Source organism: Massilia luteola (assembly GCF_034420155.1).
Classification (GTDB): Bacteria; Pseudomonadota; Gammaproteobacteria; order Burkholderiales; family Burkholderiaceae_D; genus Telluria; species Telluria luteola.
Map to the genome: position 1 here is coordinate 57,104 of NZ_JAXOFN010000017.1, position 55,864 is coordinate 112,967.

Consider the following 55,864-nt stretch of genomic DNA (forward strand, 5'->3'; position numbering starts at 1 on the left):
ACGGCGGCATTCTTTTCGAACAGCACTTCCGAGCTCGCCTGGTCCATCACGTAGGCGACGTTGGAGCGCAGGTCGAGCGGATCGTGCGTGCGGTTCAGGCCGGCGATTTCGCCGGCGCTGAGCACGGCGACGGCGGGCGCGGCGCGGCGGATGCGCTGGTACACGACGCGGCGCTTGCCGTGCACCATCTCGATCCGGCGCACCATGCGCTCGCGGTTGTCGGCCGCGATGACCTTGGCCAGGTCGGTGCGCTTGGCCTTGACCCGCTTGGCCGCGTGTCCCTTGTGCTTGGTCGCGGCCGCGGCGGGTTCGAGCACGAACATCATGGCAATGGCGGCGGCCAGCGCGAGCTTGAGCATCTGAAAATCCTTGAACGCGAACAGAAGAGCACTAAATGCAGTGTAGCGGAAGACGATTGGAGCGCAAGAGCGCATCATTCGAATGTACCACCTGCGCCCGCTTTTTTCTACAATGAAAAAAGTTATGCGTTGTAGAAATCTCTTGGTTTTTCAATAGCTTGCCGGCGTACCCCGAAACCTGCTAGTCGAGGAAACGGGCGAACGCCGACACCGGTTCGCGTTCCGTCACGAGCGTGTTCTCGACCTTGTCCGGGTCGGCGTAGCCGAGCGCCATGCCGCACACGATCATCTCGTTATCGGACAATCCGAGTTCCGCGGCAATGATGCGGTGGAACTGCGTGAACGCGGCCTGCGGACAGGTGTCGAGACCGCGCCCGCGCGCGGCGACCATGATGTTCTGCAGGAACATGCCGTAGTCGAGCCAGGAACCCTGCTCCATCACGCGGTCGATGGTGAAGATCATGCCGACGGGCGCATCGAAGAAGCGGTAGTTGCGGCCGTGCTGGGCCGCCATGCCGGCCTTGTTGTCGCGCCTGAGGCCCAGCAGCGCGTACAGGTCCCAGCCGACCTTGCGGCGCCGGTCGACGAACGGCGACACCCACTCCCGCGGGTAATACGCGTATTCCTCGACATGCGCCCTGGACTCGGCCGGGTCGGCGTAGGCGGCCAGGATGCGGTCGGAGAGGCGTGCCTTCGCGGCACCCGTCAGCACGTGGACCCGCCACGGCTGGGTGTTCGTGCCGGACGGCGCGCGCGCCGCCACTTCCAGGATGGCTTCCACGTCCGCGCGCGCGACCGGGGTCGGCAAAAAGGCGCGGATCGAGCGCCGCGACGTGATGGCGGCGTCCACGGCGCGTTGTTGTTCGGTCGTGATCATGCAGTCTCCTTATTTTTTGACGACAAATGCGACGCCCAGCACCGCGACGGCCATGCCGGCCACGCCGAGACCGCTCAACCGTTCGCCGAACAGCAGCCAGGCCATCACGGCCGTGGTCGGCGGGGTCAGGTACAGGAGGCTCGTCACGCGGGTCGCGTCGCTGCGGCTGATGAGGCGGAACAGCAGGAAGATGGCGCCGATCGACAACGCCAGGATAGCCCACAGCAGCGCGCCCACGAACTGCGGCGTCCAGTGGATCGCGTCCATGCGCGGCCCGAAGCCTTCCAGCAGCACGGCGAACGGCAGCAGGGCCAGCGCCGTCGTCGCGTACTGGATCACGGTGCCGGTGCGCAGGTCGAATTGTGGACAGAAGCGCTTCTGGTACATCGTGCCCGCCGTGATCGACAGCAGGGCCAGCACGCACAGCGCGATCGCCGCGGGCGCCAGGCCGGTCAAGTGGATTTTCGCCACCACGACGAGGCCCACGCCGCACAGGCCCAGCATCAGCCCCAGCCATTGACGCGGCCGGACCCGTTCGCCGATCAAGGGCGCGGCGATGGCCGTCAGGATCGGCTGCATGCCCACGATGAGCGCGGACAGTCCGGCCGGCATGCCGAGCTTGATGGCGCTCCACACGCCGCCCAGGTAGCCGGCCTGCAGCAGCAATCCCGCCAGCGCCACGTGTCCCACGCGCCCGCGCGGCCACGCGGCGCCCGTCAGCAGCACGACGGGCAGCAGGATCAGCACGGCGCCCAGGCAGCGCAGGATGAGGAAGGACAACGGCGGCGCATACGGCAGCCCGTATTTCGCGGCGATGAAACCGGTGCTCCAGAGAAAAACGAAGAACAGCGGCATCGGCGACAGCCAGCGTGCCTGCTGCATGGCCGGACTGGCTGGCGTTGCGGTCATATCGGACATCGTCGAAAAGCAAATTGGACAACAAGTCTAGCATGGGCGACCAGCGCCGTTAGCCCTTGCTGCGAAGCACTAAAGTGTTGTAACCGCGCAAACATAAATGGCGCAAACGATTGAAACCATTGATCTTACGCAAGAGATTGCGGTCCAATTGTGCGACGCATCAAAAGTGCTTGACGCATAATCGAAAAGCGTGAAAAATGGCTTCATGTTGCGGCGCACAATCACTGAGATAGATCAGTAACCGCCTGAGTTTTTCCCTGTATCACCGCTTCACTGGTCCCTAGGCAGGTGTCCCAAGGCACCTCAAAAGCAAAGTTCACATAACGATCCATTACTGGAGAACCATATGTTTGCATTCCCTGAGCAGTTTTCGAACGCGACCAAAGCCAACCTCGAAGCCCAGTTCGCCCTGTTTTCGGCCCTGACCTCCAAGACCTTCGAAGGTGTGGAAAAGCTGGTGGACCTGAACATCAACACCGTCAAGGCCGCGCTCGAGGACTCGTCGGCAACCACGCGCCAGCTGCTGGCTGTCAAGGATGCCCAGGAATTCTTCGCCGTGTCGGCTTCGCAAGCCCAGCCGGCCGCTGAAAAGGCCCTGGCCTACAGCCGCCAGGTGGCATCGATCGCCGCCGACACCGGCGCCGAGTTCTCGAAAGCCGCCGAAAGCCAGTTCGCCGAAGTCAACCGCAAGGTGATCTCGCTGGTCGACGAAGTGACCAAGAACGCCCCGGCCGGTTCGGAGACCTATGTCTCGGCCCTGAAAACCGCCATCAGCAACGCCAACGCCGGCTACGAACAGTTCACCAAGACGACCAAGCAGGCCGTCGAGGCGATCGAGTCGAACCTGAACGCCGCCGTGTCGCAGTTCACGCAAGCCACCCGCAAGGCTGGCGCCGCTGCCAACTCGGCCGCCGCAGCCTAAGCCGCAAGAATCACCTCGCTGCTTCCTCCTCCCAGGAAGCCAACGGCCCGGACCGCGCAAGCGGTGCCGGGCCGTTTGTTTTCGTTAGCGCCCCGGCGCTAGCCCTCCAAGGTTGTTCGCGTTTCGATAACTCAAGCAATTCGTCGTTCCCGCGCAGGCGGGAACCAAAGGTTGTTCGCGTTTCGATAACTCAAGCAATTCGTCGTTCCCGCGCAGGCGGGAACCAAAGGTTGTTCGCGTTTCGATAACTCAAGCAATTCGTCGTTCCCGCGCAGGCGGGAACCAAAGGTAGTTCGCGTTTCGATAGCACAAGCAAAATTGGGTCCCCGCATCCGCAGGAACGACGGTAATCGTCCGGCTATTCGCCCAGATACGCCGCCTGCACCCGCGGATCGTGCAGCATGTCCTGCGCATTGCCCGTCATCGTGATCGCGCCGGATTCCATCACATACGCGCGGTGCGCGGCCTGCAGCGCCAGCTTCGCGTTCTGCTCCACGAGCAGGACCGTGATGCCCTGCCGCGACACGTCGCGGATCACCTCGAAGATCTTTTCGACCATGATCGGCGCCAGGCCCATCGACGGCTCGTCCAGCAGCAGCAGGGTCGGATGGCACATCAGCGCGCGCGCCATCGCCAGCATCTGCTGCTCGCCGCCGGACAGCGTGCCGGCCAACTGGGCGGAGCGCTCTTTCAGGCGCGGGAACACGGCGTACCACTTCTCGATGTCGGCGTCGATGCCGGCTTTGTCGTTGCGCGTATAAGCGCCCATCAACAGGTTTTCACGGATGGTCATGCGCGTGAACACGCCGCGGCCTTCCGGCACCATCGCCAGCTTCCGTTCGACGAGCTTGAACGATTTATTGGCGTCCAGCGGCTGGCCGAGATAGCTGACCGCGCCTTCGACCTTGCAGGGCGGCAGCGTGCCCGTGATGGCTTTCAGGGTCGTCGTCTTGCCCGCGCCGTTGGCGCCGATCAGCGTGACGAGTTCGCCGCGGTTGACTTCCAGGTCGATCCCTTTGACGGCCTTGATGCCGCCATACGCCACCTTCAGGCCGGCAATTTTAAGAACGTTGTCGGGCTTCAAGCAGCACCTCCGAGATAGGCTTCGATGACGGCCTTGTTCTTCTGGATCTCGGCCGGCAGCCCTTCCGCGATCAGCTTGCCGTATTCCAGCACCGAGATGCGGTCGCACAGCCCCATCATGAGTTTCACGTCGTGTTCGATCAGCAGGATCGTGACGCCGGCGTCCTGGATCTTGACCAGCAGTTCGCGCAGCGCGACCTTTTCCGTCGCATTCATGCCGGCCGCGGGCTCGTCCAGCGCGAGCAGCTTCGGCTCCGTCGCCAGCGCGCGCGCGATCTCCAGGCGCCGCTGGTCGCCATACGACAGGAAGCGCGCCGTGCGCTGGGCAAACCGGCCGATGCCGACGAAGTCCAGCAGCTCCTGCGCGCGGGCGCGGATCGCGGCCTCTTCGCGGCGCGCGGCGCCGTGGCGGAAGATCGCGCCGAACACGCCCTGGTGCGTGCGCACGTGGCGCCCGACCATCACGTTTTCCAGCGCCGACATTTCGCCGAACAGCCGGATATTCTGGAACGTCCGCGCGATGCCGGCCTTGGCGACGGCGTGCGGCGCCGACGGCGAATACGGCTTGCCGTCCAGTTCGAACGTGCCCGTGTCCGGCTGGTACAAGCCCGTGATCACGTTGAAGAAGGTGGTCTTGCCGGCGCCGTTCGGCCCGATCAGGCCGTAGATCTGGCCCTTGGCGATCTTGACGCCGACGTCCGTCAGCGCCTGCAGGCCGCCGAAGCGTTTATTGACGCCGGAGATGTTCAGCAGGATGTCGCTCATGCCTCGCTCTCTTCCTTGTCGTCCTTGTCTTCCTTGGCGATGGCGGCAGCCGGACGGTCTTCCTTGATGGGCGACGGCCACAGCCCGGCCGGACGGTTCAGCATGATCAGCACCATGGCCAGGCCGTACAGCAACTGGCGCAGCACTTCGGCCTCGATGACGACCTTGCCGAACAATGCCTGCTGCGCCGGCTCGACGACGTGGCGCAGCACTTCCGGCAACGCGGCCAGCAGCACGCCGCCCATCACGACGCCGGGGATGTGGCCGATGCCGCCCAGCACGACCATCGCCAGCACGGCGATGGATTCCGTCAGCGAGAACGATTCCGGAGACACAAAACCCTGGAAGGCCGCGAACATGGCACCCGCGACGCCGCCGAACGACGCGCCCATCGAGAAAGCGAGCAGTTTCACGTTGCGGGTGTTGATGCCCATCGCTTTCGCCGCGATCTCGTCCTCGCGGATCGCGACCCAGGCGCGGCCCAGGCGCGAGTGCTGCATGCGGCTCGTCATGAAGATCGTCACGATGCACAGAAGCAGGAACAGGAAGTAGTACGCGTTGACGGACGGCATGCCAAAGCCGGCGATGTACACCGTCGCGCGCGAGCCCGGCTCACCGGCGAGCGAGACGCCGAAGATCCGGACTGGATCGATCAGGTTGACGCCCTGCGGGCCGTTGGTGAAATTGATCGGATCGTTCAGGTTGTTCATGAAGATCCGGATGATCTCGCCGAAGCCGAGCGTGACGATGGCGAGATAGTCGCCGCGCAATTTGAGCGTCGGCGCGCCCAGCAGTGCACCGAACAGCGCGGCCACGAGCCCCGCCAGCGGGACGACGAACCAGACCGACAGGTGGATGCCGTTCGTGCGCACGTCCTCGCCGAAGGTGCGGACGATGGCGTCCTGCAGCTCGGGGTGGTAGTTCACGACGGATTCCAGCAGCGCGGCGAACTGCGGCGACGCCAGCAGGCCGGTGAGGTAGGCACCGACGGCGAAGAACGCGATATAGCCCAGGTCGAGCAGGCCGGCGAAGCCGACGACGATGTTCAGACCCAGCGCCAGCATGATGTACAGCAGCGCCATGTCGATGATGCGCACCCACGAGTTGCCGAACTGCGCGGCGACGAACGGGAACACGAGCATCACGGCCAGCAGCACTGCCATGCTGGCATACGATTGCCGCGGTTTGTGCGCGGTGTCGAAGGTCAGGAGAGCCATGTCGACGCCTCCTTACGCGCGGTCGGCCACGCGCTCGCCCATGATGCCGGACGGGCGCACGGTCAGCACGAGGATCAGCACGATGAACGCGAAGATGTCCTGGTAATTACTGCCCAGGAAGCCGCCCGTCAAGTCGCCGATGTAGCCGGCGCCCAGGCTTTCGATGATCCCGAGGACGATCCCGCCGATCATGGCACCATAGATATTGCCGATACCGCCCAGCACGGCCGCCGAGAACGCCTTCATGCCCGGCACGGTGCCCATCGCGAACTGGATCGACGCGTAGTTCGCGCCCCACATCACGCCAGCGACGGCGGCCAGCGCGGCGCCGATGGCGAACGTGGCGACGATGACACGGTTCGAATCGACGCCCATCAGGCCGGCCACGCGCGGATTCTCGGCGACGGCGCGCATCGCGCGGCCCATGCGGGTCTTTTCGACGAGGAACACGAGGCCGACCATGGCGGCGGCGGCCAGCACGAGCAGCAGCACCTGCGTGTGCGAGATCACGGCGCCGGCGACCGTGATCGGATCGGACGACAGCAGTTGCGGGAACGGCAGCGGGCTGCGGCCCCAGATCATCATGGCAAAGGTCTGCAGCAGGATCGATACGCCGATGGCGGTGATCAACGGCGCCAGGCGCGGCGCGTTGCGCAGGCGGCGGTAGGCGACGCGTTCGATGAGGATATTGACCAGCATCGTGACCGGAATGGCGCCGATGATGGCGATGGCCAACTGCACGCCGCCGGGCAAGCCGGGGAACGCGCTGTCCAGCAGTTTCAGGATCGTCAGGCCGACCATGGCGCCGATCATCAGCACGTCGCCGTGGGCAAAGTTGATCAGGTTGAGCACGCCGTACACCATCGTGTAGCCGAGCGCGATGAGCGCATACATGCTGCCCAGCACCAGCCCGTTCAGGATCTGTTGGACAAAAGTTTCCATGCTTGTGTGGTTTCCTTTCGAACTAACAAAAACGGCACCCGTGGTACGAGTGCCGCCATTCAAGCAACATAATTCCGAGCGTCATCATAGCGATGTTTTGGAAAAACTAACATCGGAAAATGAAAACCCCGTCGCCCCTTGAAGGCGGGGACCCAGGTTATTTAGCGGAAACTGAAACCCCGTCGTCCCCGCGAAGGCGGGGACCCAAGTTATTTTTGCTGTCCCGCAGCAATTGGATTCCCGCCTGCGCGCGGTTCTCAAGCAAACGGTATTGCGCGAGCGCCCGAAACTCAAACGTCCCGCAGCGTCACCACCGGCATGCTCAGCGCCCGCTTGTCCTTGAAGAATGCCACATCGAACAGGGCCGCCGCGCCCACGACGTCCTTGCCGATCCGGCGCAGCAGCGTCGCCGCCGCCTCGATCGTGCCGCCCGTCGCCAGCACGTCGTCGACGATCAGCACGCGTTGTCCCTTGATGCGCGCCGGCTGGATCTCGATCGTCGCGCTGCCGTACTCGCGGCGGTAGTCGATGCCGATGGCGTCGCCCGGCAGCTTGCCCGGCTTGCGCGCCATCGCGAAGCCGAGGCCGCGCTGGTACGCGAGCGCGCCCGCGAGCATGAAGCCGCGCGCATCCATCGCGAGCAGGAAGTCGACGTCCAGGTGCGCCGTGCGCTCCGTCAGCGCGTCGATGGCGAGCTGCCAGTGATGCGGGTTGTCGAAGACGCAGCCCACGTCGATGAAGTTGACGCCCGGTTCCGGGTAATCCTGGAAGAATTCCAGCGGAATGGCATCGAAAGCCGAGGGCGAGCGCGGGCGCAGGTCGAATACGTTCATGGGTCGGACAGAGGGATTGTTCGGCCCGCGGCGCCGGCCGCGGGCGGGAATGGCGGATCAGGCCGCGGCTGGCGCCTTGCCGCCGTCCAGGCCCTTGGGCAGCGGGAACGTGACGTGTTCCTCGACGCCTTCGAGCGCGCGCACGCTGGCGGCGCCCAGGTCCTTCAGGCGTTCGATCACGGCCTGCACGAGCACTTCCGGCGCCGAAGCGCCGGCCGTGACGCCGATGCGCTTCTTGCCGGCGATCCAGGCCGGATCGATGCCGGCGGCGTTGTCGACCATATAGGCCGGCGTGCCCTTCTTTTCGGCCACTTCGCGCAGGCGGTTCGAATTCGAGCTGTTCGGGCTGCCGACGACGACCACGACTTCCACCTGCGGCGCCATGAACTTCACGGCTTCCTGGCGGTTCGTCGTCGCGTAGCAGATGTCGCCCTTCTTGGGCTCGATGATGTTCGGGAAGCGTGCCTTCAGCGCCGCGATGATGTCGAGCGTGTCGTCGACGGACAGCGTGGTCTGCGAGACATAGGCCAGCAGATCCGGGTTGGCGACGTTCAGCCTGGCGACGTCGTCGACCGTCTCGACGAGGTGCATGCCCTCTTCCGCCTGGCCCATCGTGCCTTCGACTTCCGGGTGGCCGGCGTGGCCGATCATGACGATTTCCGCGCCCTGCCTGCGCATCTTGGCCACCTCCACGTGCACCTTGGTCACCAGCGGGCAGGTGGCGTCATAGACTTTCAGGCCGCGCGACTCGGCTTCCTCGCGCACCGCCCTCGACACGCCGTGCGCGGAAAACACGAGCGTGTTGCCGGCCGGGACGTCGTCCAGGTCTTCGATGAAGATGGCGCCCTTGTTGCGCAGGTCGTTGACGACGTAGGCATTGTGCACGATCTCGTGGCGCACGTAGATCGGCGCGCCGAACTGCTGCAGGGCGCGCTCGACGATCTCGATCGCACGGTCGACGCCGGCGCAGAAGCCGCGCGGCTGGGCTAACAGGATCTCGTTTTCCATGGGTCGGTGTGAAGGCTGTGGTTAGAGCACGGAAATCAGCTGGACTTCGAACCTGAGCGGCTGGCCAGCGAGCGGATGGTTGAAGTCGAACACGGCGTCGTTCGCGCGCATTTCGCGCAGCACACCGGCAAAGCGGCCGCCGCCCGGCGCGCGGAAGTCGACCAGGTCGCCGACCTGGTAATCGGCGTCCGGTTCCGAGTTCTCGTCCAGGGTCTTCTTCGTCACGACCTGGATCAGCTCCGGGTTGCGCTCGCCGAACGCCTCGAGCGCGGTCAGGTCGAACGTCGTATGCGTGCCTTCAGCGAGGCCGAGCAGGCGCTGCTCCAGGAACGGGGCGAGCTGGCCCTGGCCCAGCAGCAAGGTGGCCGGGGTGCTGCCGAAGGTCGTGACGAGGTCCGTCCCATCGGCGGTGGCAAGACGATAATGCAGGGTCAGGTACGACGATTCGGTGACGACGGGAGCGACGGGAGCGTTAGTGGAGGACATTGTTGCGTGTTCGGTTGACGTGCAAACCGCTATTGTAAGCCACCCGTGCCGCTCCCGCCTCAGCCGGCTCGATTTCTGTCGTGGGCGGGAAACGGTCGGGCATCAGGCTCAGCGGCGCAGCTTCCAGCCGCCGTCGACGTCGATCACGCTGCCGGTGATAAAGGTATTGCCGGTAAGCATGACGATGACGTCGGCCACGTCCGCCGCCGTGCCGACGCGGCCGGCGGGCACGGCGGCGCCCATTTCCTCGAACAGGCGGCTGCGCTGCGCGTCCGGCACGCGGTGCCACCACGGGGTATCGATCACGCCCGGCGCCACCATATTGACGCGCAGCGGCCGCAATTCCGACGCCAGGATGGGCAGCATCGCCTCCAGCGCCCCGTTGATGGCGGCCAGGCCCGCCGTCCCCGGCTGCTGGGCGCGGGCGGAGATGGCGCCGACGAGCGTCGCGGAACCGCCGGCCGCGATGCCGGACAGGCTGGCCTGCAAGGCGTTCAGCTGGGGCCAGAACTTGCCGGCGAAGCCGGCCTGCAAATCGTCGAGCGCGAGGTCGCGGAACGTGCCCGCGCCCGCCGCGCCGGACGCGCACACGACCAGGTGATCGAACGGTCCGTGGTCGGCAAAGAATGTGTCGCATTGCGCGCGCCGGGCCGCGTCGAGCTGGGCGAAGCGTACGCCGGGCACGTCGAGGGCGGCGCCTTTCGCGGCGTCGCGCCCCGTGACGGTCACGCTGGCGCCCAGTTGCGCGAAGCGGCGCGCGCTCTCCAGGCCGATGCCCGAGGTGCCGCCGATGACGATGATGCGCTGGTCTTTCATGATCTGCCTTTCGATGACGGTTGGGATGTCAGGCAGTGTAGAAGCGCCCGCGCGCCGGCGGAAATCGTATTCGGCGATACGACCCATCGGGGCCGCCGATCACGCGGCGACGCGGATCACCTGGTCGCGCAGCCAGGCCAGCGCGGGATCGGTGTGAAAGCGCGGATGCCAGGCCGCGTACAGGGCAAAACCCTGGCCGTCGAACGGCAGCGCAAAGCGGTCGAGCACGCCGGCATGCAGCGCCGCCAGCCGCGCCGGCACGGTGGCGACGTGGTCGGACTGGCATAGCAGGCCCGGCACGAGCGCGAACGACTTCACCGACAGCACGACGTTGCGTGCGCGGCCCAGCGCCTGCAAATGCTCGTCCATGAAGCCGTGCAGGCTGCCGCCGCTCGTCGAGACGAGCACATGGCGCAGGCCGCAATAGGCGTCGAGATCGAGCGGTGCAGTGCCGCGCGGATGCCCCTTGCGCTGCACCATGACGAAATGTTCGTCGAACAACAGCCGCGCACGCATGTTCGCCGGGACCATGCGTTCCGAACCGATCAGCAGGTCGACCTCCCCTTCCTGCAGTTGCGCGGCGATCCGGGCGCCATCGGCCATGCGGAACGCGAGCCGCACGCCCGGCCCCGCGCATTGCGCCAGCAGGCCGGCCAGCGGCAGGCCCAGCACTGCCGTCGACAAGTCGCTGGCGGCGATCTGGAACGTGCGTTGCGCGGTCGCGGGATCGAACGCCGGCTGCCCGCGCACGATGCCGGCCATCTGGTCGAGGGCCGCGCGCACGGGTGCGGCGAGGTCGAGGGCGCGGGCCGTCGGCGTCATCCCGCGGCCGTTGTCGGCGGGCAGCAGCAGCGGATCGTCGAACAGCTGGCGCAGGCGCGCGAGCTGGCCGGACACGGCCGACTGGCTCAGGTGCAGGCGCTGGGCGGCGCGGGTCACGTTCGCTTCCGCCAGCAAGGCGTCGAGCGTGACGAGCAGGTTCAGGTCGAAGGCGCGGAGGTCGTTCATGCATCTATTATTGCGCATGCCCAAGCCAGCACTGTCCCGTCGCGCGAATAATGCACGGTCTCACCATGGAGGGCTCGGATGGGTATCGAAGACTGGCCGGCACAGACCCGGCCGCGCGAACGGCTGGTGCGCGAAGGGGCGCAAGCGCTGTCCGATCCGGAACTGCTGGCGCTGCTGCTGCGCGTGGGCGTGCGTGGCAAGAGCGCCGTGGAACTGGGCCGCGACATCCTGCAGCATTTCGGTTCGCTGCACGGCCTGTTCGGCGCCAGCCTGGACGATGTGTCGGAGGTCCACGGCCTCGGCATGGCGAAATATGCCCAGCTGCAGGCCGTGATGGAGCTGGCCCGGCGCGCCATCGCCGAACAATTGCAGACCGGGGAAGCGTTCGGCTCGCCCGACCTCGTCAAGCGCTACCTGCGCATCAAACTGGGCGGCCAGCGCCACGAATCCTTCGTCGTGCTGTTCCTGGACGTCAAGAACCGCCTGATCGCTGACCGCGAACTGTTCCGCGGCACGCTCACGCAAACGAGCGTCTACCCGCGCGAAGTCGTCATCGAGGCCCTGACCCGCAACGCCGCCAGCGTGATCCTGGCGCACAACCATCCGTCCGGCCTGCCGGAACCCAGCGAGGCCGATTTGCGCCTGACGCAGGCGCTGGTGCAGGCATTGGGCCTCGTGGACATCCGCGTGCTCGACCATTTCATCGTCGCCGGGCCGCTCGTTCACTCATTCGCGGAGCACGGGCAGCTCTGATTCGGGCCAGCGCCGGAACTGCTAGGATGGCGTTTTGACCATGACGGATGAGCAAATGTCCCTACGCATCCTTGCCCTCTGCGGCAGCCAGCGCGCCCATTCGATGAGTGCCGGCGTGCTGCGCGCCTGCCGCGACCTCGCCCCGGCCGGCGTCGCCATCGACCTCTTCGAGCAGCACAAGGATTTCCCGCTGTTCAATCCCGAGCGCACCGACGTGCCGTCCGGCGTGCGCGCCCTGCAGGACGCGATCACGGCGGCCGACGCCCTCCTCATCGCCAGTCCCGAGTATGCGCACGGCGTCACGGGCACCATCAAGAACACGCTCGACTGGGTCGTGGACCACGCGCCGTTCGCGCACAAGCCGGTGGCCGTGCTCAATCCGTCGTATCAATCGTTCCACGCCGACGAGGCGCTGAAGGAAACGCTGCGCACGATGTCGGCCGACCTCGTCCTCGATGCCTGCCTGCGCGTTCCCGTCATCGGTTCCGGCACCGATCCGGCAAGGATCGCGGACGTGCCCCGTTTCGCGACGCCGATCGCGGCCGCGCTGCGCGCACTCGTGGCGCATATCGAACGCACGGCCGCGCCCCCGGCAACTGGGAATATCGGTGTGTAAACAGGGGTTTACGACGCAAACATTGCGAAAATTCACGATTGTTAAATAAAGACGCATTATCGAGAAACAATTTTTTTCTGCAAGTTGTTGATTACGCGACGGTTTTCAAGCTATACTCTCGTTTTTCCGATTGTGGAAGTTTATTCAAGGAGTGCGCTATGGCACGTGTTTGCCAAGTTACTGGCAAGGGTCCGATGGTTGGCAACAACGTCTCCCACGCCAACAACAAAACCAAGCGTCGTTTTCTGCCGAACCTGCAGAACCGCCGCATCTTCGTAGAATCCGAAAACCGCTGGGTCTCCCTGCGTATTTCGAACGCCGGCCTGCGCGTCATCGACAAGCTCGGCATCGACGCTGTGCTGGCCGACATGCGCGCCCGCGGCGAGAAAATCTAATTAGGGAGTCATCATGGCAAAAACTGGCCGCGACAAGATCAAACTGGAATCGACCGCAGGTACCGGTCACTTCTACACCACGACCAAGAACAAGCGCACGATGCCGGCGAAAATGGAAATCACCAAATTCGACCCGAAGGCTCGCAAGCACGTGATCTACAAAGAAACCAAGATCAAGTAATCTGGTTCTTTGCACAAGAAAAGCCGCCCACTTCACAGTGCGCGGCTTTTTGTTTTTCTGAGCCATTGATTGGGGTCAGTTGATCTACTCGTCCGCGTCGCTATAGTCGAGCGTCTACCCACGCTGGAGAAACGCATGATGTGGCGCTCTCGACTGTCGCTCCTGCCCGTCCTCGGCCTCCTCGCCGCCTGCGCCTCGCCCTACCGCCCGCCCGTCGTCGTGCACGACAGCGCGACCTTTCCCGGCATCGCGGGCATCGTCGCGGTCGCCGGCGCGCGGCCCGTCGACGTGATCCTCGTCCACGGCATGTGCACTCACGATACCGCCTGGGCCGAGCGCCAGATCGACCACATCGCCAGTATCGTCGACGCGCACGCGCCGGCCGCCGCCCCAGCCACGCCTGCTACCCCAGCCACGCCTGCTACCCCAGCCACGCCTGCTACCCCAGCCACGCCTGCTACCCCGGCCACGCCCGCCGCACCCGCGCGCATCGCCATCGTCGAGCGCACGCGCCGGCTGGCGGGCGGCACGGTCCGCTTCCACGCCCTCGTGTGGTCGCCGCTGACGGCCGGGCTGAAACACCGGCTCGACGTCGACATGACGGGCACGCCGACCGATTGCACGGGCGCCGGCGAATGCAAGCCCAGGCGCGCCTGGCTGAACGGCTACGTCAAGGACAACCTGCTGAACGATTGCCTGTCCGACGCCGTTATCTACGAAGGCGCGAGCCACGTCGCGATCCGCGATGCGATGGTCGAGGCGCTGGCGCGCGTGATCGACAACGATCCGGACGGCGAGGCGCCCCTCGTCGTCGTGGCGGAAAGCCTGGGCAGCAAGATGCTGTTCGACGCCTTGAGCGCCATGCTGGAATCGTGGCAGCCGCAGACCCGGGCGCTGGGCCAGCAGGCGGCGCGCCGGCTCGGCCTCCTGTTCATGGCCGGCAACCAGTTGCCCATCCTCGGCCTGGCCGAACAGTCCACCGGACCGCGGGCGATTCCGGTGCAGGATGCGCTGCAGCATTTCCTGGACCTGCGCCGGCGCCAGCCCAACCGGCGCACGGAAGCCCTGCAGCGCCTGGCCGTCGTCGCGTTGACCGACCCGAACGACCTGCTGTCCTACCGCCTGCTGCCGGCCCGCTACGCGGCGCCGGACGTGGCCGTGGCGGACGTCCTCGTGTCGAACGACAAGACCTGGCTGGGCTCGATCGAGAATCCGATGACGGCGCACCTGGACTATCTGGCGAATCCGGACGTGGGAACGTTGATTGCCTGCGGCTATCCGTCCGAGGGCGCCTGCCGCTGAGCGTCACGGCACGCTGCCGTGCGCTCGCCGGCAGCGGATGCGCGTACAGTCGAATGACCGGCAATGCCATCCCATGCCATCACGACGACGTGCGGCAACGGGATGAATCGGATGAATCGAGAGCATGATGAAAGAATCCCTTCCCACCAATACCTTCCGCGGCCTGCCGCTCACGCCCGAACAGGACAGTGAAATCCGGCACTATATCCACGTCAAGGAACGCAGCGGCATCCCGTGGGATACGCCCGAACTCGCGGCCATGCTGGCGGACATGCTGGACCCGCCCGAGCTGGCGTTCGAAGAGCGCCAATCGATCGACGACAGCATGGAGGCCGAACACGCCACGGCCCAGGAAGGCGCCGACGATGTCCCGCCGCCCGAGGCCGGACGGCACACCACCTAGCACACAGGCCGCCGCGGCGCGCCAAAAAGAAAACACCCCTGCGCGAGGGGTGTCCGGGATGGGCCGGCCGTGCCGGCCTTGTCCTGATGCTTACGCGTAGCTGCGCAGGCGCATCGAAAACTCTTGCAAGGACTTGATACCCGACGCTTCGGCGCGGGCGCACCAGTCCTGCAACTGGTGCAGCAGCTGGTCGCGGGTCGAGTGCGAGCGTTCCCAGATCGCGCCCAGTTCCACGCGCATTTCGTGCATCGTTTCCAGGACCTTGCTGTGCTGGAACAGCTCGACCAGCTGGGCCTGTTGCGGCGCCTGCAGCTTGGCCGGTTCGCGCTGCATCAGCTTGCGCGAGCTCTTGAGGAAGCGCGATTCCAGCTCCGCCTTGTGCTTGAGGTGCTCGACTTCTTCGCGGAACGCGTGCTTGACGGACTTGGCGTATTTCGCCATCACGTCGTAACGGTTGGCGATGACGGACTGCAAGGTGTCGAAGTCCGCTTCCAGCTTGTTCTTCTGCAGCCTCGGCTTGGGAATGGTCTTCTTGACCTTGGCCAGGCCCACCATTTCCATCGCGCGGATATAGGCCCAGCCGATGTCGAACTCGTACCACTTGCTCGACAACTTGGCCGACGTGGCGAAGGTGTGGTGGTTGTTGTGCAACTCTTCGCCACCGATGATGATGCCCCACGGCACGATGTTCCTGGCCGCGTCGTTGCAGTCGTAATTGCGGTAGCCCCAGTAGTGGCCGATGCCGTTGATGATGCCGGCGGCCGTGATCGGAATCCACAGCATCTGCACGGCCCAGATCGTGATGCCGAGCACGCCGAACATCGCGACGTTCAGCGGCAGCAGCATCGACACGCCGAGCCAGCTGTAGCGCGTGTACAGCTTGTTCTCGATCCAGTCATTCGGGCAACCGTGGCCGTATTTGTCGAGGGTTTCCTTGTTCTTCGTTTCGTCGCGGTACAACTCGGCGCCGCGCAGCAACACTTCCTTGATACCGCGCGTCACCGGGCTGTGCGGATCGTCCACCGTCTCGCACTTGGCGTGGTGCTTGCGGTGCACGGCCGCCCATTCCTTCGTCACCTGGCCGGTGGTCAGCCACAGCCAGAAGCGGAAGAAGTGGCTCGCGATCGGATGCAGTTCCAGCGCGCGGTGCGCCTGGTGGCGGTGCAGGTAAATCGTCACGCCGGCGATCGTGATGTGCGTCACGATCAGCGTGTACACAACCATCTGCCAGACCGACAGGTCGAACAGACCGCCGTCCAGGAAGGACAGGCCGGCGTGCAGGATGTTGCTGAGAAAATTCATCGATACTCCACTAAGGATGACTAGGGTCGTGCCGTTCTTTCTATGGAACAGTCGCTATGACAAGTTTGTCACGCAATGGTGCATGACGCAAACACGCATTTTAACGTGGAACCTATGCCGCACGGCACGTATTGACGCAATCAAAGCGCGCCCGTCTATGAATTCTGCGCCGGCTGCGTGATTCGCGCCACAACGGATGCTATATGGGAATCAAGGAGCCGGGTATCAATGGACGGAAAGCCCAATTTGACGGTACCGGACTGCACCAGGAGATAGATCTTCTTATTAATTTCCGAAACGACACCGCCATGCCCGTTCTCCGGATCGGCGATCCAGAATCCCAGGTCGAGCTCATAGCCGTCCGGCCCGAAGCGCGACAGCGAAATGCCGGGCGCCGGGTCCGCCAGCACGCGCGGCGTGCCGACCGCCTGCGCGACCAGCAGCGGCATCGCCTGGTCCAGGTCCGAGCCGTACGCGAGCGTGACCTTGGTCGAGGCGCGCACGCGCCGCGTCGTCAGCGACTGGTTCTGCACCGGGCCGGAAATCAATAATTCGTTCGGCAACACGGTCTCGACGCCGTCCAGTCCCTGCAGCACCGTGTAGCGCGTGTTGATCTGGGTGACTTTGCCGGTGAACGTGCTGACCGAGATCATGTCGCCGATCGACAGGCTGCGCTCGAGCAGGATGATGAAGCCGGACACGTAGTTGCTGGCGATCCTTTGCATACCGAGACCGAGACCGACGCCCAGCGCGCCGCCGAACACGGACAGCACGGTGAGGTCGATGCCGACCAGATTCAGGCTCAGCAGCACGGCGGAGACGATCAACAATGCCCGGCTCAGGCGCGCCAGCGCCACACGCAGCGAGCTGTGCAGGGCATGCACGCCCATCAGGCGCTCTTCCAGCGCCGCGCCGGCCCACAGCGCGAGCACCACCGCCACGACGACGGAGGCGATGGCCTGCACGATGTCGGCCAAGGTCACGCTGTTCGATTTCTTGGGGCCGAACTGGATCTTGTAGCTGTCGAGGAAATCGAAGATGTCCGGCCACAGCCCCGTGATGTACAGCGCCACGGCCAGCCACGCGACGAGCGCGAAGATCTTCTCGAACGTGACGAGCGCCTGCCCAAGCTGACCGCGGCGCGCGAACACGCGGCGCAGCAGGTAGAACACGAGGCGGATCGCGGCCAGCGACCAGAACACGGGGATCGCCACTTTGACGATGTTCGTGTGGAAGTGGCTTTTAGTTAGCAGCAGTTGTGCCAGGTACAGCAGGCCGACGACGAGCAGCGGCGCCACGACGCGCGTAAAACTTTCCACGCCCGTGTGCAGCAGGCTGCCGTCCTCGCCGCGGCGGCGGCGCCACCACATGCGCACCAGTTGCGCGCTGAGCCAGCCGAACAGGATGCAGCCGACGATCGCCCCGATCTGCCACGGCATGCCGGGGCGGCTCAGGTCGTCGAACAGATCGTCGATCAGGCTGGTCAGCGGCATCGGCCCCTATTACTCCGAGACAGTGTCGTCGGACTCGTCCGCGACGGCCTTGGGCGGCGCGGCCTTGCGCTCCAGCACGGCGGCAAAGAAGCCGTCGGTGCCATGCTTGTGCGGCAGCATTTTGAGGTAATCGCCCATCTCCAGCGGAATACGCTGTTCAGCCAGGACCTTGTTCACCGGCACCAGTTCGAAATCCGGATGCGATGCGAGGAAACCCTGCACGATGCCCTCGTTTTCTTCGTCCAGCAGGCTGCAGGTCGCGTAGACGAGGCGGCCGCCGAATTTCACGAGGCGCGCGGCGCCGTCCAGGATCGACGCCTGCTTTTCCGTCAGCTCGACGATGCCCTCGGGCTGCTGGCGCCATTTGACGTCCGGATTGCGGCGCAGGGTGCCCATGCCCGAGCACGGTGCGTCGACGAGCACGCGGTCGATCTTGCCGGCCAGGCGCTTGACCTTGGCGTCGCGCTCGTGCGCGATGACGACCGGATGCACGTTCGACAGCCCGCTGCGCGCCAGGCGCGGCTTCAGCTTCGTCAAACGCTTTTCCGACACGTCGAAGGCGTACAGGCGACCGGTACTGCGCATGATCGCGCCGATGGCCAGGGTCTTGCCGCCGGCGCCGGCGCAAAAGTCGACGACCATCTCGCCGCGGCGCGCGCCCAGCAGCTGGGCCAGCACCTGGCTGCCCTCGTCCTGCACTTCGATCGCGCCTTCCTTGAACAGCGGCAGGTTCTGCAGCGTCGGCTTTTTCCTGATGCGCAGGCCCAGTGCGGAATACGGGGTCGGCTCGGCGATGATCGGGGCCGTCGCCAGTTCGGCGATGACCTTGTCGCGGTCGGATTTCAGCGAATTCACGCGCAGGTCCAGCGGCGCCGGCGTGTTCAGCACGGCGGCCAGGGCCTGGGTCTCTTCCTCGCCGTACTGGGCGACTAACTTGTCGTACAGCCAGTCGGGCAGGTTCGCCAGTTTCTTCGGCGGCAGCAGGCTGCGGTCGATCTCCTGGATCCGCGTCAGCAGGGCCGTTTCGTCGTCCGTCAGGCCGCCCAGCGCGTCGGCGCCGATGGCTTCCGCCATGCCCAGCACCGTGAGGCGGCGCATCGTGGCGCCCGTGCCGGCGAAATCGGTGAAGAAGGACTTGTTGCGCAGCACGGCATAGACGCATTCGGCGATGGCGCCGCGTTCACGGCCGCCGAGGCGGGGATGATCCTTGAAATAGCGCGACAGGGTGACGTCGGCGGGGGACATAAAGCGTAGGATCTCGCGCAATACCTCTTCAGCATTGCCGAGTATCGCGGGTGGCAATCTCATGGTGTTCCTTGAATAAAGTCAGGGGGTCGCGGCGATCCGGACCTCGCCGCCTTCGATGCTGAGCCTGTCTTCGATGAACAGGCGCACCGCTTGCGGATAAATGACGTGTTCCTCGGCCAGCAGGCGGTCGGCCAGGCTGTCCTCCGTGTCGCCCGGCAGCACGGGAATGCGGGCCTGGATCACGGCCGGACCGTGGTCCAGCTCGGCGGTGACGAAGTGCACGGTTGCGCCGTGCTCTTCCACGCCCGCGTCCAGCGCCTGCCGGTGCGTGTGCAGTCCGGGGAACAGCGGCAGCAGCGACGGATGGATATTCAGCATGCGGCCCGCGTAGTGCTCGACGAACGGCGCCGTCAGGATGCGCATGAAGCCGGCCAGCACGACGAGATCCGGTTCGAACCGGTCGATCGTGTCCCGCAGGGCGGCGTCGAACGCGTCGCGGGTCGAAAATTCCTTGTTGGGGACGACGGCGGTCGGAATGCCGTGCGCCTGCGCAAATGCGAGGCCCTTGGCATCCGGCTTATTGCTGATCACGGCGGCGATGCGGGCCGGCCAGGCTTCGGCCTGCTGCGCGCGCACGATGGCTTCCATGTTGCTGCCGCGGCCAGAAATAAGGATCACGATATTTTTCATAAGCGCGCATTGTAACCCGAGCCGGTGAGTGGGCCCAAGGAAAGGGAATGGCGGCAGGCCGCCTCGCAACGCTTGTTATTCGAACGGGCGCGCGCCGACCCAACCCACGGATTGGAGCGATTGGGGCTCTTCGAACGAATAAAACACGCGGAACGGGACTTTTTTCTCGGCCCAGAATTCGGCCGCGTCGCGGAATACGTCGAGCAGGGTTTCGCGCGCTTCCTTGTCGAATTTTTGCGTATTCGGCAATTGGTCCAGCACGGCAATGAAACCGGGTTGCGGTCCGGCGTCGGCAATGACTTCGGTGAGGCAGTTGCGCAGCGCGTCGAAATTCTTGCTGCACGGTTTGGGGAAAAAGAATTGCTCGCCGATGCGGGCGCAGACCTGCTGCTTCGTCAGCGCGTTCGTGCACAGCGCGTAGAGAAAGTGATGACCCAGGCGCACCGCCTCCTTCTGCAGCTCCGTGGCACGGTAAGCGCGGATGGACTGCACAAGATTCGGCGGAACTCTCATCAACAAACTCATTTTTTCCTCAAGTCACCCAGTCTGGTTCTGTTGCTCCAGCGCGCGGTGGTTTGTGGAAGCGGCGGGCTTGTTCGCTTTCTCCTGGTCTCGTTTCCACGCGCCAATAAAACCCTAAGTCTCCTAAGGGTAACGTTTTGTGGTAATCGAATCAACCCGAATATGGACGAGCCGGCCATATTTGTAAAAAAAGACGAGTTTTTTCATCCATTGTTGGCGCTTTTTCCACGCTTTTCTCCTCTGAACGGCGGGTTTAACGCGACTACCTGCTGTTACATTTTGTTGCCACACGGATCGTAATAGAAGACCAAGTGGCGCTAAGATTCAAGTGTGGCGAATCGCCTTGACCAAAAGACCAACAGATCCGCAGCACCACCAGAACGAGGTATGACATGAACTTGAAAGCCAAACTGATTCTTTCCGCCTTGGGCGTGTGCGCCCTGCCGCTGGCTCAAGCCCAGGCTGGCGATTTCGAAGACTTCGGCCGCGTGGTGCGCGTCCAGCCGCGCATCGAGCAGGTGCGCACGCCGCGCCAGGAATGCCGTACCGACTATGTCCAGGCCCCGGTCCAGCAGCAGCGCAGCCAGGCCGGCACGGTCATCGGCGGCATCGCCGGCGCCCTGCTGGGCAGCCAGGTCGGCGGCGGCAACGGCAGGGTGGCGGCCGCGGCGGCCGGCGCGATCGCCGGCGGCATGGTCGGCGACAACGTCGACAACAACGGCCGCAATTACGCCCCGCAAGTGCAGGAACAGGCCGTGCAGCGCTGCCGCACCGTCGATTCCGTCCAGGAGCGCACCAACGGCTACGACGTGACCTACGATTACCGCGGCCACACCTACTCGACCGTCATGCACCAGGATCCGGGCAACCGCGTGCGCCTGCGCGTCTCGGTCGAGCCGGTCCAGTACCAGTAACACTTCTTCCGGCGCGGGGGACGCCCCCCTTCCCCGAGCCGTCGGCTTCCTCCGCAGCTTCTGCTGCCATCCAAGGCGCTTCTTGCGCTGGCATCACAGTGCTTTCTTGCACTGTGATGCCCCTCCCCCGATAATAGGATGTTCTCTTCGCTCATCCTATGCTCATCAAACGCAAATCCATCGAACAGGCCGAATCGTCGCGCCGCCCCGCACGCAAGCCCAGGTTTGCGCCCGTCACCCTGTCCGAGCAGGACGGTGTGCGCTTCCTCCATTTCGGTACCGAATGGGTGCAAGGCGCCATGCGCATCCGCAAGCCGGACTGGCCGGAACTCGAATACGCCCAGCAGATGATGGCCTGGATGCTCTTCATCGACGCGCCGCAGGCCATTGCCCAACTCGGCCTCGGTGCAGCGACTTTGACCAAATTCTGCTACCGCCAGTTCCCGCAAGCGCAGGTGACGGCCGTCGAACTGAATCCGTCCGTGATCGCGATCTGCGCCTCGATGTTCAAGCTGCCGCCGGAAGACGAGCGCCTGCGCGTGCTCGAGATGGACGCGATGGACTTCGTGCTCGACGCGGCCAACCACGAGACGCTCGACGTGCTGCAATGCGACCTGTACGACGCGACGGCGCGCGGCCCCGTGCTCGACACGCCCGAGTTCTACCTGGCCTGCAACGCCTGCCTGACGGACCGCGGCATCATGACCGTCAACCTGTTCGGCGACCACCCGAGTTTTGGGAAGAACATCAAGGCGATGCGCTTCGCGTTCAAGCACGTGATCTGCCTGCCCGAAGTCCATGAAGGCAACGTCGTCGCGCTGTGCTTCAGGACGAAACCGGACCTCGACGCCGCCGTCCTCGCCGCGCGCGCCGCGCAGATCGTCACTGCGACCAGGTTGCCGGCCAAGTCCTGGGTCAAGGGCATCGCGGCGGCCGGCAAAAACTAGCGTCCTCTCACCATGCAGAAACCGAAAGCACTCGACCTGCAGACCATTTTTTCTTGGTTGCTAAACGACGGCATCGTCGAGAAGTCGACCGTCAAGCCGCATTTCGCCCAGGCGCAAAGCATCCTCAAAACCGCGGTCGGGTCGATGCATCCGCTCACGGCGGTCGCGCAGTGCAAGATCGTTTCGGCAAAGCCGCCCCATAAACTGCTGACGCTGGACGTGCTCAGCGAATGGTGCGCGGGCAAGGTCGGCCTGCCCTTCTTCCGCATCGACCCGCTCAAGATCGACTTCACGAAGGTTGCCGACGTGATGTCGGCCAGCTATGCGGCGCGCTTCAATATCCTGCCGGTGGAACTGGGGCCGGGCACGCTGGTCGTCGCCACGGCCGATCCGTTCCGCACCGAATGGCAGGACGAGATCGCGCGCATCTCGCGCCGGCGCATCGAGCTCGTGATCGCGAATCCGCTCGACATCGCGCAATACATCTCGCAATTCTTCAGCCTCGCGAAATCCATCCGCGACGCGAACAAGTCCAGCGGCCAGGACCTCGCCCTGCGCAACAACTTCGAACAACTCGTCGAACTGGGCAAGACGAACAAGCAGGTCGACGCCAACGACCAGCACATCGTCAACATCGTCGACTGGCTGTGGGGCTACGCGTTCGAGCAGCGCGCCTCCGACATCCACCTGGAACCCAAGCGCGACGCGGGCGTCGTCCGCTTCCGCATCGACGGCGTGCTGCACCAGGTGTACCAGGTGCCGGCCGTCGTGATGATCGCCATGACGGCGCGCATCAAGCTGCTCGGCCGCATGGACGTGATCGAAAAGCGCCGCCCGCAGGACGGCCGCATCAAGACCCGCACCAACGACGGCCAGGAAGTCGAGCTGCGCCTGTCGACGATGCCGACGGCGTTCGGCGAAAAGCTCGTGATGCGTATCTTCGACCCCGAAGTCGTCGTCAAGACCTTGCCGGAACTGGGTTTTCCGACCGACGACGCGGCGCGCTGGGATGCGCTCACGCGGCGCGCGCACGGCATCATCCTCGTCACCGGCCCGACCGGCTCGGGCAAGACGACGACCTTGTACACCACCCTGAAAGCGCTCGCCACGAGCGAAGTCAATGTGTGTACGGTGGAAGACCCGATCGAGATGGTCGAGGCCTCGTTCAACCAGATGCAGGTGCAGCCCGGCATCGACCTGTCGTTTGCCGACGGCGTGCGCGCGCTGATGCGCCAGGATCCGGACATCATCATGGTCGGCGAGATCCGCGACCTGGAGACGGCCGAAATGGCGATCCAGGCCGCGCTGACCGGCCACCTCGTGCTGTCCACGCTGCACACGAACGACGCCCCGTCGGCCGTCATGCGCCTGCTGGAACTGGGCGTGCCCTACTATCTGCTGGAAGCGACCCTGATCGGCATCATGGCGCAGCGCCTCGTGCGCACGCTGTGCCCGCACTGCAAATCGCCGGACGGCGATCTCTCCGACGAAGTCTGGAGCGCGCTGGGCGGCGCCTGGAACCTGCCCAGGCCGGCCACCGTCTACCGTCCCATCGGCTGCCCGGAATGCCGCCAGACGGGCTTTCGCGGCCGCACCGGCCTGTACGAACTCGTCACCGTGACCGAGGCGTTCTCCCAACTCCTGCAGGAACGGACGGACCTGGCCGCGCTGCGCCAGCAAAGCGTGGCCGACGGCATGAAGCCGCTGCGCATCGCCGGCGCCTACAAGGTCGCCGAGGGCGTGACGACGGCCGAGGAAGTGCTGAAATCCACGGTAGCGCATTAGGCGCTGCCGTGGCGTAGCGCTCACCCGATTTACGTTACCTCTGGCGCAAATCAAATCGGCCCGCTATAATACGTGCCTTCTTCGGGTCGTTAGCTCAGTTGGTAGAGCAGCGGACTTTTAATCCGTTGGTCGCAGGTTCGAGCCCCGCACGGCCTACCAGAGATTCAACGAAAACGCCAGCCTTCGGGCTGGCGTTTTTGTTTTCCGGCGGCTTTGGGCCGCCGGTATCCGATCATGCCGATTGCAGCAGCCCGCGCCGGCGCGGCATATCGGCCAGGCGAAACCGCGCCACCACCGTCGCCAGTTGCGCCGCCTGTTCCTGCAACGCGCCGGCCGCGGCGGCAGCTTCCTCGACCAGGGCGGCGTTCCGCTGGGTGGTCTCGTCGATTTGGACGATGGCCTTGTTGATTTCTTCGATACCGGAACGCTGCTCGACGCTCGACGCCGAGATCTCCCCCACCACGTCGCTCACATGGCGCACGCTGTCCACGATCTGCTCCATGGTATTGCCGGCCCGCTGCACCAGCACCGTGCCGGAATCCATCTGCCGGACCGAATCTTCGATCAGATGCTTGATCTCCTTGGCCGCGGTGGCGCTGCGCTGCGCCAGGCTCCGCACTTCCGATGCGACGACCGCGAATCCACGTCCCTGTTCGCCGGCGCGCGCGGCTTCCACCGCCGCGTTCAAGGCCAGGATATTGGTCTGGAATGCGATGCCGTCGATGACACTGATGATATCGACGATCTTGCGCGACGCGCCATTGATCGCCTCCATGGTCGTGATCACATCGCCCACGACCTTGCCGCCATCGGCCGCGACGCTGGATGCCGACTGCGCCAGCTGATTGGCGAGGCGCGCATTGTCCGCGTTCTGGCGCACGGTGGCCGTCAGCGCTTCCATGGCGGACGCCGTTTCTTCCAGCGAACTGGCTTGCCCCTCGGTACGGGCCGACAGATCCATGTTGCCGCTGGCGATTTGCGCCGATGCCGTGGCGATCGCATCGGTCGAACTGCGTACCTGGCCGACCACGTGCGCCAGGCTCTGGTTCATGTCGCGCAGGGAGCTCATGACCATACCGGTTTCATCGCGGCTGCCGACCTCGATATCGGCCGTCAGGTCGCCGCTCGCGACCCGCTGCGCCACGCTGATCGCTTCGTTCAACGGCCTCGCCACGATGCGCGCCACCCACATCGCCAACAGCAGGCCGACGCCGACCGACAGCAGCAGCGCGCCGATAATGAGCTTACGCGACATATTGAAAATCTGCTCGGCGGCCTGCTCGGAAGCGGCGCTGCCGTTATCGTTGTGCCTGGACAGCGCTTCGAATTCGTCGTTGATCTTGCGATAGATCTTGTTGGAGGCGCCCTTGAACAGTCCGCGTGCCTCGTCCTTGTTGCCCGCATGCGAAAGCGCGGTCAGCTTGGCGCTTTCCGCCATGTAGGCATCCAGATCCTGCTGGAACGCCGCATAAATGCGCTTTTCCTCGGGGTCCGACACCAGGGCGGCCAGCGCTTCCTGCTGCTTGCGCATGATGTCGCGCCGGGTCGCCAGCGCCTTGTCGGCGGCCGTCATCTCGGCTTCGCCTTCCTGCAGGATGTGGGTGGCTTCCGAAATCCGGAAGCGCGCCAGCGAGGTCTGCACCTCGCCGATGTGGCGGGTCGCGGGCATCCAGTTTTTGGCGATCTCGGTGGATGAATTGCCGACCTTGACCAGTTGGACAATTGAAAATATACCCATCACACAAGTCATCGCAACCACGGGGACGAATGCGACCAGTAACTTGTTGGTAATCTTGAGGTGGTGGAACCAGTGCATCGATGTCTCCGGGCGAGTTGAAGCCAATATTATGTACTTGCCCGAAGTCAATTATTGAAGGTCCGTGCGTTCAGTTGCTTTTCAGTTGCTTTTCAGTTGCACCAGCACAACACGCCCCGCTCAACGGCGCTTTATTTTCCCTCGCGAACCCTAGGTTGCATTACAGCAACCAAATACGCGCCTTTGCTACCTATACTTGGTCGCATCAATGCGGAAACTGGATTTCTCATCCGCCACCGCCAGGAGCCATCATGCGTACTCTGTCGACCCTCTTTGCCGCCACGTTTGCCGCCGCCTTTGTCCTGAGCAGCCTGGCGATCTCCGCCGCGACCCCGTCCGTTCGTCCGCCGAAACGCTGACGACGATGCCGCGACGAAGTCGGCTGATCGCGCGAGATGTGTTGTATTCGCAAGAAAACGCTTAGCGAACGGCGTCCGAGCCGCTATAATGCGTGCCTTCTTCGGGTCGTTAGCTCAGTTGGTAGAGCAGCGGACTTTTAATCCGTTGGTCGCAGGTTCGAGCCCCGCACGGCCTACCAGAATTACCAGGAAGCCCACGCATTTCGGTGCGTGGGCTTTTTGCGTTCTAGCCGTCCGCCTCCATCAACACGAAATTGCGCGCCACCGGCTGCAACGCCGCCGGCGGCATCGCCTTCGAAACCAGGTAGCCCTGGATCTCGTCGCAATCCAGCGCGCGCAGCATGTCGACCTGTTCCATCGTTTCGACGCCTTCCGCCACCACCCGCATCGCGAGCGCGCGCGCCATCGTGACGATTGCCCTGACGATCACGATCCCACCCTCCGTCTTGCCGAGCTGGACGATGAAAGCGCGGTCGATCTTGAGGCCGTCGAAATTCAGCTTGTACAGCTGCGACAGCGACGAATAACCGGTGCCGAAATCGTCCAGCAGCACCTTGATCCCGATCTGGCGGATCGCCTGGATCGCGCCCACGACGGAAGCCGTCTCGTTCATCACCGACGACTCGGTCAGCTCGACCTCGACCAGGCGCGGGTCGACCGCATGGAGCGCCAGCGCCCGGCGCAGCGTCTGCGCGACGTCGGTATCGTTGAACTGGCGCGGCGAGATATTGATCGATACGGGCACCAGCTTGTCGCCGTTCTTCGCCCACAGCGCCAGCTGGGCACAGACCTTGTCGATCACGAGGTCGCCGAGCTTGAGCACCAGTCCGGTCTCTTCGACGAGCGGAACGAACTCGGCCGGCGAGACGACGCCCCGCGTCGGATGGATCCAGCGCACGAGCGCCTCCAGGCTCGTGATCGAGCCGTCCGCGAGGTCGACGCGCGGCTCGTAGTACATGACGAACTGGTCGTCCGCCAGCGCATGGCGCAGTTCGCGGATGCGTTCGAGGCGCGCCTTCAACTGGTCGTGGAACTTGCCGTCGAAGAAGCGATAGCTGCCGCGCCCGTTCGTCTTCGCCGAATACATCGCGACGTCCGCGTTCTGCAACAGCGTGCGCGGCTCCGTGCCGTCGGTCGGGAACAGGCTGATGCCGATCGAGGCGCCGAGCACATACTCACCGTAGGACATGCGGATGGTCCGGCGGAAGACGCGCTGGATGCGCTCGCTCGCCTGGGCCGCGTCGAAGGCGTCGGTGACGTGTTCGATCACGACCACGAACTCGTCGCCGCCGAACCGGGTCACGCAGTCGTGCGGACGGACGGCCTCCTTGAGCCGGAGCGCGGCCGTGCGCAGCAGCTCGTCGCCGGCGGCATGGCCCCAGGTATCGTTGATCGCCTTGAAGCCGTCCAGGTCGATGAACAGCAGGGCAAACATGGTGTGCTCCCGCTCGGCCCGGGCAATGGCCTCGCGCAGGTGGCCTTCGACCCAGTAGCGGTTGGGCAGGCGCGTCAGCGGGTCTTCGTTGCTGCGTCGTAGCAGCTCTTCCGCGTGCGCGCGTTCTTCCGTGACGTCGCGGGCCGAGACGGCCAGGTTGTCGCCGTAGCGGAACATTTTGAGGTGCACCCACTTCGCCGGAAAGTGTTCCTGCGGGCGTCCCAGCGTCACCTCGTTGTAGCCGCTTTCCATCGCACGCCGCAGGCTGTCCATGCGCGTTTCCCTGGTGTCGCCTTCATACAGGGCGGTGACTGTCTTGCCGATCAGGTCCCGGCGCTCGCGCGCCACCAGTTCCGCGGCGCGCCGGTTGCAATCGATCACTTCGAAGTCCTCGATCGCGCCCCATTCGTCCCATTGGGGGCGCAGCATGTAGAAGCCCTCGTTGCTGGCCTCGGTGGCCATCCGGTACGTCTCGCGGATCACGCGCAGTTCGCGGTCGCGGCGCGCCAGGCGCAGCGAATTGGTCATCGCGAGCAGCGCGAACAACATGATCGTCACCGTGCCCAGCAATGCGCTGTTCGTCCACGCGCGGCGCATCGCATGCCAGGGGGCGAGGATGGTCTCGTAGTCGAGTCCCACCACCGCGCTGACGCCGCGCCGATCGATATGTGCCCAGCCGACGAAGCGGGGCCGGCCGTCACCGAACCACGCCGGTCCATCGACCAGCGCACTGCCGGCCGCCATCCCCAGCGCCGGCGCATGGACGAACGCCGGCCGGCGGGTGGTGCCCGCTGGGCCCTCCGAGCGCAGCGCCCGCGTCAGCCCGTCGTCGCCGACGATGGCCAGCAGGCCGTCCTGGCGGAAGACCGGCTCCGCATCGCCCATCGTGAAGTACGCGGGATCGACCGCGACGACGACCGCGGCCGCGAACCTGCCGTCCCGGTCCGACAATTCCCACGCGAAGAGCAACCGGTGCCGGGGCCCGCCGCCTCCCTCGATCGCCACGTTGTCCACGAAAAAATTGACCGGCATGCCGCTTTGCACCCGGGGCAGGATGTACGCGGCCGCGGCCGGCGACATCGTCGTCGGCGCACTGGACGTCAGCACCCTGCCCTCGGCATCGATCAGCGCCACGACCAGGCGCGACGAATGGAGCAGCAATCCCTGCTCGTCCGCATAGCCGAGGTGGACGTCGCCCTGCCTCGACTCCCAGTCGTATTTCACGAACCGGGCGGTCTGCTCGATCGTGTCGATCTCGCGCCCGAGCCGCTCGGCGTAGCCGTTGGCGAGGATCTGCGCATCCTGCAGCGTCTTGAATTCGAGCTGCCTGCGCTCGACCTCCAGTTGCTGGAACAGGACGATCCAGCCGAGCCCCAGCACGACCAGCGCGCCCATCGGCCAGGCGAGCAGGCGCCAGATATGCTGCCGCCAGAACGCAAGCCCCCCGGCGCGCGCGTGGCGCGCTGTCGCGACGCGTGCTCGCAAGTACGTCAATAGTTTGCGATACATTGCTCGCCCCTATTAGTCCGACGGCCCTTCCATCCGAAAGTACAGCCGGTCCGGGAAAAATTCAATGTGCGCACATACGGTGCCCCCCAAAAGCCTGCTTGCGTCACGATCATTTTTGGTATACGGTGTATACATGACGACCAAAGAACGCATCCTGGCGATTGCCATCAGCGAACTCGAAGCCCACGGACTGGATGGTTTGAGTTTGCGCGCCGTCGGCCAGAAGGCGGGGATCACGCCCATGGCGGTGTACCGCCATTTCGCCGACAAGGCCGCCCTGCTGCAGGCCGTGGGCGCGCACGCGCTCGACCGGTGGCAGCGCCGGGTCCAGGCGCTCGGCGACCTCCCGCTGCCGGCCGGATTCGAAGCCATCGCGACGGCATTCGTCGATTTCGCGCTGGACGAACCGGCGTTGTTCGATGCCGCCTTCGTGCTGAAAACGCGCGCCGAACGCATCTATCCGGACGATTTCGAGGCCGGGCGTTCGCCCGTCATCGGCGGCTTCGCGCAGCGCCTCGCCGAGGGACAGGCGGCGGGACTGGTGCGGGCCGGGCCGCCACTGGAACTGGCGATGGCGACCTGGGGCGTGCTGCAGGGGCTCGTGGCCTTGCACCGCTCCGGCCGATTCAACCTGTCGCGGCCGGCGTTCACGGCACTGTGCCTGCGCTCCGCGGCGCGCATCTATCTCAAGGGAGACGGGCAATGACATCATGGGGCATCGTTGCCGCACTTCTGTCGGGCGCAATGCTGGCGGTGAGCCACGACACGGGACAGTTCGGCTGGCTGGTGCTCGTCGCGCCCGTACCGCTGCTGGTCCATGCCTTGCGCGCGCCCAAGGCGTGGCACGTCGCCGGCCTGGCGTTCGTGGCCGGGCTGATGGCCGAGACCGGACCGATGTGGTTCTATGGCCGCGTCCTGCCGCTGGTCTACGCGCTGGAGGTGTATCAGGCACTGCTGTTCATGCTCACCGTCCTCTTCATGCGGGCACTGTATCGACGCTTTCCGGCAGCCGTCGCCGTCCTCGGGTTTGCGATCATGACGGCGGCCGTGGACTATCTGCGTGGCGACGTGTCGCCGAACGGCAGTTTCGGCGCACTCGGCTATGCGCTCGTCGACGTCGTGCCGCTGCTGCAAACGGCCGCGCTTGCCGGCGTCGCCGGCCTCAGCTTTCTCGCGGCCGTGATCCCGGCGGGACTGGCCGTCCTCCGCGTCAAGCCGCGCGATGCGGCGGCGGCGCTGGCCTGGACGATGCCAGTGCTCGCGGCATTGCTGTACGGGTTCTGGTACCTGGCACAACCGTCCGGACCAGCCTTGCGCATCGCCCTGCTGAGCGACGACCGCTACGCCGGGCGCGTGTTCGACCATCCCGAAGCGGGTCCGGAGATCGCCGCCGCGTTCACGGGCCAGGTCGCCGCGGCCGCGGCCCACTCACCGGCGGCGATCGTCGTGCCGGAAAAAATCCTGGCGACCGGTACGGGCCTGACCGCGCCGCCGGGCAGCGTCGTCGTCGCCGGTCTCGACGTCCCCGCGCCGCAAGGCCGGCGGCTGAACATCGCCGCGCTGTATGGCGCCGATGCGCCGGTCCGGACGTATCTGAAGAAGCGCATGGTGCCGGGCCTGGAGGCGGAATACGTGCCGGGGCACGCCGAACTGGTCACGCGCATCGGCGGACTGCAGGCCGGCATCGCCATCTGCAAGGACATGGACTTCGCGCCGGACCTGCGCCGGTACGGCCAACGCGACGTCGGCCTCATGCTCGTGCCCGCATGGGATTTCGACCGCGACGCGTATCTGCACGGCCGGATGGCGGTGGTGCGCGGCGTCGAGAACGGTTTCGCGCTGGCCCGCTCGGCCTCGCAGGGATTGATGACACTGAGCGATGCGCACGGACGCATCGTGGCCGAACGGCGCACGGTCCGCGGCCCGGGCATGCTGGTCGGCGACCTGCCGACGGGCCGTGGCGGCACGGTCTACAGCCGCATCGGCGATGTGTTCGCGCAGGTCATGGTGGCGGTGTGGCTGGGCTTGCTGGCGCTGCTGGTGTGGCGGCGCAAGCGCGGGACGCTGCGCGCCTGATCCAACGACGACGCCGGCGCGAGGCCGGCGTCGTCGCTTCCCGGCGCGCGTACGGCCTTCAGCGCTGCGCCATCGTCGCCGTCACCACGATGATCTGCGCCAGATGCGGATCGGTGACGTCGCTCGGCACATAGCTCATCATCATGTCCTCGCGGGTGTCGCCGCGGTTGAATTCCATGATCACGTTGCCGTCGCGCGAGACGAACCGGTCCGGCGACTGCGCGATGAGGTGCATCGGATGCTGCTTGTCGATCTGCGCGACGAGGCCGTCGCGTGCCGGCTGTACCTTCAGGCGCCAGCCGTTCGACAATGCATAGGCGCCGCTGACAGCCTCGGCCTGGTAATCCCAGATGCGGAACGCGGTAGCTGGCTGGGCCGTCACCTCCACGCGGGAAATCGGCATGTCGTCGTTGACGGGATAGGTCCCCGACTGCGCGCCGGCGCCGGGCGCCAGCAACAGCAGGGATGCGGAAAGTGCTAGAGAGAGAGGACGCATGATCGCTCCTTGTGAAACGGAATGGGCGAACGGGACATGCACCGAGCAAGGAAGCTCGGTGTCTGGCCTTCCGGGAGCCGCGGTGCGGGCCTTGCCGGCAGCGGCAACCTCAGTCTAGGGCGGCGGCCACGACCCACAAGGCCTATAGATGCCGCATCACGAAACAGTCTCGATTCATCACGAATCAGATCGATGCGAAATGACACGCATCCCGCTGCGACGGGGCGCTTCCCGTATCGCTATGCGCGGCGCGGCAACGGCATATGCATGTTCGCGCTGCATGCCGAATGAGGCTCAGGCGGACGGATCCCCATCTACCACGACGCGGTTACGGCCGCCGTGCTTGGCCGCATACAAGGCCTTGTCGGCGGCCTCGATCAGTGCGGGAACCTCGTGCAGGCGTTCGCGATCAAAGCTAGCGACACCGATGCTCAGCGTGACCATCGGCCAATGGGCCGCCGCCGCGTGCTGCAGCGCCAGTCCGGCCACGTGTTCGCGGATCGCGTTCGCGTGCAGCCTGGCCTGCTCGAGCGAGGTGTCGGGCAGGATCGCCGCGAATTCCTCGCCGCCATAGCGCGCCGCCACGTCGGCCGGGCGCTTCAGCTTGGAAGCGAGTGCCTGGGCCACGGTGGACAGGCAGGTGTCGCCCTGCTGGTGGCCGAAATGGTCGTTGTAGGCCTTGAAGGAATCGATGTCGATCAGCAGCAGCGACAACTCACCCTTCATGCGTTGCGCGCGGCGCAGTTCGCGATCCAGCGCGACGTCGAAGTAGCGGCGGTTGGCGATGCCGGTGAGGCCGTCGACGTAGGACCGGGCGCGCAGCGATTCGGCGTGGTCGAGCAGGCGCTTTTCGCGTTCGACCGTACCGCTGACGTCGCGGATCTCGATCATGCAGTAGCGCTGCTCGCCGTCGCGGAACGGCGTCACCGTGACGGCCTGTTCGATGCGCGGCCCGTCGAAGCTGCCCGCCTCGCGCAGCGGGAAAGGGGCCCGGCTTTCCGTCTGCGGGATGACCGTGCTCGCGCCATCGGTCAGCGCCGCCAGCACGGCCGCTTCGACGCGCGAACCGCGCAGTTCGGGGAACACCTCGACCAGCGGGCGCTCGCGCACGCGCGCGGCGGCGCGGGCGGAACGCGGCACCATCCAGCCGTTCCAGAGCACGATCTTGTGGTGGACGTCGAGCACGATGATCCCGCTGTTGACGAGATTCAGGGCGCGCAGGGACAGGTCGTTGGCGGTATCGGAGTCGATCGGGATCACGGCATTTTTAGTATCTGAAAATCAACTGATCATACCGTAATTCAACCGCGATGGCGGGATTTCGGCAGGCCGCGCACGCCCGGCATTTGTTCGCGCATCGCGGCAGTTGTTGCCCGTTTTCACGAAAGCACTTGGCCGCCGGCCGGCGATCCGCTATAATGCTGCCCGTCGGGTCGTTAGCTCAGTTGGTAGAGCAGCGGACTTTTAATCCGTTGGTCGCAGGTTCGAGCCCCGCACGGCCTACCATGAATTACCAGGAAGCCCACGCATTTCGGTGCGTGGGCTTTTTGCGTTTCCGCGCACCAGGCCGGCTTTACAAATCCGCTTTACAAATCTTTACGCGCCGCACACATATCCGCAAACCGGCAGCCTCAAAGTGGGAACCTCCACTTACAGAAAGGCTCCCGATGAACATCCACGACGACAGCAAGCCCGGCAACACCACCGTTCCCGCAGCGCGCCCCGGGCGGCGCTGGCTGGTCGCCGCCGCGCTCGCCGTGGCGGCCGGCGCGGCCGGCGTCAGCCTGGCCAACGGCCTCCCGGCCCTGCCCGGCCACCACGGCCATGGCGGGCACGGCGCGCTCATGGCGATGGACCCGGCCGCCATGGACGCGCATATCGACAAGATGGTCGAGCAGTTCGCGGCCGATGCGAGCCCGGACCAGAAGGCACGGGTGGCGGCGATCGCCAAGGCCGCCATGGCCGACCTGCGGCCGATGCACGAACAGTTCCGCCAGGCGCACGCCCGCGCGCATGCGCTCCTGACGGCGGCGGTGATCGACCGCGCCGCGCTCGAACAGCTGCGCGCCGAACAGATGCAGCGGATGGACCTCATGAGCCGGCGCGCGCTGGCCGCCGCGGAAGACGCCGCCGACGTGCTCACGCCCGAGCAGCGGGTGAAGTTCGCCGAGCACCTGAAGGCCCATATGCAGTGAGGTATGATGCCCGCATGGTCCAGCAAGTCCTGATGATCGAAGACGACGAGCGCCTGGCCGGCATGGTCGCAACGTACCTCGCGCCGCATGGTTTCGAGGTGCGGCATGCCGCCAGCGCCCAGGCGGGCATCGCCACGCTCGAGCACGACGGCGACGCCATCGCGCTGGTCCTGCTCGACCTGATGCTGCCGGATGCCGACGGCCTCGACGTCTGCCGCCGGATCCGTACGCTCGCCGCGCCGCTGCGCGCCGTCCCGATCATGATGCTGACGGCGAAAGGCGATCCGTTCGACCGCGTCGTCGGCCTCGAAATCGGGGCCGACGATTACCTGCCGAAACCGTTCGAGCCGCGCGAACTGCTGGCGCGGCTGCGCGCCGTGCTGCGCCGCCCGCCGCTGGCGGCCGATCCCGAGGCGCGGGTGCTGCGCTTCGGCCGTCTCGACATCGACCTCGGTGCGCGTGTCGCGCGGCTCGACGGCGACGCGCGTGCGCTGACCGCCTACCAGTTCGACCTGCTGGTCGCGCTGGCCGAGCGGGCGGGCCGCGTGCTGTCGCGCGAGCAGCTCCTCGACGCGGTCAAGGGCGAGGCATTCGATCCGTTCGACCGCTCGATCGACGTCCACATCGGCCGCCTGCGCGCCGCCATCGAGGACGACGTCAAGCAGCCGCGCCGCATCATCACCGTCCGCGGCGTCGGCTATGTGTTCGCCAAGGTGCACGATGCCTGACGCCACGCGGGGGCCGGCCATGCGCGTGGCGCCCGGACAGCGCCTGTTCGTGCGCTTCTACGTCGCCTTGCTGGCCAGCCTGCTGACGGCCGCCGTGTTGTTCGGCCTCGCGCACCTGCGTTTCGATCCGGTCCGCGCGGGCCTGGCGATCGTCGGCCGGCGCATGCATCCGATGGGCTTCGTCGTGCTGCTCGTCGCGATCGCGCTGGTCGTCGCGGCGGGCGCCTACCCTGTCGTGCGCCGGCTGACACGCCGCCTCGAACGGCTGCAACGCAGCGTGGAAGCATGGGGCGACGGGCAGCTGGCGACGCGCGTGGCGGTGGAAGGCGAGGACGAGGTGGCACGCCTTGCCGCCAGCTTCAACGGCGCGGCGGCGCGCATCGAGGCGCTGGTCGGCGCGCAGAAGTCGCTGCTGGCCAACGCCTCGCACGAATTGCGCTCGCCGCTCGCGCGCATCCGCATGGCCGCCGAATTGATGGCCGGGCAGGCGGCGCCCGCGATTCAGGCGGAGCTGCGGCGCAACGTCGCCGAACTGGACCAGCTGATCGACGAGGTGTTGCTCGCCAGCCGCCTCGATGCCGTCGGCACCGCCACGCCGCCGCCCGAGGAAGTCGACCTGACCGGCCTCGTGGCCGAGGAATGCGCGCGCGTCGGCGCGACGCTGCAGGCCGGCGCCCACGGCATGATGGGCGAGCCGAAGCTGCTGCGCCGCATGGTGCGCAACCTCGTCGAGAATGCGGTGCGTTACGGCGCCGGATCAATGGTCGAGGTGCGGCTCGCCGCGGCCGGCCCGGCAGCGCTCCGGCTCGACGTGTGCGACGGCGGCCCCGGAATCCCGGAGGCCGAGCGCGAACGCGTCTTCGAACCGTTCTACCGGGTTGCCGGCGCGAGCGAGACGGCCGGCGGCGCCGGCCTCGGCCTGGCGCTGGTGCGCCAGATCGCACGCCACCACGGCGGCGACGCGCAATGCCTGCCGAACGGCGCGGGCGGCTGCTGCTTCCGGGTGACGCTGCCGCAAGTGCGCTGAATTGCCTTTCTTTTGCGTTGCGCCAGGCGGCCGGAAGGCCCTTCCTCTCCAACAATCCCGCCGCTCGAACCTTACCGAATCCGTTTCGACCGACACTTAATTGGTTCTTGTCAACAAATGCTCCCGAGCACGTCCTTACACTAGGCGGCTCGGGCGCTCTGTTAACGCAAGACAGCTTGCCCGTAACAATTCTGTGCGTCCGTCCCGCGCCGCCAGGCAAGCTGCTTCTCGTCAAGGACCTTCTATGTCGTCGATCAAGGTAACGCCCCGCTCTCGTCACCTGTCGCGCGCACTCGGCCTGCTGGCCGCCGGGCTCCAGGCCGGTGCACTGGCGCAGCAAGGTCCGGATCTGAACGCCTTACCTCTAGAACAATTGCTCAACCTGGATGTCGTCACGGCGTCGAAGATTCCGCAAAAGATCAGCGAGGCGCCGTCGTCCGTGTCGGTGATCACGGCCGAGGACATCCGCCAGCGCGGCTACCGCACACTCACCGAGGTCCTGCAAAGCGTGCCCGGCATGACGGTGTCCTACGACCGCAACTACAACTATGCGAACATGCGCGGCCTGGGCAATCCGGGCGACCTGAATACGCGCCTGCTGATCCTGATCGATGGGCGGCGCCTGAACGACGTCGTCTACGACCAGGGCGCCATCGGCACCGAATTCCCCGTCGACCTGGACCTGATCGACCGCGTCGAGTTCGTGCCCGGCCCCGGCTCCGCGATCTACGGCAGCAGTGCCTTTTTCGGCGTGGTGAACGTGATCACGAAAAGCGGCGCGGCCGTCCATGGGACATTGGCGAGCGCGGGCCGGTTCTCGGGCGCGGGCCGCGAAGCGCGCATCGTGCACGGCGGCGGGACGCCGGGCGGCACCGAGCTGCTGCTGAGCGCCTCGGCGTACGACAGCGCGGGGCGCGACCTGTACTTTCCCGAATTCGACGACGCGGCCAGCAACCATGGCGTCGCCGTGGGTCTCGACTACGACCGCTACCACCGGCTGTTCGCCAAGCTGGGCGCGGGCGGCATCGTCGCCGAGGCCTATTTCGGCAGCCGCACGAAAGGCATTCCGACCGCGTCCTACGGCCAGCAGTTCAACGATCCGCGCCCGTGGACGCTGGACGAATACGCCGGGGCCGCCCTGTCCTGGCGCAGCAAAGTCTCGGAGACGCTCGACCTGTTCGCCGGCGTGAGCGTCGCGCGCTACCGCTACTCGAGCGTCAACGTCACCGAGCCGGCGTCCCAGGGACCGACGCGCAGCATCGATACGGCCGCAAGCCTCAGCAGCGGCGCGGAGGTGCGCGCCATCAGCAGCGCCCTGTCCGGCCACAAGCTCATCGCCGGCGCGGAATATACCCGCGACAGCAAGCGCCAGATGGCGAACTACGACCTCGATCCGTACCACCTCAACCTCGACGTGGCCCATCCGAAGCGCCAGGCCGCCGTCTACCTGCAGGACGAGATGCGGCTGGGCCAGAGCGTCATCCTGAATACGGGCGTGCGGCGCGACGTCGATTCGGAAGGCGGCGCCACGACGAACCCGCGCGTGGCCCTGCTCTACAAGACGGCGCGCCAGATGACGCTCAAGGCGCTGTACGGCACGGCCTTCCGCTCCGCCAACGCCTACGAGCGCTACTACACCTTCGGCTACAAGACGAATCCGGCGCTGCGCTCGGAGCACATCAAGACCTATGAACTGGTCGCCGAATACTTCCCGACCGATCGCTTCCGCGCCACCGCCTCCGTCTTCCAGTACCGCATGCGCGACATGCTGGCGCTGGCCGCCGACCCCGCGGATGGATTCCTGTTCTTCTCGAACATCGACGCGGCGCGCGCCACGGGCATCGAACTGGAGGCGGAATGGCTGCGCGAGGACGGCAGCGCGCTCAAGGGCAGCGCGAACGTGCAATCGGCGCGCAACGACGCGAACGGGGCATGGCTGCCCAACTCGCCGCGCCGGTTGTTCAAGCTGGACTACGCATTGCCGCCGTTCGGCGACCACCTGCGCGCGAACGCGGCGTACCGCTTCACGAGCCGGCGCCGCACGGTCCAGGGCGGCGAGGTCGGGGGGTTCGGCGTCGTCGACCTGAACCTCGTGGGCACCGTGCCGGGCACGCACGTCGAGCTGTCCGCCGGCGTGCTCAATGCGTTCGCCAAGCGCTATGCCGACTCCGCGAGCGAGGAACACTACGACAACGGCACGCCGCCGCGCCGGCTGGACGCCATCGGGCAGGACGGACGCAGCTGGCGCCTCATGGCGACGGTCAGGTTCTGACGATGATGCCTGCCTGCTTCGCGCGCCTGCGCAAGAACGTGCATCTGCTGGTCCTGTGCTGGGTGCTGCTCCCGGCGGCCGTGCAGGCGCAGGCACAGGGGGCCGACGAATACGCGGCCAAGGCGGCATTCATCTACAACATCGCGCAATTCAGCAGCGTCCCGAACATGAACGGCGTCGTGCGCCTGTGCGTGCTGGGCCGCGACCCGTTCGGCAGCGCGCTCGCCACGCTGGAGGGCAGGATACTGGGCAATGCGCGCCTGACGATCCTCTATCCGCGTTCCGGCCCGGAGGCGCTGATGCAATGCCACATCCTGTACATCAGCGCCTCCGAGGCCGACGACATGGCGGCGCTGGCCGACGGCGCCCGGGCGGCCGGCGTGCTGACGATCGCCGATACCCGGGGCGCCGCGCGCAAGGGCGTGATGCTCGAACTGTATGTGGACGACAGGCGCATCGCCTTCGAATTCAACGGCGCCGCCGCGCGCGGGGCCGGCGTCGTCGTCAGCTCGAAGGTCTTGCGGCTGGCGCGCGCCATCTATTGACACGGACGACCGTGGCGGACGACAAGCATGGAACAACTCATCGAATGGATCAACCGGCAGGCATTGAGCACCAAGCTCAAATGGACCTATCTCGTCACCAGCGGCGGCGTGATGATCCTGTCGACGCTGTTCCTGATCGGCATCCAGCTGTACTTCTTCACGGCCGCGCTGATCCGGCAGACGCAGTCGCAGGCGACGATGGTGGGCGAGAACCTGACGGCGGCCATGGCCTTCGCCGACGCCGACGCCGCCCGCGACATCCTCTCCGCGCTGCGCCTGGCGCCGGACGTGCAGTCGGCCGTCGCCTACGACGCCAGGGGCCATGCGTTCGTCAGCTTCAAGAGAGATCAAAACGACCCCGCCGGCGCCCTGTCGGCCGCCGCCCCGGCCGCCGCGCGCGACCCGCACGCCGGCGACATGGTGATGGACTATCGCGGCATCAAGGTAACGCGCAAGATCCAGGTGGGCAACCGCGTCCTCGGCACGCTGGTCGTGCAGAGCAGTGTGAAGAGCGTGTACCGCCAGCTCGCGCTGTACCTGGTGCTGGCGCTGCCCGTGATGCTGGCGCTGCTCAGCCTGTCGTATTTCGCGCTGTCGCGCCTGCAGCGCTTCTTCACCGCCCCGATCCTCGCGCTGTCCGCGGTGAGCGAACAGATCTCGCGGCAGGGCGATTATTCGCTGCGCGCCCAGGTGTCGCCGGCGGCGGACGTCGGCCTGCTGGCGCGCACGTTCAACGGCATGCTCGACCGCATCCAGAACCGCGAACGCGAACTGGAAGCGGAGATCAACGAACGCAAGCGCATCGAGATCAAGCTCGACCGGCTGGCGCACTTCGATCCCGTCACCCAGCTCAACAACCGACACTTCTTCAACGAACGGCTGGAAGCCGTCATCGCGCGCGCGCGCAAGTTCGACGAGCGCACGATCCTGATGTTCATCGACCTGGACAACTTCAAGACCGTCAACGACACGCTCGGCCACGACATCGGCGACGAGCTGCTGCGCCTGGTGTCGCGCCGGCTGGCGGAGACGCTGCGCTTCGGCGACGTCCTCTCGCGCATCGGCGGCGACGAATTCGGCATCATCCTCGAGAACGTGAGCCAGGGCGGCGTGGCGTCGATGATCGCGGAAAAATGCCTGGCCAAGCTGGCCGACCCGATCCACATCCACGGCCACGACATCCACATCGGCGCGTCCATCGGCATCAGCGTCTACCCGGACGACGCGACCGACATGCACGCGCTGCTGAAATACGCCGACACGGCCATGTACTACGCCAAGAACGGCGGCAAGAACGCCTGGCGCATGTTCACGCCCAGCATGCGCGACGACGCGCACAAGCGCTTCAAACTCGACAACAACCTGCGGCGCGCCCTGGAACGCAACGAGTTCGTGCTGCACTACCAGCCGCAGGTCGACCTCAAGAGCGGCGACATCGTCGGCGTCGAGGCGCTGATCCGCTGGATCCATCCGCAGCTGGGCATGGTCAGTCCGAGCGATTTCATTCCCGTCGCCGAGGACACGGGCGTGATCGTGCCGATCGGCGAATGGGTGCTGCGCGAAGCATGCCGCGACCTCAAGCGCTGGCACGAACAGGGCTTCCCGCTGCACATGGCCGTCAACCTGTCGGGCCGCCAGCTCAAGGAGAGCGGCCTGGTCGCCGCCGTGCTGGCGACCTTGCGCGAGGTCGGCGTCGAACCGCGCTGGCTCGAACTGGAACTGACGGAGAGCATGCTGATGGACGCCTCCACCGACATCCTCGACCGCCTGCACGCGCTGACGGACGCCGGCATCCAGCTCGCGATCGACGACTTCGGCACCGGCTATTCGTCGATGAGTTACCTGAAGACCTTCCCCGTGCGGGCGCTCAAGGTGGACCGCAGCTTCGTGCGCGGCCTGCCGCAGAATCCGGAAGACGCGGCCATCACGCGCGCCATCATCGCGATGGCCAGGAGCCTGCGCATGGAGATCGTGGCCGAGGGTATCGAGACGCAGGAACAGAGCGACTTCCTGCGCGCGAACGGCTGCGACAAATCGCAGGGCTATCTGTACGGCCGTCCGTGCCCGGCCGCGCAGATCGGACACATGCTGGCACAGGCGCGCACGCGCGCCTGCATCGTCGACTGAAACTCCGCTGTGGACAAACAATAAACTTTGTCACACCTCCCCTTATCAGGTGGACCGGTTCCGGCACACCGTTCTTGCGGATAACGGTTGCCACAAAAGCGCCGCGAACGGTCTTGCATCGGTCGCTTGCAACAATAACATTTGCCGAAGCCTGCAGGGCATGCATCGTCTGCGACGGTCCGCTATCGACCGAGGCAATAAAGTAGTATAAACCAGACATATAGCAGCAATGTAGTGCGTTGACATTTGGCGAATATGATACTAAAGTAGTAGAAATCATCTTTGCACTACTTTACTGCTATGAAAAGCCATCCGGAAGTTGCTAAAGTTTTACGAGATGCAATTTCTCACCGCAAGGTTTCCCAGGCTCGGCTACATGAAGAGGCCGGGATCTCCCAACGGACGTTGACGAACGTGCTCAGTGGTAACGAGGACTTCAAGATGAGTACCCTGTTCGCCCTGGCCGACAGACTGGGGCTGGAGATGCTTCTGGTACCCAAAGGGGCGGCGCAAGCCGTGTCTGCGGGCGCAGTAACGAAGCCGGTTGTAAAGACGCGCGTACAAAAGTCATTAGAGCGCCGGGGAGCGTCGGACGCGCCCCTGTTCGGAAGATCTAACCCATGATTATCAAGGCCCTGGCAGTCTTTGTAGGTAAGCAGCGTGTGGGCGTTCTGTTCCAATACCCGCTTACCGAAGACACCAGTCGAGACGACGGGGCTGTGATCAATCGGTTCGTGGCCGATGACGACTTCATCAACCTGGCCGCGCCGCCGGTACTCTCGACAGCATTCCTCGCAGATACGCCTGAAGAGCAGGCCATTTTCTGGCGCGACATCAAGTCTGTACCTTTCAACGGCCGTTTCTCGAACAAGAATCAGTGGCTGCTCCCATCGTTTTTTCAGAACCTGCTGCCCGAAGGCGTCTTCCGAGATCATGTAGCGAGACTCCGCAAATGCAGTCCGACTGACCATTTCGAGATGCTTGCAGCATGCGGCAAAGACTTGCCAGGAAATGTGTACGCGCTCCCCGTCGATCTTTCCAGGGATGACATGGCCCGCTACGTCACACAAAATCAAGATTCGCTCGAGATGTCGGTGGTGGCAGAGCCGATGGAGGAAGGCGTTTCCTTGTCTGGGGTGCAGCCCAAGCTCGCTGTCATCAAGCAGGGAGATCGGTATGTCGGACGCACTAAAGACGACGGCGTGCACATCATTGCGAAACTCCCCGTAGTCGGCCAACCGATGCTCCCTGACCTCGAGTACCTGTCGCTCCAGCTCGCGGCCGCATCCGGCGTGAATGCTTGCGAGGCTTACCTCGAACCGCTGGGGAAGCTGGAGGCGGAGCACGGTTACGACTTGGGCGATTCGAACAAGACCACGAACTTCCTGGCTGTCGTGCGTTACGATCGGTCCCTTTCCGGCCGCATCCATTGCGAAGACTTTGCCCAGGTGTTGGGCGAAATGCCCGAGGATAAATACGGCGGCGCGATGCGCGCATCGTCTCCCCTGACTTACTTTGACGTCGCTTCTGTCCTGCTGGACCTGGGATCGATCGGCGAACCTGGTGTGCACGAGCTTCTGAAAAGGCTCGCAGTCAATGAAATGCTGGGAAATCCCGACATGCACCTCAAGAACATCGGGCTTCGCTATCCGGACGGAGCGACCCCTGAACTGCCGCCCGCCTATGACATCATCGCCTACGCGGCTTACCAGAACAACATCGGTCATGCACTGCAGATCCTTCCACCGGACCTGATGCCTACGCATAGACGACAAACCCAGCGGCTGACGCCCAATAGCCCGGTGCACACCAAGCAGACCCTTTCGCCAGCCGTGGTCAGGGCATTCTGTAGCGCGCTTGGGATCCCCGAGAAGCCAGCCGCCAAAGCGATCGCAGACTGTGTCAAGGCTGCTTACGAGAATTGGCCGCCACTCATCGAAGCGTCGGGCATTACCGATCAGCAGAAAAAGCGCCTACTCGATCACTTCTATGCGCACCCGCTGGTTGCGTCGCTGGTGATGCGGGATCAGGCGCGCCACGGCAGTGCCAGCAGGCCGGCCGGCGCAGAGCCGGACGAGTCAGCAGCCCAGGACGCTTCCGTACCTATCTCGCCATAGCCGGCCGCATTGGCAGCGGGATATTTGGCAGACCGAGCCGAGTTTCGCATTTTTGTTCGCCGGGGTTTGGTTAGGCTCCTTCAACTACCCTACGATCGCGTCCACGATGTTCACAAGCCCGTTCCAGACGCAGTGGGCCAGGATCGAGGTTCCCAAGCCGAAGCGTAGACGCAGGAAACTGAGCACCAACCCGAGCACAAGCTGGGAGCTCACCGCGAAGACGACCAGCCCGGCACGCCAGCCGATCGCCGGGTCAGATACGTAGTTAATGATGTGGACGAGGGCGAACGCGAGCGCATAGCCGCGCACGATCAGCGGGTAGCGCGCGAGGAATGCACGGCCACGGCGCCAGCGCAGGATGGCTTCGGCCTCCGCCCCCATGCGGCGTCGGATGGCCACATCAATCAATAACACCACGCTCGTCACGGCGGCAATTGCCAGCGGACTCTGCCATCCCTGCGCGAACAGGGCGATCAGCGCAGGCATCCCACACATCGTCCAGCGCGCGCTGCGTAGCCCCGCCCGAAACAGCAGTTCTTCCACGAGGGGACCAACCGTCACGCTGAGGACCAGGAACGTTCCCCCCTCGACATCGATGCAGAACCTTAGCCCGATCAAGCTTCGTAACAACAGCAAAGTTGGTATCGACACCAGCAGCGCGAACAGCGCAGTGAACGCAAACAGCGTGGCAATTGTCTGATACACCCGGCCCGGCTTTTCACGGCGGGGATGGCCACGCGTGGGCAATCTGACGAAGACAAAGAATTCCGCGAGGTCGGCAGGCAGACGCGTCTTTCCGCTCCTTGCGCCGTGCGCGACGCTGCTGTCCAGATTGGTCGTGGGGATCAAGAAATTCCTTGGTTATCTCGTCATGTCCGCTTGTGGCCGAACCCGGCCGGTCGACCCAGCATAGCAGGTTGCCTGGCTGGAAAATTCACGGACTGTCACGACCGGACGGAACCGACCCAAAGCGGACGCACGCTTACGGTTCCGGGCGAATCGGTTCGCTGGTCCCAAAAGTTCGCATGTATGCAGACCAAATTTCATGAGTTCGTGAACGGGTTGCTTCGATTTCGCACTCTAATCCTGCCCGATAACGATATGTCCCAGCCTCCAGGTAGTCGTAGACGTTCTGACACTGGTCGAAGCGATATTTTTCCCACTCATTCTGAACAGCGGCGAGTTGAGGTTTGCCCGCATTTTGACGATCAATTTGTGCCTGCGCTGCTTTCAAGTATTCGGAAAGCACAGCTTTGCTCTTGTCGAGCTCCTTCGACAGGCACTTTGTTTCTTCGACTGTACTTTGCGATTGCAGACACAATAATTGCGGCGATTCGGCGCGCGCTGCCGTGATAGTCAACGCTAAAAAAAGCCCGGACAAGACGTACTTAAACATAAGGTCTCCAAATCTTTATTGTTAATTGCTCTAGACTACATACAGCTGAAAACAGTGCATTAAGGAAGACTTTACGGGCGTATCCGTATGTCCGCTCCTGGCCAAACCCAGCCATTCGGCTCAGCATAGCAGGTTGCCAAACTGGAAAAGTCGCGGACTGTCACGACAGGCGGCTTTCGACCGAGGCTGCGTAAAAACGCGAAATCTGCCCGCTTTCATGGGCGTCTTTATCATTCCCGACCTCGAAAAAACGCTGTAGCGGCCGCTCTAAGAGGCCGGGCGCGGGCGCTGCGCCGCCCAGTTTGCGTTTTTACAAAGCCTGGACCCTAAGCAGACGTACTGGGACTGCTTTTTCGTCTTCGCATCCAACGCCGCCACGCCGATGCACTGATCGAGACCGCGAGCATCCAAAACAAGAACGCAAGACCAAGCCGTGGCCACAGAAGGTCATCCATACCTATCGCTATCGACAGAGGGTCTCTGGCCACCGAGCCGACTGGCGATATCGCCTGACTATCTGCAAGGAATGGCAGCGGAAACCCGTACGCGAGTACCGCGCAGTCGATGGGCGTGCCCAGATTGCCGCAAACCGCTGTGACGTGTCCCGGCACGACCAGCGACAAGTATGTGAGAGCGACCGCACTTACGAAGCACGATGCAATCGACTTCACGCGCAAAACCGTTCTACTCATCGGCGCCCTTGCCATCGTTAAGCTTCCTCCTCCTTCGCCCTGGTCTGCTTCCTGGCCGACCGCTGTCGTCAGTGCACGGCAGGAACCGCCCCGAAGCCGTCGTTCAACGGGTTCGACTCGGCTTACTCGGATTCGTTATTGTGACCTCTACGCGGAAGCCATACTCCGATGAGCATGCGGAGCAAGTCGAATGCCCCCGCCAACAAATACCGCCCATGCCGCTCGGAACGCTGCAAGCAGATCGACCGGGGCACGTGGGCTGAAAAAATCACACGATCCCCTGAGGCCGGCCGGACGCGAACAAGGCGCCGCTCGAGGGCTGGGGACCGGCGTAGATCAGCCCGACGCGAACAGCTTCAGGCGCACGTCGAACGTGCTGCCCAGGCCGGCGCCGGCGCTGCGGCCTTCGACGCTCCCGCCATGCGCCTCGACGAGACTTTTGACGAGCGCGAGCCCGAGTCCCAGGCCGCTGTTGCGAGCATCCGACGAACGCTCCGCCTGGGTGTACAGGTCGAACAGGTGCGCCATCGCACCGGGCGCGATGCCGATGCCGTTGTCGGCCACCCGCACCAGCAGCCAATGCGCGTCCAGGTGCAAGCTGACGTCGATGCGCCCGCCGTCCGATGTGTAGCGGATCGCATTCCCCAGCAGATTCGCGACGATCTGGATGAGCCGGGTGCGGTCGCCATCCACGATGCACGGTGTGCACGGCACATGCTGCACAACGGCGTGGCCCTTCGCGCTTGCCGCCGGCGCGTGCTGCTCGACAGCGGCGCCGACCACGTCCCGCATGTCGATCGCGGTGCGGCTGAGCGACACCAGGCCGCGGCTGACGCGCGAGACGTCAAGCAAGTCCTCGACAAGGCGGCTCATGTGCCCGCTTTGGCGCGTGATCAGCTGGCCCAGCTTGACGCCCTGGCTACCCTGGTCGACGCCGTAATCGCGGCCCTTTTCCAGCAGCTGGGCCGCCATTGCCACCGCCGACAGGGGCCCGCGCAGCTCGTGGCTGAGGATGGACAGGAATTCATCCTTGCGCCGGTCGGCCGAGACCAGTGCGCTGGCCTTTTCGTTCAGGCGCACGTTCAGCGCCTCGACTTGTTCGTTGGTGCGTTCCAGGCAGGCCGTCACCGCCAGCAATTCATCCTGTTTCGCCTGCAGCGCCGCCAGCGCATCGCTCAGTTCGTTGTTCTGGTGGTGGGCATCGGACAGCGCGACCGCGCTCGGCAGCGCGGCAAGCTGGGACATGGCCATGTCGATGGCGCCGAGATCGAGTTCCATCTCCTGGGCTGGAAAAGCCTGGGCCACGACGATCTGCGTACCCGCGGCCCCGATCCCGATCGCGCAACTGTCCATCAAGCGCCGCACGGCCAATATGCGGCCATCGCCGCCCTGGCGCCCGGCGTCTTCCGGGCTGCCCCGACCTTCATCGTCGACTGCCACCACGAACGCCTGGCGCCCGTCGAGTTCGCCGATGAAGAAGCGCACGCTGCCGCGGGATGCGTGGATGCAGGCATTGCGGGCCAGTTCCGAGACGGCCGTTGCAATGCGGGTCTGCTCGTGGTTGCCAAAGCCGCACAAGGCGGTGATCTGGCGCGCACGCAGGCGCGACGCGATGACGTCGATCTCGCTGCGGATGGCCACCGTCAACAGGAGGTGCAGCGGGGCGTGGTTCTCCAGAATGGCGTCGGATGGCATGTGTCGCATCCCCGCATTATCCGCCAGGAAAGCCCGCTGGTGTTGCAATCGTTTTGCAAACTTCGCAAGTGTGCACGGGGACAGATGTTATAGTCGATCGGTTGTACCCACGAGACCCGATGCCCGCTCGGTCGGTTGATGAAGGACACAGCTGGACCGACACGGAGCAACGATGACCGCCACCACGCCCCCTACCACGAACTCCTACCTTTCCCATTTCACCGACTTCCTTGAGGCGCAGCGCAACGCCATCCAGGCCCAGTGGGAAGCGCATCTCGACATCCACACCCTGGCCAACCGCAAGGTCAACAAGGAGATGCAACGCAGCCAGTGCGCCGATTTCATGACGGCCTTCGTGAAAGCGATGCGGGATGAGCCCACCGCGAACATCGAAAGCCGCGCCTGGAACGACATGCGCAAGGTGTTGGAAGAGATCTCGTCCACGCGCGCCAAGGCGGGCTCGACGGCCAGCGACACGGCCGCCTTCGTCTTTTCGATCAAGCAGCCGATCTTCGCGCTGCTGCGCGACAGCCTGGCCGGGCAGCCAACCGTCCTGGCCAGCGCCGTATGGACGCTCGGCACGGTGCTGGACGGCCTGGGCTTGTACACCGTCGAGCTGTTTCAGCGCGGCCGCGACCAGATCGTCGCGCGCCAGCAACTTGAATTGCTGGAGCTGTCGACGCCGGTCATCAGCCTGTGGAAAGGCGTGCTGGCCTTGCCGCTGATCGGCACGCTCGACAGCATGCGCGCCCAGGTCGTCATGGAAAGCATCCTGGAAAAGATCGTGTCGACCGGCGCGACGATCGCCATCATCGATATCACGGGCGTGCCCACCGTCGACACGCTCGTCGCCCAGCACTTGATGAGGACCATCGCGGCCGCGCGCCTGATGGGCGCGGATTGCATCATCAGCGGCATCCGTCCGCAGATCGCCCAGACCATCGTCCACCTCGGTGTCGACCTGCAGAACGTGACAACCAAGGCGACCTTGGCCGATGCCTTCGTGGTGGCGCTGGAGCGGACCGGCGCGCGCACGCGCTTCTGAACCACTGCCAGGGCCAGCCTCGCGCACGAGTTCACACGACCGGCCGGTTCAGGCCGAGGCCGTGTAAAAACGCAAATCGGGCTGCCACCCCGCGATACTCGGCCTCTCAAAATGCGCGCTACGGCATGTGCTCGAGATCGGGAAGGATCGCGCCACACCCGCTACCACGCGACGACGACGGACGTCATCGGCGCCAGCGCCAGCGGCGCGCGCAGGTCGACGTTCGCGCCGGTCAGCACGTTGCGTCCCTGGCGCGCGTCCTTGACCATGCCGGCGAAGCGCGCCAGGTCCAGCTGCGTCGCCTGAGGATTCTTGTTCAGCACCACCATCACCGTCTGCTTGCCGTCGTGGCGGAAATAGACGTAGTGCCCGTCGCGCGGGATGTAGTGGGTCAGCTTGCCGTACTTGACGGCGGAACTGGTCTTGCGCCAGTTGAACAGCGTGCGCACGAGGTGCTGCATGTCGCGCTGGCCGTCCGACAGGCCGGCGCCCGTGAACGCATTCACCTTGTCGCCCGCCCAGCCGCCCGGCATGTCCGCGCGCAGCACGCCGTCGTTGCGCTCCTTCGGGCCCTGCATCAGCATTTCCGTCCCGTAGAACATCTGCGGGATGCCGCGCGTCGTCGCCATCAGGATCAGGTCCGTTTTCAGCAGGTCGACGTTGCCGTCGACCTGCGCCAGCGCGCGCGGACGATCGTGGTTATCGGGGAAGACCATCAGCTTGAGCGGATCGGCATACAGGAAGTCGGCCGCGATGGTCTCGTAGATCCTGATGAGGCCCTGGCCGCCGTCTTCCGGCGCCGCCAGCGCCTTCGGGGCCGCGTCGACGAGCGGGAAATCCATCACGGACGGCAGCCCCGAACGATAGCCGTCGCGGTTCGCGACGCCCTTCTGCCAGTACGCGACCATGTACGGGCGATCGTCCATTTCCTCGCCGACGACGTTCAGGTGCGGGTATTCCGCGGCCACGGCGCGGTTCCAGTCGAGGAGGAAGCCGGGGTCGGCATACGAATACGTGTCTTCGCGGATGCCGGACAGGTTCGCGTACTCGATCCACCACAAGGTATTCTGGATCAGGTAGCGCGCCACCAGCCTGTTTTTCTGGTTCACGTCCGGCATCGCCGCGTCGAACCAGCCATCGAAGAAGCGCGCCCTGTCTTCCGGCGCCGCGTGGATGTCCTGGGCGACCGTGTGCTGGTTGTTCGTCTGCACGTACGTCTTGCCGTGGTTGATCCAGTCGGACGCCGGCATGTCCTGCATCCACCAGTGGCCCGTGCCGATGTGGTTCAGGACGACGTCGTGGATCACGCCCAGGCCGCGCGCGTTGGCCGCCGCCACGTAGTTGCGGTAGTCCTCGTTGGTGCCGAAGCGCGGATCGACCTTGTAGTAATCGGTCAGCGCATAGCCGTGATAGGAGTAGGCCCGCTGGTTGTTTTCGAGCAGCGGCGTGGGCCAGACCATCGTGAACCCGAGGCCGCGGATGTAATCGAGCTGCGCCCGCATGCCCGCCAGGTCGCCGCCATGCCGCTTCGTCGGGACAGCGCGGTCGCTCTGTTCGCGCATGCCGGCATCGTCGTTGGCCGGATTGCCGTTCGAGAACCGGTCCGGGACGAGCAGGTAGACGGCGTCGCCGGAGTCGAAGCCGCGCCGCTGCGCCGACCCCGCGCGGCGCGCTTCCAGGCGGTACGGGTAACTGGTGACGACCTCCTTGCCGCGCTTGAACTGCAGCTTGACTTCGCCGGGCCGGGCGGTTGCGCCGATCTTCAGGTTCACGAACAGGAAATTCGGATTGTCCGTGCGCTCCACGCTGGCGATGCGCACGCCGGGGTAAGCCAGTGCCGGCGCCAGCTCGGCGATTTTTTCGCCATGCACCATCACCTGCAGGTCGGACCATTGCATGCCGACCCACCAGTTCAGCGGTTCCACGTGCTGGATCGCATACGGCGCGGCACCGGCCCACATGGCGGGCAGCCAGGCCGAGACGGCCAAAATCAGTGTCTTCATGATGTCCCCAGAGTATTTTGTAGTAAAGTAACATCATGAATCTATGAATTCAAGCCAGATATCCACATAAATGTAGTTTTATTTCCATGTGCGGCATGTCCAGAAATACAGTAAGCTGTACGCCCCATGCCGCAGACCATCCTCACGCCCGTCCATCACGAACTGATCATCAAGAAGAGCCGCTTCATCGCCTGCGTCCAGCCGATGCCGGACCGGCCCGGGGCGCAGAAGATCGTGGCGGGGCTGCGGGCCGCGCATCCGGGCGCGGCGCACGTGTGCTGGGCACTGCTGGCGGGCGGACAATCGGCCGCCGTGGACGACGGCGAGCCCAGCGGCACGGCCGGACGTCCGATGCTGGACGTGCTGCGCCACCAGGACCTGGAAGGCGTGCTGGCGACCGTCGTGCGTTATTTCGGCGGCATCAAGCTGGGCGCGGGCGGCCTCGTGCGCGCGTACACGGACAGCGTCGCCCAGGCGCTGCTGGCCGCGCAAAAGATGCCCATCATCCGCCAACGCCACCTGCGCTGCGACGCGCCCTACCCGCTCGAGGGCCTGATCCGGCGCGAACTGGATGCGGCCGGCGCCACGCTGGACGCCGTCCGGCACGCGGACGCCGTCTCGTTCGCCTTCCACCTGCCGGACGACAAGGCGGCGGCGCTCATCGCCCGCCTGAACGAAGCGGGCAATGGCCGCATCCTGTGGATCGCGGAAAACGAGGACCCGCAAGCGGACTCGGCCTGATACCGCTATCATCCGAGGCTATACCGGACATCACGACTCAAAAGCGGACTCACCTGTCGTGAGCCGCCATAATGTCCGGCTCCTCCCCCCCTGCGCGGTCTCTTTTCGCCCGGGTCGTCAATACAAAGCGAACGAACAATGATCAAGAAGAGCCTGGTTCCCCTGGCCCTCGGCGGTTTCGGTATCGGCATGACGGAATTCGTCATGATGGGCATCCTGCCCGACATCGCGACCGGCCTCGACATCTCCATTCCCCAAGCGGGCTACCTGATTTCGGCCTATGCGGTCGGCGTCGTCGTGGGCGCGCCGACGCTCGTCAGCATGCTGTCGCACCGTCCGCCGCGCAGCGTGCTGATCTGGTTCATGCTGATGTTCACGGCGTTCAACGCGCTGTCCGCGTTCGCACCCAACTTCCACACGATGCTGCTGTTCCGCTTCCTGGCCGGCCTGCCGCACGGGGCATTCTTCGGCGTCGGCGCCGTCGTCGCGACGCGCCTGGCCGACAAGGGCAAGGAAGCGGCCGCGCTCGCCAGCATGTTTTCCGGGCTGACCATCGCGAACGTGCTGGGCGTGCCGGCCGGGACCTGGCTCGGCCACAATATGAGCTGGCGCTTCGTGTTCCTCATCGTGGCCGCCATCGGCCTCGCGACGATGATCATGCTGCACAAGCTGATCCCGTATTTCGAAGCGACGCCGGGCGCCGGCCTGCGCCAGGACCTGAAAATCTTCCGCAAGCGGAACCTGTGGCTGGCGCTCGGCATCACGTCGATCGGCACGGGCGGCTTCTTCGCCTGGCTCAGCTATATCGCACCGCTGCTGACGGACGTCACCCACTTCCACGCCAACACGATTCCGCTGATCATGACGGCGGTGGGCGTCGGCATGACGGTCGGCGTGCACGCCGGCGGCAAGCTGGCCGACCGCATGCCGCCGCTGACGGCCATCATCCTGCTGCTGATCTCGATGGTTGCCCTGCTGTGCCTGAACGCGCTGCTGGCATGGTCGCAACCCGCGATGATGGTGCTGGCGTTCGCCGTCGGCGCGAATGCGCTGGCGCTGGGACCGCCGATCCAGATGCTCTTGATCGAGCACTCGCGCGAAGCGGAGATGCTGGGTTCGTCGCTGGGCCAGTCCGGCTTCAATATCGGCAATGCCCTGGGCGCGTTCCTCGGCGGGATTCCGCTGACCCTGGGTTATTCGTACGCGTCGCCGCAATGGGTGGCGGCCGGCCTGGCGCTCTCCGGCGTCGTGCTGGCGCTCGCGATGCGGGCGCATGGACGGCGTGCCGCCGTCGCCGTCCCGGCGTAATCACATCGTCGTTCCCGCGCAGGCGGGCACCCAATCTGCACGCAGATCGATACGCTTGAAACAGGTCGATATGCTTGAGTAACGTCGTTCCCGCGCAGGCGGGAACCCAATCTGCGCGCAGCTGGATTACGCTTGAAGCAGGTCGATATGCTTGAGTAGCGTCGTTCCCGCGCAGGCGGGAACCCAATCTGCGCGCAGCTGGATTACGCTTGAAGCAGGTCGATATGCTTGATACTTGGGTCCCCGCCTGCGCGGGGACGACGGACCATGCCGATATGCTTGAGTAACGTCGTTCCCGCCTGCGCGGGGACGACGGATCATGCGCTATCAGGCCTGCCGGCGCTTCCGTCTCGCCACACCCGCCACCGCCAGCCCGGCCAGCACCAGCGCCGCGCTGCCCGGCTCCGGCACATGCGCCGGGCTGTCGTTGTCGCCCGACCCCGTTTTCAGGCCGGCGATGTCGACCGCGTTGAAATAGTGGTTCGAATTGACCTGGACCGTCGAAGACCAGGTATCGACGATCACGTTGCCGTTGATGACGCCCCAGTTCGCCGTCTGCGTCGCATACGGCGCCAGCACGCTGCCGATCACGCCGCGCACGTCGATGCTCGTCGCTTCGTAAAAGTTGAACAGCACGTTGTAGCCGGCGAGCGGCTCGAAGCTGATGCCGCCGTTGTTGAAGGTTCCGGCGCCGCCGCTCACGTTGAACACGAGCGTCTCGCCCGGCACCAGCTGTTCCAGGGTCCAGCTGCTGGAATTCGCGAACAGGTCCGACGACACGTTGAAGACATCGACGCCGCCGCTCCCGTTGCCCGTCACCTTGACGCCGCTCCACAGGCGCGTCACCGAGCCGGTCGGATCGAGGTCCGACAACGCATCGGCCACGCCCTTGTAATAGCTCGACGCGGCCTTGAAATCGACGGGATTGGTCGTCGACATGTCCGGCGTCGCCGCCCACGTCAGCGCGCTCGTGCCGCCCACGTAGGCCTTGCCGTTCTCGATCGAACCGCCCTGCAACGCCAGGTTGCCGCCGGCGACGAGCGCATAGCCGTCCGTGCCGAACGCATCCTTGTTGTTGTGATTGATCGAATAACTGGAAATCGTGACATTGCCGCCGGCCACGACCGCGCCCTCGACGTCGCTCGACGGCGCCGTGAAGTCGTGGATCGCATACAGGTTCGCGCCGCCCACGGGGGCCATCAGGTTCAGCACGGCCGCGTGGGCGGAACCACCGAGAATGGCGAAAGCGAGGGCGACGGAAGTGAGCATGACAGGCCGGATGGGACGCATGATATTTCTCAATAGAAATTTTTGGTACTACACAGTACCATCATTTCCAGTATCGTTCTAATTCTTTTTAGAAATAACTGTTATCTCCATGCCATGAGCATGTGCGGCAGCCACATGCCCACCGTCGCCACGGCGATGCCCACGCCCAGCGCAAGCGTCAGCCCGGACAGGACGCACGCCATGAGCCATTGCGCGCCGGCGCCCCCGCGGACGCGGCAGACGAGATAGATTTCCAGGACGGCGAGCGGCAGCAGATATTGCGCAAACGCCAGGAAGCTCAGGAACGGTCCCCGGAACGTGCCGGGGTCGAACCCCGCGGGACCGCCGTTCACCGCCAGCCAGAACATCAGGCCGACGCGGAAGAACCACACGCCGCTGACGGCGAGGAACAGGCGCATTGCCCAGCGGCGGTGCGCGGCGACGTCGCGCACGAGGATGCGCCGCAGCGCCATCCCCGCGAACACCAGCACGAGTATGCCGTTGACGCTCGTGCCGATGTGCTGGACGAGGTCGCCGACCGCCCCGCGCCACCAGATCATATAGATGCCGGTGACGCTCGCGCCGACGGCGGCGGCGAGATAGAGCCTGCCGTTCCAGCGGTGGAACACGGGCGCCAGCGCGCGCAGCCGGGGAACCAGTTGCAGTGCCCCGCTCAGCATGATCGTGGCGGCCATCAGCAGGTGGATGCCGGTGGCGGCGTTCCCCGCGCCGTCGCCGGCCACGTGGCCATGCGTCATCACCGCATTCCATTGCCCGAAGTTCCCCCGGAGGGCCGCCCCGCCATACAGCAGCACGACATAGGCCGCGAACACGAGTTGTCCGGCCACCGTCACCACGAACCACAGCGTTGCCGCCCACGCCAGCGCCCGTGCCGCCTGGCCGTGCGCGCTGCCGGCGCGCCAGGAAGCGGTGATTGCATTACCCGATGCCATTGTCGTTCTCCTCGGATGATCGATACGGCAGTTGGCCATCGCCCCGCGCCCGGGCACAAGACGGTTGCGCGAACCATGCGACAGGCGGCGGTTTCCGGGACTTGAACGACGGTCGCGTTGCAGGTATCGTGGTTCGATGTCCCCGACGACACCTTCTCCCCGCCCCGCCAGCATCCCGCTGCCGACCGCCCGGCAGGCCGCCGTGGTCGCCGTCTTCACGTTGTCGCTGTCGTGGCTGTTGCATGTGCTGAGCGGCACGTCCTATCTCGGCGTCTTCGGCCGCATCGGCTTCATCGGCGCGGCGCTGCTGATGGCCTACTCGGTTGCCGGCGCACTGCGTCCACGCTGGATGGGGCTGGGGCCCGCGCGCCTGGCGGCGGTCGTGCTGACGGCGCCCGTCGCCGCCCTCGTCACTGCCCTGGTGACGCAGCGGAGCCATTTCATCGCCTATCTCGGCGACACCCAGACGCTGGTCGGACACTTCCTGATGGTGTTCCTGGCGATCTTTTTCGGCGTGCTGTTTTCCCTGGTCGCGATGCGCAACGAACGCAGGGAGCGCGAACGGGCCGACCGGCTCGGGGTCGAACTGGAAAAGAACCGGCTCGAGCGCGAACTGCTGGACGCGCGCCTGCGCATGCTGCACGCGCAGATCGAGCCGCATTTCCTGTTCAATACGCTGTCCAACGTCGAAGCCCTCGTGGCCTCCGGCTCCCCCAACGCGGGTCCGGTGCTGCGCCACCTCATCGCCTACCTGCGGGCCGCGATGCCGCGCCTGAACGATGCCGACGCCACCCTGGAGACGGAACTGCAACTGGTCCGCTCCTACCTGGAGCTGATGCAGCTGCGCATGCCCGACCGCCTCCAGTTCACGGTGGCGGCGCCGGCGCAGGCGCGCGCCCTGCGCTTCCCCGCGATGGCGCTGCTCACGCTGGTCGAGAACGCGATCCGGCATGGCATCGATCCCAACATCGACGGCGGCCGCATCGACGTGGGCGGCCGCTGCGACGACACGACGGGCGCGATGGTCCTGTGGGTCGACGACACCGGCAAGGGCATGTCGGAAACGGCGCAGCCCGGCACCGGCCTGTCGAACCTGCGCACCCGCCTGCACGCCTTCTACGGCGACGGCGCGCGTGTCGACCTGCACGAGGTGGTCCCGCACGGCATGCGCGTCGAACTGCATTTCCACCCTGGAGACAAGCCATGAAGCCGTGCACCGCACTCATCGCCGACGACGAACCGCTGCTGCGCGAACGCCTGCGCACCCACCTGGCGGCCCTGTGGCCCGGACTGCGGCTGGTGGACGATGCGCGCAACGGTCCCGAGGCGCTCGAGCTGTTCGCCCTGCACCAGCCGGATATCGTGTTCCTGGACATCCACATGCCAGGGCAGAACGGCATCGACACCGCGCGCCAGCTGGCACGCCGGGCCCACGTCGTATTCGTGACCGCCTACGAGCAATACGCCGTGCAGGCGTTCCAGCAGGGCGCCATCGATTACATCGTCAAGCCGATCGACGAGATGCGCCTGGCCGACACCGTGGAACGCCTGCAGCGCCAGCTGGCCCTGCCGCCGCCGGCGCATGCCGCGCTGGACGCCATGCTCGACCAGCTCGCGGCCCGGCTGGAACGACGCGGCAAGCCGGCGTCGCCGTGGCTCCAGTGGATCAAGGCGTCGGTCGGCACCAGCCTGCGCCTGATCCCCGTCGACCAGGTGCGCTTCCTGCGCGCCGACGACAAGTACACCCGCGTCGTGTGGGACGAAGGCGAAGCATTGATCCGCAAGGGCATCCGCGAACTGGCGGAGCAGCTCGACCCCGAGCGCTTCGTCCAGACGCACCGCTCCGTCATCGTCAACCTCGGATGCGTGAGCGAAGTCGTCAGGGGCATGAACGAGACGGCGGACCTGCATATCCGCGGCCATGACGAGGTGCTGCCGGTCAGCCGGAATTACCTGTACCACTTCCGGCAGATGTAGGTCCATGACCTCGGAGGTCAATTTTCCATGACCTCGCGGGTAATTGAACCCGCCCCGCCAAACCGCGACACTGTGGCCTCCACCAACACGGGAGTCCATCATGTCCGACCAAGTCCTCAAAGCCCACGCCTTGCGCGCGCTGCACGCGCCGGGAGCGCCGCTGGTCCTGTTCAACTGCTGGGATGCCGGCAGCGCCAGGGCGATCGCCGCCGCCGGCGCGCGGGCCGTCGCCACCGCCAGCTGGGCCGTCGCCGCCGCCAACGGCTACGCCGACGGCGAACACCTGCCGCGCGACCTG

General features: G+C 65.2%; 53 protein-coding genes and 3 tRNA genes (2 of these 56 cut by a window edge). 29 read left to right on the top strand and 27 right to left on the bottom strand.

What is annotated here, in order from left to right:
* From U9J41_RS17650 to U9J41_RS17660, 3 genes are all read right to left on the bottom strand, one after another.
* Positions 1-359, bottom strand: the 5' portion of a protein-coding gene (locus U9J41_RS17650) for a serine hydrolase (protein ID WP_322403478.1). The gene continues 754 nt to the left of window position 1, outside the view; only the first 359 of its 1,113 coding nucleotides appear in the window; the start codon lies at positions 357-359; the stop codon falls past the left edge of the window.
* A 181-nt stretch (positions 360-540) separates the two neighbouring features.
* The gene (locus U9J41_RS17655; protein ID WP_322403479.1) at positions 541-1,236 is read right to left on the bottom strand and encodes a nitroreductase; all 696 of its coding nucleotides are present in this window, start codon (positions 1,234-1,236) and stop codon (positions 541-543) included.
* Positions 1,237-1,245: 9 nt separating this feature from the next.
* Positions 1,246-2,145 (bottom strand): DMT family transporter, encoded by a 900-nt coding sequence (locus U9J41_RS17660; protein WP_322403480.1) that lies wholly within the window; start codon positions 2,143-2,145, stop codon positions 1,246-1,248.
* 355 nt (positions 2,146-2,500) lie between these two features.
* On the opposite strand from U9J41_RS17660, the gene phaP reads away from it, so the two are divergent.
* Positions 2,501-3,076 carry a TIGR01841 family phasin gene (gene phaP, locus U9J41_RS17665; protein WP_322403481.1) on the top strand — a complete coding sequence of 192 codons (576 nt, stop codon included), beginning with the start codon at positions 2,501-2,503 and terminating at the stop codon, positions 3,074-3,076.
* Positions 3,077-3,434: 358 nt separating this feature from the next.
* On the opposite strand, the gene U9J41_RS17670 is transcribed toward phaP, so the two are convergent.
* From U9J41_RS17670 to U9J41_RS17710, 9 genes are all read right to left on the bottom strand, one after another.
* On the bottom strand, positions 3,435-4,160 hold the full coding sequence (locus tag U9J41_RS17670; RefSeq protein ID WP_322403482.1) for an ABC transporter ATP-binding protein: 726 nt from the start codon (positions 4,158-4,160) through the stop codon (positions 3,435-3,437).
* Positions 4,157-4,924 carry an ABC transporter ATP-binding protein gene (locus U9J41_RS17675; RefSeq protein WP_322403483.1) on the bottom strand — a complete coding sequence of 256 codons (768 nt, stop codon included), beginning with the start codon at positions 4,922-4,924 and terminating at the stop codon, positions 4,157-4,159. Before U9J41_RS17675 ends, U9J41_RS17670 begins: the two co-directional genes overlap by 4 nt.
* Positions 4,921-6,141 carry an ABC transporter permease subunit gene (locus tag U9J41_RS17680; protein ID WP_322403484.1) on the bottom strand — a complete coding sequence of 407 codons (1,221 nt, stop codon included), beginning with the start codon at positions 6,139-6,141 and terminating at the stop codon, positions 4,921-4,923. The genes U9J41_RS17675 and U9J41_RS17680 overlap by 4 nt, the downstream gene beginning before the upstream one ends.
* Before the next feature lie 12 nt (positions 6,142-6,153).
* Entirely contained in the window at positions 6,154-7,083 is a 930-nt protein-coding gene (locus U9J41_RS17685) for a branched-chain amino acid ABC transporter permease (protein WP_322403485.1), read from the bottom strand.
* 290 nt (positions 7,084-7,373) lie between these two features.
* A complete protein-coding gene (locus U9J41_RS17690; protein WP_322403486.1) occupies positions 7,374-7,916 on the bottom strand; it encodes an adenine phosphoribosyltransferase in 543 nt (180 codons plus the stop codon).
* A gap of 57 nt (positions 7,917-7,973) precedes the next feature.
* The gene (ispH, locus tag U9J41_RS17695; protein ID WP_322403487.1) at positions 7,974-8,924 is read right to left on the bottom strand and encodes a 4-hydroxy-3-methylbut-2-enyl diphosphate reductase; all 951 of its coding nucleotides are present in this window, start codon (positions 8,922-8,924) and stop codon (positions 7,974-7,976) included.
* Positions 8,925-8,945: 21 nt separating this feature from the next.
* Positions 8,946-9,410, bottom strand: a complete 465-nt coding sequence (locus tag U9J41_RS17700) for an FKBP-type peptidyl-prolyl cis-trans isomerase (RefSeq protein WP_322403488.1) — start codon at positions 9,408-9,410, stop codon at positions 8,946-8,948.
* Between the two features lie 108 nt (positions 9,411-9,518).
* Positions 9,519-10,226 (bottom strand): SDR family oxidoreductase, encoded by a 708-nt coding sequence (locus tag U9J41_RS17705; protein WP_322403489.1) that lies wholly within the window; start codon positions 10,224-10,226, stop codon positions 9,519-9,521.
* A 99-nt stretch (positions 10,227-10,325) separates the two neighbouring features.
* Positions 10,326-11,234, bottom strand: a complete 909-nt coding sequence (locus U9J41_RS17710; protein WP_322403490.1) for a LysR family transcriptional regulator — start codon at positions 11,232-11,234, stop codon at positions 10,326-10,328.
* A 78-nt stretch (positions 11,235-11,312) separates the two neighbouring features.
* Here U9J41_RS17710 and radC point away from each other — a divergent pair, with 78 nt between their 5' ends.
* From radC to U9J41_RS17740, 6 genes are all read left to right on the top strand, one after another.
* Positions 11,313-11,987 (top strand): RadC family protein, encoded by a 675-nt coding sequence (radC, locus tag U9J41_RS17715; protein ID WP_322403491.1) that lies wholly within the window; start codon positions 11,313-11,315, stop codon positions 11,985-11,987.
* A 55-nt stretch (positions 11,988-12,042) separates the two neighbouring features.
* Positions 12,043-12,603: an NADPH-dependent FMN reductase gene (locus tag U9J41_RS17720; protein ID WP_322403492.1), complete on the top strand. Its 561-nt coding sequence runs from the start codon at positions 12,043-12,045 to the stop codon at positions 12,601-12,603.
* Positions 12,604-12,761: 158 nt separating this feature from the next.
* A complete protein-coding gene (rpmB, locus tag U9J41_RS17725) occupies positions 12,762-12,998 on the top strand; it encodes a 50S ribosomal protein L28 (protein WP_025511730.1) in 237 nt (78 codons plus the stop codon).
* Positions 12,999-13,011: 13 nt separating this feature from the next.
* Positions 13,012-13,179, top strand: a complete 168-nt coding sequence (gene rpmG / locus U9J41_RS17730; protein ID WP_005665735.1) for a 50S ribosomal protein L33 — start codon at positions 13,012-13,014, stop codon at positions 13,177-13,179.
* Between the two features lie 135 nt (positions 13,180-13,314).
* A complete protein-coding gene (locus U9J41_RS17735; RefSeq protein WP_322403493.1) occupies positions 13,315-14,481 on the top strand; it encodes a hypothetical protein in 1,167 nt (388 codons plus the stop codon).
* Positions 14,482-14,605: 124 nt separating this feature from the next.
* On the top strand, positions 14,606-14,884 hold the full coding sequence (locus U9J41_RS17740; protein WP_425260649.1) for a hypothetical protein: 279 nt from the start codon (positions 14,606-14,608) through the stop codon (positions 14,882-14,884).
* Between the two features lie 90 nt (positions 14,885-14,974).
* On the opposite strand, the gene U9J41_RS17745 is transcribed toward U9J41_RS17740, so the two are convergent.
* The 5 genes from U9J41_RS17745 to U9J41_RS17765 all read right to left on the bottom strand — a co-directional run bounded on the left by U9J41_RS17745 (position 14,975) and on the right by U9J41_RS17765 (position 20,142).
* Entirely contained in the window at positions 14,975-16,186 is a 1,212-nt protein-coding gene (locus tag U9J41_RS17745; protein ID WP_322403494.1) for a DesA family fatty acid desaturase, read from the bottom strand.
* Positions 16,187-16,341: 155 nt separating this feature from the next.
* Complete coding sequence (locus U9J41_RS17750; RefSeq protein ID WP_322403495.1) at positions 16,342-17,679, bottom strand: mechanosensitive ion channel family protein; 1,338 nt, start codon at positions 17,677-17,679, stop codon at positions 16,342-16,344.
* Between the two features lie 9 nt (positions 17,680-17,688).
* Positions 17,689-18,987 carry an RsmB/NOP family class I SAM-dependent RNA methyltransferase gene (locus U9J41_RS17755; RefSeq protein ID WP_322403496.1) on the bottom strand — a complete coding sequence of 433 codons (1,299 nt, stop codon included), beginning with the start codon at positions 18,985-18,987 and terminating at the stop codon, positions 17,689-17,691.
* An 18-nt stretch (positions 18,988-19,005) separates the two neighbouring features.
* Entirely contained in the window at positions 19,006-19,617 is a 612-nt protein-coding gene (gene purN, locus U9J41_RS17760) for a phosphoribosylglycinamide formyltransferase (protein ID WP_322403497.1), read from the bottom strand.
* Positions 19,618-19,692: 75 nt separating this feature from the next.
* A complete protein-coding gene (locus U9J41_RS17765; RefSeq protein WP_322403498.1) occupies positions 19,693-20,142 on the bottom strand; it encodes a barstar family protein in 450 nt (149 codons plus the stop codon).
* 389 nt (positions 20,143-20,531) lie between these two features.
* Here U9J41_RS17765 and U9J41_RS17770 point away from each other — a divergent pair, with 389 nt between their 5' ends.
* The 4 genes from U9J41_RS17770 to U9J41_RS17785 all read left to right on the top strand — a co-directional run bounded on the left by U9J41_RS17770 (position 20,532) and on the right by U9J41_RS17785 (position 23,944).
* The gene (locus U9J41_RS17770) at positions 20,532-21,053 is read left to right on the top strand and encodes a glycine zipper 2TM domain-containing protein (protein ID WP_322403499.1); all 522 of its coding nucleotides are present in this window, start codon (positions 20,532-20,534) and stop codon (positions 21,051-21,053) included.
* 158 nt (positions 21,054-21,211) lie between these two features.
* Entirely contained in the window at positions 21,212-22,000 is a 789-nt protein-coding gene (locus U9J41_RS17775) for a spermine/spermidine synthase domain-containing protein (RefSeq protein ID WP_322403500.1), read from the top strand.
* 12 nt (positions 22,001-22,012) lie between these two features.
* Positions 22,013-23,785: a type IV pilus assembly ATPase TfpB gene (gene tfpB, locus U9J41_RS17780; RefSeq protein WP_322403501.1), complete on the top strand. Its 1,773-nt coding sequence runs from the start codon at positions 22,013-22,015 to the stop codon at positions 23,783-23,785.
* Between the two features lie 83 nt (positions 23,786-23,868).
* A tRNA-Lys gene (locus U9J41_RS17785) sits at positions 23,869-23,944 on the top strand.
* 73 nt (positions 23,945-24,017) lie between these two features.
* Here U9J41_RS17785 and U9J41_RS17790 read toward each other — a convergent pair.
* Positions 24,018-25,601, bottom strand: coding sequence for a methyl-accepting chemotaxis protein (locus U9J41_RS17790; protein ID WP_322403502.1), 1,584 nt, complete (start codon positions 25,599-25,601; stop codon positions 24,018-24,020).
* 462 nt (positions 25,602-26,063) lie between these two features.
* On the opposite strand from U9J41_RS17790, the gene U9J41_RS17795 reads away from it, so the two are divergent.
* Positions 26,064-26,139, top strand: a tRNA-Lys gene (locus U9J41_RS17795).
* A 47-nt stretch (positions 26,140-26,186) separates the two neighbouring features.
* On the opposite strand, the gene U9J41_RS17800 is transcribed toward U9J41_RS17795, so the two are convergent.
* Positions 26,187-28,904 (bottom strand): putative bifunctional diguanylate cyclase/phosphodiesterase, encoded by a 2,718-nt coding sequence (locus U9J41_RS17800; protein WP_322403503.1) that lies wholly within the window; start codon positions 28,902-28,904, stop codon positions 26,187-26,189.
* Positions 28,905-29,037: 133 nt separating this feature from the next.
* Here U9J41_RS17800 and U9J41_RS17805 point away from each other — a divergent pair, with 133 nt between their 5' ends.
* Together U9J41_RS17805 and U9J41_RS17810 are read left to right on the top strand one after the other, a co-directional pair.
* A complete protein-coding gene (locus tag U9J41_RS17805; protein WP_322403504.1) occupies positions 29,038-29,610 on the top strand; it encodes a TetR/AcrR family transcriptional regulator in 573 nt (190 codons plus the stop codon).
* Complete coding sequence (locus U9J41_RS17810) at positions 29,607-30,980, top strand: hypothetical protein (protein WP_322403505.1); 1,374 nt, start codon at positions 29,607-29,609, stop codon at positions 30,978-30,980. The genes U9J41_RS17805 and U9J41_RS17810 overlap by 4 nt, the downstream gene beginning before the upstream one ends.
* 58 nt (positions 30,981-31,038) lie before the next feature.
* Here U9J41_RS17810 and U9J41_RS17815 read toward each other — a convergent pair whose 3' ends face one another.
* Positions 31,039-31,476: a hypothetical protein gene (locus U9J41_RS17815; protein ID WP_322403506.1), complete on the bottom strand. Its 438-nt coding sequence runs from the start codon at positions 31,474-31,476 to the stop codon at positions 31,039-31,041.
* A gap of 294 nt (positions 31,477-31,770) precedes the next feature.
* Positions 31,771-32,736 carry a sensor domain-containing diguanylate cyclase gene (locus tag U9J41_RS17820; protein WP_322403507.1) on the bottom strand — a complete coding sequence of 322 codons (966 nt, stop codon included), beginning with the start codon at positions 32,734-32,736 and terminating at the stop codon, positions 31,771-31,773.
* A 170-nt stretch (positions 32,737-32,906) separates the two neighbouring features.
* Here U9J41_RS17820 and U9J41_RS17825 point away from each other — a divergent pair.
* From U9J41_RS17825 to U9J41_RS17860, 9 genes are all read left to right on the top strand, one after another.
* Positions 32,907-32,982, top strand: a tRNA-Lys gene (locus U9J41_RS17825).
* A gap of 161 nt (positions 32,983-33,143) precedes the next feature.
* Positions 33,144-33,671, top strand: coding sequence for a periplasmic heavy metal sensor (locus U9J41_RS17830; protein ID WP_322403508.1), 528 nt, complete (start codon positions 33,144-33,146; stop codon positions 33,669-33,671).
* A 14-nt stretch (positions 33,672-33,685) separates the two neighbouring features.
* Positions 33,686-34,399, top strand: coding sequence for a response regulator transcription factor (locus tag U9J41_RS17835; protein ID WP_322403509.1), 714 nt, complete (start codon positions 33,686-33,688; stop codon positions 34,397-34,399).
* A complete protein-coding gene (locus U9J41_RS17840; protein ID WP_322403510.1) occupies positions 34,392-35,426 on the top strand; it encodes a sensor histidine kinase in 1,035 nt (344 codons plus the stop codon). Before U9J41_RS17835 ends, U9J41_RS17840 begins: the two co-directional genes overlap by 8 nt.
* A 244-nt stretch (positions 35,427-35,670) precedes the next feature.
* Positions 35,671-37,698, top strand: coding sequence for a TonB-dependent receptor plug domain-containing protein (locus U9J41_RS17845; RefSeq protein WP_322403511.1), 2,028 nt, complete (start codon positions 35,671-35,673; stop codon positions 37,696-37,698).
* A gap of 2 nt (positions 37,699-37,700) precedes the next feature.
* On the top strand, positions 37,701-38,243 hold the full coding sequence (locus tag U9J41_RS17850; RefSeq protein ID WP_322403512.1) for a YfiR family protein: 543 nt from the start codon (positions 37,701-37,703) through the stop codon (positions 38,241-38,243).
* 27 nt (positions 38,244-38,270) lie between these two features.
* On the top strand, positions 38,271-40,370 hold the full coding sequence (locus tag U9J41_RS17855; RefSeq protein ID WP_322403513.1) for a putative bifunctional diguanylate cyclase/phosphodiesterase: 2,100 nt from the start codon (positions 38,271-38,273) through the stop codon (positions 40,368-40,370).
* Positions 40,371-40,670: 300 nt separating this feature from the next.
* Positions 40,671-40,994, top strand: a complete 324-nt coding sequence (locus tag U9J41_RS29350; protein WP_425260668.1) for a helix-turn-helix domain-containing protein — start codon at positions 40,671-40,673, stop codon at positions 40,992-40,994.
* Positions 40,991-42,487 carry a type II toxin-antitoxin system HipA family toxin gene (locus U9J41_RS17860; protein WP_322403514.1) on the top strand — a complete coding sequence of 499 codons (1,497 nt, stop codon included), beginning with the start codon at positions 40,991-40,993 and terminating at the stop codon, positions 42,485-42,487. Before U9J41_RS29350 ends, U9J41_RS17860 begins: the two co-directional genes overlap by 4 nt.
* An 84-nt stretch (positions 42,488-42,571) precedes the next feature.
* Here U9J41_RS17860 and U9J41_RS17865 read toward each other — a convergent pair whose 3' ends face one another.
* The 3 genes from U9J41_RS17865 to U9J41_RS17875 all read right to left on the bottom strand — a co-directional run bounded on the left by U9J41_RS17865 (position 42,572) and on the right by U9J41_RS17875 (position 46,270).
* On the bottom strand, positions 42,572-43,336 hold the full coding sequence (locus tag U9J41_RS17865; RefSeq protein ID WP_322403515.1) for a CPBP family glutamic-type intramembrane protease: 765 nt from the start codon (positions 43,334-43,336) through the stop codon (positions 42,572-42,574).
* Positions 43,337-43,469: 133 nt separating this feature from the next.
* Complete coding sequence (locus U9J41_RS17870) at positions 43,470-43,883, bottom strand: lysozyme inhibitor LprI family protein (protein WP_322403516.1); 414 nt, start codon at positions 43,881-43,883, stop codon at positions 43,470-43,472.
* Between the two features lie 1,028 nt (positions 43,884-44,911).
* Positions 44,912-46,270: a sensor histidine kinase gene (locus tag U9J41_RS17875; RefSeq protein WP_322403517.1), complete on the bottom strand. Its 1,359-nt coding sequence runs from the start codon at positions 46,268-46,270 to the stop codon at positions 44,912-44,914.
* Positions 46,271-46,442: 172 nt separating this feature from the next.
* Here U9J41_RS17875 and U9J41_RS17880 point away from each other — a divergent pair, with 172 nt between their 5' ends.
* A complete protein-coding gene (locus U9J41_RS17880) occupies positions 46,443-47,315 on the top strand; it encodes an STAS domain-containing protein (RefSeq protein WP_322403518.1) in 873 nt (290 codons plus the stop codon).
* 161 nt (positions 47,316-47,476) lie between these two features.
* On the opposite strand, the gene U9J41_RS17885 is transcribed toward U9J41_RS17880, so the two are convergent.
* Positions 47,477-49,318, bottom strand: coding sequence for a glycoside hydrolase family 13 protein (locus tag U9J41_RS17885; RefSeq protein ID WP_322403519.1), 1,842 nt, complete (start codon positions 49,316-49,318; stop codon positions 47,477-47,479).
* 126 nt (positions 49,319-49,444) lie between these two features.
* On the opposite strand from U9J41_RS17885, the gene U9J41_RS17890 reads away from it, so the two are divergent.
* Both U9J41_RS17890 and U9J41_RS17895 read left to right on the top strand, forming a co-directional pair.
* Entirely contained in the window at positions 49,445-50,059 is a 615-nt protein-coding gene (locus U9J41_RS17890; RefSeq protein WP_322403520.1) for an IMPACT family protein, read from the top strand.
* A gap of 138 nt (positions 50,060-50,197) precedes the next feature.
* Positions 50,198-51,367 (top strand): MFS transporter, encoded by a 1,170-nt coding sequence (locus U9J41_RS17895; protein WP_322403521.1) that lies wholly within the window; start codon positions 50,198-50,200, stop codon positions 51,365-51,367.
* Between the two features lie 327 nt (positions 51,368-51,694).
* Here the strand turns inward: U9J41_RS17895 and U9J41_RS17900 are convergent, their stop codons facing one another.
* A complete protein-coding gene (locus U9J41_RS17900) occupies positions 51,695-52,636 on the bottom strand; it encodes a choice-of-anchor A family protein (protein ID WP_322403522.1) in 942 nt (313 codons plus the stop codon).
* A 101-nt stretch (positions 52,637-52,737) separates the two neighbouring features.
* A complete protein-coding gene (locus tag U9J41_RS17905) occupies positions 52,738-53,589 on the bottom strand; it encodes a DUF2306 domain-containing protein (protein ID WP_322403523.1) in 852 nt (283 codons plus the stop codon).
* 136 nt (positions 53,590-53,725) lie between these two features.
* On the opposite strand from U9J41_RS17905, the gene U9J41_RS17910 reads away from it, so the two are divergent.
* From U9J41_RS17910 to U9J41_RS17920, 3 genes are all read left to right on the top strand, one after another.
* Positions 53,726-54,796: a sensor histidine kinase gene (locus tag U9J41_RS17910; RefSeq protein ID WP_322403524.1), complete on the top strand. Its 1,071-nt coding sequence runs from the start codon at positions 53,726-53,728 to the stop codon at positions 54,794-54,796.
* Positions 54,793-55,566, top strand: a complete 774-nt coding sequence (locus tag U9J41_RS17915; protein WP_322403525.1) for a LytR/AlgR family response regulator transcription factor — start codon at positions 54,793-54,795, stop codon at positions 55,564-55,566. Before U9J41_RS17910 ends, U9J41_RS17915 begins: the two co-directional genes overlap by 4 nt.
* A gap of 100 nt (positions 55,567-55,666) precedes the next feature.
* On the top strand, positions 55,667-55,864 hold the 5' end (the start) of the coding sequence (locus U9J41_RS17920) for an isocitrate lyase/PEP mutase family protein (RefSeq protein WP_322403526.1). It continues 567 nt past the right edge of the window; the window shows 198 of its 765 coding nt (coding positions 1-198); it begins with the start codon at positions 55,667-55,669; its stop codon lies off the right edge, out of view.

Bases quoted from the DNA above. Each gene is read 5' to 3' on its own strand.
- U9J41_RS17815 (WP_322403506.1), bottom strand. From the start codon at position 31,476: ATGCGTCCTCTCTCTCTAGCACTTTCCGCATCCCTGCTGTTGCTGGCG.
- U9J41_RS17905 (WP_322403523.1), bottom strand. From the start codon at position 53,589: ATGGCATCGGGTAATGCAATCACCGCTTCCTGGCGCGCCGGCAGCGCG.
- U9J41_RS17705 (WP_322403489.1), bottom strand. From the start codon at position 10,226: ATGAAAGACCAGCGCATCATCGTCATCGGCGGCACCTCGGGCATCGGC.
- U9J41_RS17885 (WP_322403519.1), bottom strand. From the start codon at position 49,318: ATGAAGACACTGATTTTGGCCGTCTCGGCCTGGCTGCCCGCCATGTGG.
- radC (WP_322403491.1), top strand. From the start codon at position 11,313: ATGGGTATCGAAGACTGGCCGGCACAGACCCGGCCGCGCGAACGGCTG.
- U9J41_RS17685 (WP_322403485.1), bottom strand. From the start codon at position 7,083: ATGGAAACTTTTGTCCAACAGATCCTGAACGGGCTGGTGCTGGGCAGC.
- U9J41_RS17740 (WP_425260649.1), top strand. From the start codon at position 14,606: ATGATGAAAGAATCCCTTCCCACCAATACCTTCCGCGGCCTGCCGCTC.
- U9J41_RS17915 (WP_322403525.1), top strand. From the start codon at position 54,793: ATGAAGCCGTGCACCGCACTCATCGCCGACGACGAACCGCTGCTGCGC.
- U9J41_RS17835 (WP_322403509.1), top strand. From the start codon at position 33,686: ATGGTCCAGCAAGTCCTGATGATCGAAGACGACGAGCGCCTGGCCGGC.
- tfpB (WP_322403501.1), top strand. From the start codon at position 22,013: ATGCAGAAACCGAAAGCACTCGACCTGCAGACCATTTTTTCTTGGTTG.
- U9J41_RS17840 (WP_322403510.1), top strand. From the start codon at position 34,392: ATGCCTGACGCCACGCGGGGGCCGGCCATGCGCGTGGCGCCCGGACAG.
- U9J41_RS17830 (WP_322403508.1), top strand. From the start codon at position 33,144: ATGAACATCCACGACGACAGCAAGCCCGGCAACACCACCGTTCCCGCA.
- ispH (WP_322403487.1), bottom strand. From the start codon at position 8,924: ATGGAAAACGAGATCCTGTTAGCCCAGCCGCGCGGCTTCTGCGCCGGC.
- U9J41_RS17690 (WP_322403486.1), bottom strand. From the start codon at position 7,916: ATGAACGTATTCGACCTGCGCCCGCGCTCGCCCTCGGCTTTCGATGCC.
- U9J41_RS17890 (WP_322403520.1), top strand. From the start codon at position 49,445: ATGCCGCAGACCATCCTCACGCCCGTCCATCACGAACTGATCATCAAG.
- U9J41_RS17655 (WP_322403479.1), bottom strand. From the start codon at position 1,236: ATGATCACGACCGAACAACAACGCGCCGTGGACGCCGCCATCACGTCG.
- U9J41_RS29350 (WP_425260668.1), top strand. From the start codon at position 40,671: ATGAAAAGCCATCCGGAAGTTGCTAAAGTTTTACGAGATGCAATTTCT.
- U9J41_RS17850 (WP_322403512.1), top strand. From the start codon at position 37,701: ATGATGCCTGCCTGCTTCGCGCGCCTGCGCAAGAACGTGCATCTGCTG.
- U9J41_RS17660 (WP_322403480.1), bottom strand. From the start codon at position 2,145: ATGACCGCAACGCCAGCCAGTCCGGCCATGCAGCAGGCACGCTGGCTG.
- U9J41_RS17895 (WP_322403521.1), top strand. From the start codon at position 50,198: ATGATCAAGAAGAGCCTGGTTCCCCTGGCCCTCGGCGGTTTCGGTATC.
- U9J41_RS17875 (WP_322403517.1), bottom strand. From the start codon at position 46,270: ATGCCATCCGACGCCATTCTGGAGAACCACGCCCCGCTGCACCTCCTG.
- U9J41_RS17845 (WP_322403511.1), top strand. From the start codon at position 35,671: ATGTCGTCGATCAAGGTAACGCCCCGCTCTCGTCACCTGTCGCGCGCA.
- U9J41_RS17680 (WP_322403484.1), bottom strand. From the start codon at position 6,141: ATGGCTCTCCTGACCTTCGACACCGCGCACAAACCGCGGCAATCGTAT.
- U9J41_RS17675 (WP_322403483.1), bottom strand. From the start codon at position 4,924: ATGAGCGACATCCTGCTGAACATCTCCGGCGTCAATAAACGCTTCGGC.
- U9J41_RS17855 (WP_322403513.1), top strand. From the start codon at position 38,271: ATGGAACAACTCATCGAATGGATCAACCGGCAGGCATTGAGCACCAAG.
- U9J41_RS17755 (WP_322403496.1), bottom strand. From the start codon at position 18,987: ATGAGATTGCCACCCGCGATACTCGGCAATGCTGAAGAGGTATTGCGC.
- U9J41_RS17765 (WP_322403498.1), bottom strand. From the start codon at position 20,142: ATGAGTTTGTTGATGAGAGTTCCGCCGAATCTTGTGCAGTCCATCCGC.
- U9J41_RS17800 (WP_322403503.1), bottom strand. From the start codon at position 28,904: ATGTATCGCAAACTATTGACGTACTTGCGAGCACGCGTCGCGACAGCG.
- U9J41_RS17900 (WP_322403522.1), bottom strand. From the start codon at position 52,636: ATGCTCACTTCCGTCGCCCTCGCTTTCGCCATTCTCGGTGGTTCCGCC.
- U9J41_RS17710 (WP_322403490.1), bottom strand. From the start codon at position 11,234: ATGAACGACCTCCGCGCCTTCGACCTGAACCTGCTCGTCACGCTCGAC.
- U9J41_RS17790 (WP_322403502.1), bottom strand. From the start codon at position 25,601: ATGCACTGGTTCCACCACCTCAAGATTACCAACAAGTTACTGGTCGCA.
- U9J41_RS17720 (WP_322403492.1), top strand. From the start codon at position 12,043: ATGTCCCTACGCATCCTTGCCCTCTGCGGCAGCCAGCGCGCCCATTCG.
- U9J41_RS17810 (WP_322403505.1), top strand. From the start codon at position 29,607: ATGACATCATGGGGCATCGTTGCCGCACTTCTGTCGGGCGCAATGCTG.
- U9J41_RS17770 (WP_322403499.1), top strand. From the start codon at position 20,532: ATGAACTTGAAAGCCAAACTGATTCTTTCCGCCTTGGGCGTGTGCGCC.
- U9J41_RS17775 (WP_322403500.1), top strand. From the start codon at position 21,212: ATGCTCATCAAACGCAAATCCATCGAACAGGCCGAATCGTCGCGCCGC.
- U9J41_RS17735 (WP_322403493.1), top strand. From the start codon at position 13,315: ATGATGTGGCGCTCTCGACTGTCGCTCCTGCCCGTCCTCGGCCTCCTC.
- U9J41_RS17700 (WP_322403488.1), bottom strand. From the start codon at position 9,410: ATGTCCTCCACTAACGCTCCCGTCGCTCCCGTCGTCACCGAATCGTCG.
- U9J41_RS17805 (WP_322403504.1), top strand. From the start codon at position 29,038: ATGACGACCAAAGAACGCATCCTGGCGATTGCCATCAGCGAACTCGAA.
- U9J41_RS17860 (WP_322403514.1), top strand. From the start codon at position 40,991: ATGATTATCAAGGCCCTGGCAGTCTTTGTAGGTAAGCAGCGTGTGGGC.
- U9J41_RS17870 (WP_322403516.1), bottom strand. From the start codon at position 43,883: ATGTTTAAGTACGTCTTGTCCGGGCTTTTTTTAGCGTTGACTATCACG.
- U9J41_RS17910 (WP_322403524.1), top strand. From the start codon at position 53,726: ATGTCCCCGACGACACCTTCTCCCCGCCCCGCCAGCATCCCGCTGCCG.
- U9J41_RS17880 (WP_322403518.1), top strand. From the start codon at position 46,443: ATGACCGCCACCACGCCCCCTACCACGAACTCCTACCTTTCCCATTTC.
- rpmG (WP_005665735.1), top strand. From the start codon at position 13,012: ATGGCAAAAACTGGCCGCGACAAGATCAAACTGGAATCGACCGCAGGT.
- rpmB (WP_025511730.1), top strand. From the start codon at position 12,762: ATGGCACGTGTTTGCCAAGTTACTGGCAAGGGTCCGATGGTTGGCAAC.
- phaP (WP_322403481.1), top strand. From the start codon at position 2,501: ATGTTTGCATTCCCTGAGCAGTTTTCGAACGCGACCAAAGCCAACCTC.
- purN (WP_322403497.1), bottom strand. From the start codon at position 19,617: ATGAAAAATATCGTGATCCTTATTTCTGGCCGCGGCAGCAACATGGAA.
- U9J41_RS17750 (WP_322403495.1), bottom strand. From the start codon at position 17,679: ATGCCGCTGACCAGCCTGATCGACGATCTGTTCGACGACCTGAGCCGC.
- U9J41_RS17745 (WP_322403494.1), bottom strand. From the start codon at position 16,186: ATGAATTTTCTCAGCAACATCCTGCACGCCGGCCTGTCCTTCCTGGAC.